Source organism: Paraburkholderia ultramafica (assembly GCF_902859915.1).
In the GTDB taxonomy this organism is placed as follows: Bacteria; Pseudomonadota; Gammaproteobacteria; order Burkholderiales; family Burkholderiaceae; genus Paraburkholderia; species Paraburkholderia ultramafica.
The window spans coordinates 56,514-114,184 of record NZ_CADIKK010000013.1 but is presented as its reverse complement, the minus strand read 5'-3'; the positions used below and the strand labels follow the sequence as shown (position 1 = coordinate 114,184).

Here is a 57,671-nt window from a genome sequence, read left to right as displayed (position 1 = left end):
GGCGACCTCGCCGTCGCATTGCGGCGTCGAAGCGCCGTACCGCTCGACCTCGATCGGCGACGGCCACTCGGTGCCGCCGGTCAGCGCCGCACTCGAGGCGATCGACTACGTGCATACCGAGCCGCATGGGTTCGCCATGCAGCAGCGTTCAGACGTCGCCTGAGCGCCGCTTCTCGCGCCGTCGCGCAATCGTTTGCTCAAAAAGAAAAGAGGCGTGACGCGCAGTCCGCCCAACAAACGGGCGCCGCCACGTAACGCCTCCGAAAACGCCCGCGTCGGGGAACAACGGGCGGAGAGGAAAACAATCTTGAGTCTGCATCGGCTGCTCGACGCAGCCGTTCTTCAAACCCGGCATCGAACGCTAGTCCTTCATTGCGCTGTTTCGTCCAGCGCAGGTGAACCTCGCAGTCAAGCAGTGCGAGCTTTGTGGCGAGCATCACGCATTACACGCCTGTTAAATCTGTCGCTTTTCGTTGAGTGCCACATTCCCTATGCGCGCCGTGTTCAGACGCCCGACGGCTCCGGCGCCGCGCATCCGTGCTCAAACCTCGCGCCTGCCCGCATTGCATCGAAGCGTGTACACCACGCCAGCAAGGCGTGCGCCGCATGGTCACGCTCAACGCAGTATAGGCGCTGTTTTCCGCCGACGTGAGTCCGTCATCTTCATGCTTCGGATGCAGCGATTTTCGCGCACCGATCATGTAACACGTTGGTGATCTTCCCTTACAAATGGCAACGTTCGGGCGAGCCCATGTCGTGTTCAATCGGGTCATTCGGGGTTTGGCTCGAATGAATCTGACTCGATGGAGAACAATATGAAACGCTTAATCCTGACCCTCGTCACCGGCACGCTCCTCGCAACCGCACTCGGCGGCTGTATCGTCGCTCCGGCGCCAGGCTACTACGGCGGTGGCGGCTACTACCATCACGGCGGTTACTACTACCGTTAAGCCGCTCAAGCCAGCAGCATTTCGAACGCGACTACCGCGGCAATGGCAGCCGCGTTCGCGGCCACCGCTTCGAGGACAATGCCCTTCCACGTCGCCGGACGAAAGCGCAATGCGAGCAGCAGTGCGCCCAGCAGCGCCAGCGCAATGATCATCACGATGTCCGAGTTGTGAAGATGTATATTCATCCAAGCCTCCCTGCTGCCTTCAGGGTTATTAAAGGGGAGTATAGGCAAGTCAAAAAGACGCGCAAGGCGAGGAGCTTTACTCAGGAATGCTCGGTAAGCGACGCGTAAAGCGGGAGGTAAAGCGAAGACGTAAAGCGGCGTCCAGCCGATGCCGCCGCGGCGTGCAAAACATGCGCCGGGCGGCAACGAGTCTGGAGCATCAACCGACGATCAATGCGTTAATACTGCGTGCAGCATTACATCAGGCGCGCGTCTCGTGTTTCGCGCATGCAGAGCACGCCGACCAGGCTGACGGCCGCGGCGACCGACACATACGCGCCGACCCACGGCAGTCCGCCATGCGCGGCGAGCACCTGGGCGATATACGGCGCGACCGATGCGCCGAGAATCCCGCCGAGGTTGTACGACACACCCGCGCCGGTATAGCGCACGTTGGTCGGAAACAGCTCAGGCAGCAGCGCGCCCATCGGCGCGAAGGTCACGCCCACGCGACCAGCGTCGATTTGCGGCCGATCCGGTCGCCGAAGTGGCCGAACAGGAACGAGCCGATTGGCCGCGCGATGAAAGCGATGCCGAACGTGACGAAGGCCGACAAGGCCTGCGCCGTGGCCGAGCTATGCGGGAAAAACACCGGTCCGATGACGAGCGCCGCGGCGGTTGCATAGACGTAGAAATCGTAGAACTCGATCGCGGTGCCGATGAAGCTCGCGAAGATGATCCGCGCGCTACTGGTCTGCCCGCTTGCATTGGGCTGAGCCGCGGAAATCGGCGAAGTGGACATGCAGGGTCTCCATGTGTCGTGGGACCGCCGGGCGTCGTGCGTCGAAGGTCGGCGGCGCGCGCCGGGACGGCATCTTTGTTCAGGTTGGTACGCTCGGCGCCGCTCGCGGATGGCGCGGCGACGCTGCAATCGGCTTCGCACCGCGCCGGCGGATGGGCGGGCGGCGTGAGCCATGCCGGAAGGCTCCGGCGCAGGGAATCGGAAAATTATAGCGAGCGCGGCCGTGCTGCAGCAATGGCGGCGCAAGCTTTGCCGCGTGCGGCGAGTCCAGCACGAGTTCGCGGCGCGACCGTCGTGAGGTCGCGGTGAGATCGCTATGCGGCGCGAGCCGCGTTCAATCGATGGTTTGCGCTTGCGGCGACGCGAGTTCGCGCAACTGGAATTTGCCGTCGTCGTTGAACAGCCAGTCTTCGAACAGTTCGAGCTGGCCACGGCCATTGAGCAACTTGCCGGGCGGCAGCGGCAATGGCGACGCACGCCGCAGGGAAGCGAGCGCGGTGCTTTCGGCTTCGTCGTCGCCATTGGTGCGATAGACCGACGACTGCACGACGTGCCCATTGCGATCGACCGTGAACGACACCACCACCAGCGAGCGCAGCATCGCCTGCGGCGTACCGCGCAGCACGTAAGAGGGATTGCGTTCGGTGATGTGCTTCGCGACCGCATCGCGATACTGGTCGAGCGTCGCGCTATTGATGGCGGCCACCGGCGTACTGACGACAGGCTCGTGTGATGATGGCAGCGTGATCGTGCAGCCGGCCACAGCGACGGCCAGCGCCGCGGTGAACAACGCGCCATGCGTGCGCAGCGACGAAGCGCGAAGGCCGGCAACGAAGCATCCGGTCAGCCGGCGAAGGTGACGCGTGTGAGTGAGCATGGTTGGGAAGAAGCACGGAGAGGACCTAACTTGATGGTAGCCAAAATCCGCCGGGATGCAATTGGGTCCGCGATATGTCGATGCACTCGCATGTAGTAGCCGGAAATATGAGGCGATTGGTGGGTGGCCAAAACACGCCTACACTTCGATCGCCTCTTTCGAGCGGCATCGGTGGAAGTCTTTTGTTAAGCCTGCTTCGTGCTGGCTTTCTTTTTTGCGTAGCGCGTTCGCACGCTGTACGGCCGGGCAATAAAAAAGACGAACCCGTTGATGAGTTCGCCTTTCTCGTATTTGCAATTCAAGTGATGAGCGAGGCTCACCGCTTGCCGCATCGTCCGTCTGTTACTTCAACGCCGCCCGTGCCGCCTGCACCGCTGCGAGCACCTGCTCCGGCGCCGTGCCGCCCGGATGATTGCGGCTCGCGACCGAGCCTTCGAGCGTCAGATACGAGAACACGTCGTCGCCGATCAGATGCGCGACGTTCGGCAGCTCGGCGCGCATTTCTTCCAGCGTCAGGTCCGCCAGATCGCAGCCGCGATCCGCGCAAATGCGCACGGCCAGGGCGACCGCTTCGTGCGCGTCGCGGAACGGCAGGCCGCGCTTGACCAGGTAGTCGGCCAGATCGGTGGCCGTCGAGAAGCCTTGCAACGCGGCGTCGCGCATCGCTTGCGGCTTCACCGAAATACCGGCGACCATTTCAGCGAAGATGCGCAGCGTATCGGCGACTGTGTCGACTGTGTCGAACAGCGGTTCCTTGTCTTCCTGATTGTCCTTGTTGTACGCGAGCGGCTGGCCCTTCATCAAGGTCAGCAGCGCGATCAGATGGCCGTTCACGCGGCCGGTCTTGCCGCGTGCGAGTTCGGGCACGTCCGGGTTCTTCTTCTGCGGCATGATCGACGAACCGGTGCAGAAGCGGTCGGCCAGATCGATGAAGCCGACGCGCGGGCTCATCCACAGCACGAGCTCTTCGGAGAAGCGCGACACGTGCGTCATCACGAGCGCCGACGCAGCCGTGAATTCAATTGCGAAGTCACGGTCGGACACCGCATCCAGCGAGTTCGCGCAGATGCCGTCGAAGCCCAGGGTCTTCGCCACAGCATGACGGTCGATCGGATAGCTGGTGCCGGCGAGCGCGGCCGCGCCCAGCGGCAGACGGTTCACGCGCTTGCGGCAATCGATCATGCGCTCGGCGTCGCGCGAAAACATTTCGACGTAGGCGAGCAGGTGATGGCCGAACGTGACCGGCTGCGCGACTTGCAGGTGCGTGAAGCCGGGCATGATGGTCGACGCGTTCTTCTCCGCCATGTCGAGCAGCGCGGTGCGCAGTTCCGTCAGCAAGTCGCCGATCCGGTCAATCTCGCCGCGCAGCCACAGACGGATGTCGGTCGCGACCTGGTCGTTGCGCGAGCGGCCGGTATGCAGGCGCTTGCCGGCGTCGCCGATCAGCGCGGTCAGGCGCGCTTCGATGTTCAGGTGCACGTCTTCCAGATCGAGTTGCCACTCGAACTCGCCGCGCTCGATTTCACCCTTGATCTGCGCCATGCCGCGTTGGATCGCGGCGAGGTCGTCGGCGGCGATGATCTTCTGCGCGGCCAGCATCGAAGCGTGCGCGAGCGACCCTTCGATATCGACGAGCGCCAGACGCTTGTCGAAGAAAACCGACGACGTGTAGCGTTTGACAAGCTCCGACATCGGCTCCGAGAAGCGAGCCGACCAGGCTTCGCCTTTTTTGTGCAGTTGGGACGTCATGGTGTTGGGCAGTTAAGCGGCAGTTGAGCGAGCGGTGAAGAGGCTGACGGCGCGCATGCACGTCACGTACCGTGCAAAGGTGCCGCCGAAGCGAAGCAAGACAGAGATTTTAACACTGGCCGGGGGGCTTCAAGACGCCGCGGGCCATCCGGGGCTGTCAACGCGAAACCCCGCCTGCCAGCCGGCTATTCACGCACCAGCACGACCAGCTTCAGATCCTCGCGATGCGCGGGCTTGAAGGTGATTTGATCGTAGACGATGCGGCCGTCGCGCGGATGGTTGAACTCGCGCCGGCCGCCTTCGCGGCCGCCGACGTCCTGCGACGCCCAGAAGCGCGCGAACGCATCGCTCGCGGCGGTGAGGGAGTCGATCAGCGCGCGAGTGGGCGCGTCGCTCAGGTGGCGGATCGAGTCGGCGCGGAATTCGGCGGCCAGCCGCCGCGCACGCGTTTCCCAGTCGACGATCAGCGCGCGCGCGGCCGCTTCGGTGAATGTGTAGCGCAGCAGATTGCGGTCGTGCGCGCCATCCAGCCAACCGACGAACAGGTCGGCCGCGCGTTCGTTCCACGCGAGTGCGTTCCACTGCCGGTCCAGCACGTAGGCCGGCGCGTTCACGAGTTGCACTGTTTCCAGCAGCGTAGCGGGTACGTCGGCGGCGGCCGGATCGGGCTCGGCCGGGTCGCGCTGCGCGGCCAGCTCGAACAGATAAGCCCGCTCGGCGCGCGACAGTTGCAGCGCGACCGCCATCCGCGCGAGCGCGTCGGCGGATGCGGAAACGGGCCGGCCCTGTTCGATCCATGTGTACCAGGTCGGGCTCACGCCGCAGAGCTGCGCGACTTCCTCGCGCCGCAAGCCGGGCGTGCGGCGGCGCGGCCCGGGCGGCAGGCCGACCGCTTGCGGCGACAGCCGTTCGCGGTGAGCGCGGATGAAGTCGCCGAGCGCGCGGGCCGGGGTGGCGTCGAGCGGCGGCGGGTTGTCGGCGGAAGACGGCGTGGTCATTCTGATCGGGCTGCGCGTGGGGGGTAATAGAGATACCAGAATAATTGCCCAACTTGTACTGGTACACGACGGGCCCTATTGTAGCGGCTGGAACAGCGAAACGCGTTCCAGCGCCTGGTCGGCGCTTGTTCGGCATTACCCACACTCAATAACCGGAGCCTCCCATGAAGCATCACGATCAGGTCGCCGACGCCTTCGGCTCGACCGCCGCCGCGTACTTGACGAGTCAGACCCATGCCACCGGCGTCGATCTGCGGATGCTGGCGGAGTCGATTGCCGCAACGCCGGACGCGACGGTGCTCGACATGGGCTGCGGCGCGGGCCACGCGAGTTTCGCGGTCGCGCCGCACGCGAAAGAAGTGATCGCCTACGACATCGCGCCGCAGATGCTGGCGACCGTCGACGGCGCAGCAAAGGAGCGCGGCCTCGCCAACATCCGCCCGCAGCAGGGCGCGGCCGAAACGCTGCCGTTCGCCGACCATTCGTTCGACTGGGTGATCAGCCGGATGAGCGCGCATCACTGGCACGATGCGCCGCGCGCGCTCGCCGAAGCGCGGCGCGTGCTGAAGCCGGGCGGCAAGGTGCTGTTCATCGATATCGCCGGGATCGATCATCCGTTGCTCGACACGCATATTCAGGCGATCGAGTTGCTGCGCGACGGCTCGCATATCCGCGATTACCGCGCCGACGAATGGGTCGCGTTGTTCGCGGCGGCGGGCTTCAACGCGTCGATTCGCGAACGCTGGCGCATCGACATCGAGTTCAGTTCCTGGGTGGCGCGCATGCGCACGCCGGAGCCGCGGGTGGTGGCGATCCGCTCGCTGTGGAGCCATGCGCCGGATGAAGTGCGTCAATATTTCGACGTGCAGGCAGATGGCTCGTTCAAGCTCGACGCGCTGATGATCGACGCGCAATAAGCAATAAGCAATAAGCAGCAAGCGCTAAGCGCCGGCGCAAACAAAACGGCGGGATGTCGAAACCGACATCCCGCCGCAGCCAACTGCCTCAACACCGCGCGGCGCACAACGCAGCGCCGCTTACGTCGCCGCTCGCGAACCTCAGCCGGTATTGCGCAGCCCCGCCGCAATCCCGTTGATGCTCAAATGAATCCCGCGCCGCACACGCGCGTTGGTGTCGCCCGTGCGGTGACGCTTGAGCAACTCCACCTGCAGGTGGTTCAGCGGGTCGAGATACGGGAAGCGGTTCTTGATCGAGCGCGCGAGCAGCGGATTCTCCGCGAGCCGTTCGCTCTTGCCGGTGATCTCGGACAACACCTTCGACGTGCGCTCCCATTCCGCGACGATCCGTTCGAACACGTGCTTGCGCAGCTTCTTGTCCGACACCAGCGCCGCGTAGCGCGACGCGACCGCGAGGTCGGTCTTCGCGAGCACCATGTCCATGTTCGACAGCAGGTTCGAAAAGAACGGCCACGTCTTGTGCATTTTCTTCAGCAGCGCAAGACGGCGCGCGCGTTCGGCGTCGCTCGGCGCGCTGTCCAGATGCGCGGCCACCGCGCTGCCGAAGCCGTACCAGCCGGTCAGCAGCAAACGGCATTGGCCCCACGAGAAGCCCCACGGAATCGCGCGCAGATCTTCGATCTTGCGTTGCTTCGGGTCCTGCAGCTTGCGCGACGCCGGCCGGCTGCCGATGTTCAGCTCGGCGATCTCCGCGATCGGCGTCGACTCGAAGAAGTACTCCTTGAAGCCCGGTGTTTCATAGACCAGCGCGCGATACGAGGCCATCGCCGCGTCGGACAGCTGCTGCATCGTCTCTTCGAACACGGGCAGTTGCTCGGGCGCATTGCCGTGCGGCAGCAGCGACGCTTCGAGCGTCGCGGCCACCACCGTTTCCAGATTGCGCCGGCCGATCTCCGGATTGCCGAACTTGCTCGCGATCACTTCGCCTTGCTCGGTCAAACGGATCTGGCCGGCGACGGTACCCGGCGGCTGCGACAGAATCGCCTGATAGGTCGGGCCGCCGCCCCGGCCAACGGTGCCTCCGCGTCCATGGAACAGACGCAGCGTGACGCCGCGCTCGTTGAACAGCGACACCAGCGCGAGTTCGGCGCGATACAGCTCCCAGTTCGACGTGAGGAAGCCGCCGTCCTTGTTGCTGTCCGAATAGCCGAGCATCACTTCCTGTTCGTTGCCCTGATGCTCGATCAGCGCGTCGACGCCCGGCAGCGCGATCAGATCGCGCATGATGTGCGGCGCGTTGCGCAAGTCGGGGATCGTCTCGAACAGCGGGATCACCATCAGGCCCGCGTGGGCCGGATCATTCGCATCGCCCAGACGGCCACGCAACAGGCCGGTCTCCTTTTGCAGCAGCATCACTTCGACCAGATCGCTGACGGTCTCCGTGTGCGAAATGATGTAGTTGCGCACCGCGCGCGCACCGAACTTCTCACGCGTGACGCGCGCCTCTTCGAGCACGCCGAGTTCGCTCTTCACGAGATCGGAGTACTCGGCGTACGGCACACGCAGCGGGCGCGGCTGCGCCAGTTCCGCGAGCAGCACGTCGAGCTTGTCCGCTTCGGAGAGCGTCGCGTAATCCTGCTCGACGCCCGCGCGCTTGAGCAGTTCCGCGATCACCGCTTCGTGGATGTCGGAGCTTTGCCGCAAGTCGATGCTCGCCAGATGGAAGCCGAACACTTCGGCGGCCCGCGCGAGCGGCGACAGGCGCGGGGCCGCGAGCGGCGCGCCGTGATGCTCGGCGAGCGAATCGATCAGCACGTGCAGGTCGCGCACGAATTCGGCGGCGTCGTCGTACGGCTTTGCGCGCACCGGCGCCGCGCCGCGGCCCGCGCTGCGCACCGGCACGCTGCCTTCGCCCAGACGCACGCGCGCGCTCGCCGCGAGCCGCGTGTACATGCCGATCAACGCGCGCCGGTACGGCTCGTCGGTGCGATGCGGCGACTGGTCGGGCGAGACGGCCGCGAGTTCTTTCAGCGCGTCGCTGGCGCCGGCCAGCAGGTTCGACACCGACAACTCGGCGCCGAGCTTGTGCACCTGCTCCATGTAGTGTTCGAAGATCACCGCGGCCTGACGCGTGATCGCGTTTTCCAGCGTCTCGGCCGTGACGTTCGGATTGCCGTCGCGGTCGCCGCCGATCCAGCTGCCCATCTGGAAGAACGGCGGCAGGCGCGCTTCGAGGCCGTGCTCCTTGAGCGCCTCTTCGATGTCGGCGTAGAGCGCCGGGATTTCTTCGAGGAAGGTGGCGCGGTAGAACGACAGCGCGTTTTCGATTTCGTCGGCGACGGTCAGACGCGAGTCGCGCAGCATCCGCGTTTGCCATAGCGACGTGACACGTGCGCGCAGCATCGCTTCGTTGTGCGCGCGTTCGCGGTTGGTCAATTGCTGGTCGCGCTCGGCAAGCAACCGCGCGACGTCGTGCTGCGCGTCGAGAATGCTCTTGCGCTGCACCTCGGTCGGGTGCGCGGTCAGCACCGGCATGATCAGCGCGTCGTTGAAGAACTGCTGCAACACGGGCGTCGCGGCCGCGCCGGCTTCGACGAGCCGTTCGAGCGCATGGGCGATGGTGCCCGGCTGCGAGGTCGAGCCAGCCAGCGCGTGAATCCGGTGACGCCGGTTGCGGTGGCGGTCTTCAGCGATATTCGCCAGATGCGAGAAGTAGCTGAACGCGCGCACCACGCTGACGGTCTGCTCCGGGCTCAGCGAGCGCAGTTGCTTGTCGAGCGTCTGCGCGGCAGCGCTATCGTCTTCGCGACGAAAACGCACGGCGGTCTGACGGATCGTTTCGACGACGTCGAACACCGCATCGCCTTCCTGTTCGCGCAGCACGTCGCCGAGCAGGCGGCCCAGATAGCGGATGTCCTGGAACAGCGGATGGTCCTTGTTCTCCCGCGTGCGGCCAGCGTTTTTCGGCGCGGGCGCGGGCGTGTCCGTCGACACGGTTTGCAGCGTCGATGCTTGCGCGGTCTGCGGCGCGGCGTCGGCGCCGACCTTGATCTTCGGGGAAGCGGCCTTGACCGGTTTCTGCGCGTGGGCGGAGCTTGCGGCTTGCGCCGCCTTAGCCTTGGCCTTGTCCGCCTTGACGGTCTTCACCGCTTTGTCCGCCTTGACGGGCGTGGAGGTCTTCGCGGCCTTGGTGGCTTTAGCGGCCTGGGCAGCCTGGGCATGTTTGCCGGCGCGTTTGGCCGGTGTCGACGCGGCGCCGGTTGCGGCGGAAGCGGTGGGCGCCGCGGCGGCGTCAGCCGCGCGAGCGTTGGGCGATGCAGTGTTGCGGCGGGCAGGGCGCGCCGATCCGGAAGACGTCACGATGGGTTTCCTCAGGGAAGCCAGGGCCTGTTAAGTGATGAACTGCTACTGCGGAACTGCAATAGAACTGCACGTGGAACTGCAACGTGAACTGCACAAAACGGTAGGTGCCGATGGCGCTACGCCGGAGAGGGGAGCCGCGTGCTCGCACGAAATGCACGAATTGCAGCACGTGCAAAGCATGCACGCATGCAGGCGACGCAGGTTGCGCCGCATTGCATCATCCCGCATGCCGAGGCCCGGTGCGCGAACGACCGTGCGTGGACAGGCTGGGATGGGGCAGGCGCGCGCAGCGCGAAGCCCGTCTCCTCCATCGATACCGCGCCGGCACGGCGCTCCGCTGTGCCTTGGGACACAAGGGCGCGTGCTAACATTGATTGTTATTACATCCCGTCATTCGATCAGCAAGCTAATGAACACCGAGACGTATTCCACGCCACCCCACACGCTTGTGATTGCGTCGAGAGAGAGCCGCCTGGCCATGTGGCAAGCGGAGCATGTGCGATGTGCGCTGCACAAATTATATCCATCTTGTGACGTAAAAATCCTCGGAATGACGACACGCGGCGATCAAATTCTCGATCGCACCTTGTCGAAGGTCGGCGGCAAGGGCCTCTTCGTCAAGGAGCTGGAAGCCGCGCTGGCCGACGGCCGCGCCGACCTCGCCGTGCACTCGCTCAAAGACGTGCCGATGGAGTTGCCCGCGGGCTTCGCGCTGTCCACCATCATGGAGCGCGAAGATCCGCGCGACGCGCTGGTCTCCAACCAGTACGACTCGCTGGCCGCGTTGCCGGAGGGCGCCGTGGTCGGCACCTCCAGCTTGCGCCGCGAGGCGATGCTGCGCATGCGTTATCCGCATCTCGAAGTGCGGCCTCTGCGCGGCAATCTGGACACGCGTCTGTCGAAACTCGATCGCGGCGATTACGCGGCGATCATCCTCGCTGCCGCCGGTCTGAAGCGCCTGGGTCTGGGCGAGCGCATCCGCGCGCTGCTCGATCCGGAAGACAGCTTGCCAGCGGCAGGCCAGGGCGCGCTCGGCATCGAGATTCGCGCCGATCGCGCGGAGCTCGCCGCATGGCTCGCACCGCTGCATCATGAATACACGGCCGCCGCCGTCGAAGCGGAGCGCATGGTGTCGCGCGCGCTCGGCGGCAGTTGCGAGGTGCCGCTCGCCGCTTACGCAAGCTGGCACGACGGCGCGCTGCATCTGCGCGGCATCGTCGCCACGCCCGACGGTCAGCGCGTGCTGAGCGCGCAGGCATCGGCGCCTGCGCCCACTATCGAACGGGCGCTCGCGCTCGGCCAGGAAGTGGCGAGCGCGCTCGAACAGCAAGGTGCGCTGGAGATCGTGCGCGCACTCAGCACCGCCAGCGGTCCCGCCGCAACGTCGCGCGATGGTGATGCGGCTGAAGGTGCGGCGGACAGCGCGGCGACTGGCGAGTGATGACGGCCGACACGCCAGGCAACGCAGCTTCGTCCGCTGGCAAGGCGGCGTTCACGGTCGTGATTACGCGACCGGCCGGTCAGTCGAGCGAGCTGATCAAACAGCTCGACGCCGCCGGCATCGCCACGCTCGAGTTTCCGCTGATCGACATCGCGCCCGTCGCCGACGACGCGCCGTTGCGCGCGGCGTTGGCCTCTCTCGAACGTTATGCGCTGGTCGTGTTCGTCTCGCCGAACGCCGTCGATCACGCGTTTGCCCGCCGCGACGGCATCTGGCCGCATGCGTTGCCGATCGGCGTGGTCGGGCCGGGCAGCGTGCAGGCGCTTGCGCGCCACGGCGTCGCCGCGCCGGCGCATCAGGTGATCAGCCCCGCGTCCGCCGCCGACGACGAAGCGGCGAGCTTCGATTCCGAGGGTCTGTTCGCGGCAATCGACGCGTCGCTCGGCGCGGCGAGTCTCGACGGCAAGCGCGTGCTGATCGTGCGCGGCGACGGCGGCCGTGAATGGCTCGCCGACCGTCTGCGCGAAGCCGGCGCCGAAGTCGAGGCGGTCGCCGCGTATCGGCGCATCGTGCCGGAGCCGTCGATCGGCGGCTGGGCGCGCGTGCACCAATTGCTCGCGGGCGCGCCGCATGCGTGGCTGCTGACCAGTTCCGAAGGCGTGCGCAATCTGCACGAACTCGCGCAGGACCACCTCACCGCCGACGAAATCGTCCAGCTCAAACGCGCCACGCTCGTCACGCCGCATCCCCGTATCGCGCAGACCGCGCGGGCATTGGGTTTTGATAGGATGACGGTGTCCGGCGCGGGCGACGAGCGCATTGTCCGCGCGCTGCTCGCCGCCGTGCCAACCGTAGTCCAACCGGTACCGTCCAACCCGGCTCATTCACCGGCTAACTCACGCATGACTGAAACGAACGCATCCACGAACGCTTCACCCCAGCCGGCCGCGACCACTGCGTTGCCGCCGAATCAACCCTTCACGCCATACGAAGCGCAAAAGCGCCGCAGCGCGAGCGGACCGCTGCTGTGGTTTGTCGTCGTGATCATTGCTTGTGCGGCGGGCGTGGGCGGCTTTGCGCTCAATCGCAAGGTGGAGCGCAGCGCGCAGCAGCTCGCGCAACGCCAGCAAGCCAACGACACCCAGACCAACGAACTGCGCATCAAGACCGAGCAGGCGCTGGCCACCGTGCATCAAGCGGATTCGCAGGTCGCGCAACTCGAAGGCAAGCTCGCCGATGCGCAAGCCGCGCAGCAGGCGCTGCAACAGCAATACGCGGATCTCGCGCGCAATCGCGATGACTGGACGCTCGCCGAAGTCGGGCAGATGCTGTCGGCCGCGAGCCAGCAGTTGCAGCTCACCGGCAACACGCAGCTGGCGCTGTTCGCGCTGCAAAGCGCGGACACGCGCCTGGCCGCCTCGGACAGCCCGCAGGCGGTCGCGGTGCGCAAGGCCATCGCGCAAGACATCGACAAGCTGAAGGCCGCGCCGTCCACCGACCTCACCGGTCTCGCGATCAAGCTCGACAATGCGATCGATCACGTGGACAGCCTGCCGCTGTCCGGCGAAGCGCCGATCCCGCATGCGACGCCGCACGCGGCGACGTGGGCCGACACCGCGAAGGTGGCCGCGGCCACCGGCAAGCCGCGCTGGGAAGTGTGGCTGCATGAAGTGACCGCCGGCATCGGCGAGCAGTTGACGAGCCTCGTGCAGGTGCGCCGCATCGACAACGCCGACGCGATGCTGGTGACGCCGGATCAAGGCTACTTCGTGCGTCAGAACCTGAAGCTGCGTCTGCTGTCCGCGCGCCTCGCGCTGCTCTCGCGCAACCAGAGCACGCTGAAGTCCGACCTGCAAGCGGCGCAGTCCGCGCTCACGCGCTACTTCGACGACTCGTCGAAGCAAACGCAGACCGTCATCGATCTGGTCAAGCAGGTGGATACGGGATCGGCCGCGGTCGAATTGCCGAATCTGAACACGAGTCTGCAGGCCGTCAATCAATACCGGAATCGAGGTTAATCATGGCGATCCGGGGACTTCTATGGCTCGCGTTTCTGTTCGCCATCGCGGTGGTGCTGGCGGTGGTCGGGCGCTTCGACACGGGGCAGGTGCTGCTGATCTATCCGCCGTACCGCGTCGACATCTCGTTGAATCTGTTCATCGTCGGACTGGTGGTGGTGTTCATCCTGCTGTACGCGCTGTTGCGCATCATCCGCAATATCTGGCGCATGCCGCAGCGCGTGGCTGCTTACCGTGCGCGCTCGCGGGTCGCGAAGGCGCACGCCGCGCTGCGTGACGCGATCGGCAATCTGTACGCGGGGCGTTTTTCGCGCGCGGAGAAAGCCGCGAAAGATGCGCTCGCGAACCGCGACAACAAGGGCGCGGCCGGTTTGATCGCAGCCACCGCCGCGCATCGGATGCATGAATATGCGCGGCGCGACGAATGGCTCGCGCAGATCGACGAAAACGACTGGCAGGACGCGCGCCTGATGGCCACCGCCGACATGCGCGCCGACGGCCGCGACGCGGACGGCGCGCTGACCGCGCTGACCGAAATGCAGTCGCAGGGCGCGCGGCGCATTCACGCGCAGCAGATCATGTTGCGCGCGCAGCAGCAATTGAAGAACTGGAGCGAAGTGCTCAAGCTCGTCAAGACGCTGGAAAAGCGCGAGGCGCTTCATCCGGCGGTGGCGGTGCGCTTGCGTCAACTGGCGGCGGAGAATCTGTTGCGCGACCGGCGTCATAACGCCGATGCGTTGCTGGAGTTGTGGAACTCGCTGTCGGCGACCGAGCGTCATTCGCCGCGTCTCGCCGATCTCGCCGCCGAACTGCTGGTGGCGCTGAATCGTCCGCAGGAAGCGCGCAAGATCGTCGAGGAAGCGCTCGCGCAGAACTGGGACGCGCGCTTGCTGCGTCGTTATCCGGACACCACCGCGGGCGATGCGTTGCCGCTGATTCAGAAGGCCGAGGCATGGCAGAAGGATCGCCCGGAAGATGCGGACTTGATGTTCGCGTTGGGCCGTTTGTGTTTGCATCAGCAGTTGTGGGGCAAGGCGCAATCGTTCCTTGAACGCGCGTTGAAGCTTGCCGATAACGAGACGCTGAAGATTCGCTCGCATCGTGCATTGGCGCGTTTGCACGAGCAGCTCGGCGATGCGGACAAGGCGAGCCAGCATTATCGCGAGAGTGCATTGGCGATGAATGTGGTGTGAGGTTGGCGGGGTGTAATCGCTAAGTGACTCGAACCTTTGGAGCCGCTATCTGATGGCCGCAGCCGATGCTGCGGCCATTTGCTTTTCTGCTGGCTGATCGGATCGTTTAGTGTGGTGCGGCAACCGGTAGCCCCTTCGCGTCGAGTGCAATCACCTGGAACAGTTCGCGGTCGCATCCGACTTCCTGTTGATACTGCTCTGCTGTGTCCACGAGCAATTCAAGAAGTGTCCGATGACGCCGTCTTTCGTCACGCGTCATCGCAGGATTTCTAACTATCGAGGACGCAAGTGTGATCAAGGTATCCAGTTGACCCATCTGCCGGTCGCATAAATCGAACGCGGAAAGGGCGAGCTTCTCGTACTGGAGCGCGTCGACGGGTGGACGTGAGGCCGGTTGATTTTTGGCGGACTTGGTCATGGTGCGATCTCCCAGTTGCTTCCTGGATCGCCCGAACACCGGCTTTGGGGGGAAGGGGTGAGCGGGCACGATAGCGGGATTGACAGACTGGCACTAAACCAAACCAGCGAGCCTTGCGGCTCTCCCGCCACGGCCCGCCCATAGAAGATGGACGTGCAGAGGCAGACGCACGGCCTGCCTGGGCAGGCGTGCGGGTTTCAACATTCAGGCTGTCAAACCTGTTCGCTGGATGTTTCCCGGCGACTTGGTAATTACAAGGTAGGGGATCTATCTCGCATTTAACCTCGTGGGCTAAATGTTGGGGTCCGGCCGATTGGATAAGATGAGGGTAGGGCGAAGGGACAATTGTTCGGTGATCGGGCCGATTGCAGGCGCGAATTGTCCAGCCTGCGCCGCTGCCCGCGCTGTACCAGCATAGGAGGGATATGTGCGAATTCCCGTTGAAATGGAATGAGCGCTTTGCCTCCTCGCCAACAAACGCCCGGGCACGCGTTGTGCAACGCCTCTGCGACGATACACGTGCATGGAGCCTGCCGACATGATGTTGTGGAAGAACTCTCTCGCCGCTGCTCTGTCCGCCGCTGCCGCCGCGTTCGTGTCTGCGAGCGCGCAGACGGTGTTTGAGGGTGTAGTGAAGCCCGCGGTTCCGGCCTCGCAACCGGTGGAGCACGCCGTTCCTCTGCGCACTCCCGCGTCCGCTCCACAGCCCACTCAAAAGCCGGCTGAAAAGCCCGCTGAAAAGCCGGCTCATAAGCCCGCACATAGGCGTGTCCATGCGCCCACTCATAAGGCCGCTCCGCAGCCGGCACTCCCTGTGCTTCCAGCGCCAACGTTGCAGCCCGCGGAGCAGCCAGCGCCAACCCCTCAACCCTATGCACAAGCAGCGCCGGCGCCACAGCCCTACGCGCAACCCGCCGTGCAGCCCGTCGTCAACTGGACGCTGCAGGTAATCCGCGACGGCCAGCAGGTCGACTCATTCGATGGAACGTCCACGGTCGGCCAGGCTCGGACCAACAGGCATCACAAGGTCGTCACGCACAAAGTCGGCTGCCAGGACCAGCCCGCGGGCAGTATCGACCTGCAGCGCACCATCACGGTCTCGCCGCTGCGGGCGGACCCGACCGGGTCGGTTCTCGCAATCGACGCGCAGGAAACGCTCGAAAGCAATACCACGCCCAAAACCCGAGGAGGCTGCAAGCTGCCGCCGCAGCCGAGCCTGGTGCACGCGACCCATCCGGGCCTGGTCGTGCCGGCGGATCAATGGGTCAACTGGCAAATCGTCGGCCAGGATCCTTCACTGCTGTACCGGGTGCGCGCGAGCTTTGCGCCGCCGTCCACGCAGCCTTGACTGGCGGCCCGGCGAGACCGTACCAGACTGCACTGAAGCGCGGCCCGCCATCCACTGCTGCCGCAATAGCACCAACAATGGCCTTGGGCCTCGTACAGTTCCAACAACGCTGCGATCACATCGACGCGAACGGTCCGTTACCTGGCGCGGATGCAACCGGTCATTTCACACAGGGTCATTACGCCACCCAAGACAGGCTCGAGACTATGCTTCTGATATTCCGGGGAGAAGCGTATGCGCAGCACTGAGCACCCACCAGCCAAAGGCGCGCCGGCGCAAAGCTCGATCCGACGATTGCTTGGCTGGCTTTGTTTCACTGTGCTGATGATTCCCGGTGCGGCGCCCGGGATGGACTTCAAGATCTACTACCAACCACAACTCGAGCTGAAAATGGTTATCGGTGAGGGGAGGATTCAGGAAGGTGATGCAGAGAAGTTCCTGGCGTTCGCCAAAATGGCTGACCGCGATGACGAAGGTCTTGTCATCCTTGTTTTAAATAGCCCAGGAGGGAATGTAGAGGCCGCTTTCCGGGTGGTCGATGCAATGGACCATGTACGCGTCTATACGACAGTTCCAGACAGTGCCAGGTGCGCGTCCGCTTGCGCTTCCATTCTGTTCGCTTCAGGGGAACGCCGAAGTGTTGTTGGTACTGGGCTGCTCGGTTTTCACAGCTGCTACCGGCGCGATGGGCGAAGCTATGCCGAGGACTCGCTTTGCAACGAAATAATCGCGGCAAACGCAATGCAAAGGGGCGTAAGCCATGCGGGCATCAATCGTTTCGTTAAGCAATATGGTGCGGGGGACATGGCATGGGTCGGGCGCGACGCCGCTTGCAAGTCGCTGCAAGGGCTATGCAAACCAGGGCTGTTGGAGATCCAGCGCAGGACGAAGACTGCGTTGATGCAAAGTTTCGATTGCAGCAAGCTGATATCTGTCCAGGCGCAGCTGATTTGCGGGGATGCGGAACTCGCAGGTGTCGATAAAGCATTGGCAGAAGTCTATGGCCAAACGATGAAAGTATCGGCTAACAAGACGCGATTACGAGCGGATCAACGAGCGTGGTTTCGTAATTCTCGCAACGCGTGTGGCGATAAAGCTTGTCTACTACGGAGCTATCATCTGCGCATCGATGAACTGAAGCGGATGCGGTCGCAATGATGTACCCATTGCCGTTGGCCACGCTCAACCGCCGGAGCACGACTGTCAATCCGATCGCGGCTGCGCGAATGGCCGCTCTCGGAAAACGCGGAGGAGGCGCTGCTCGACGAGTCGAGACAGCGCGCCTCAGCGTGCGGGCGATGGTGGGTACGACGGCTGCCACCCCACCCTCGACGGGCGCCTGATTGCCGCTACGGGAGCTCTGACCGGTTACGTGTCCTTTGGCCTGTTCGTCTCATTGCCCTCGTCGTTCATTTCCGCGTGATGGCGGTCAAACCAGACGGCGTGAGCGATCGACGCCAGCGGACGAAGACCAGTGCGCCCGCGCGCGACATCCGTTGCGCAATTGGCTGACAAATACGGCCGCGCGACCTATCCTAGATCCAGACAGCTCCGGGATCATCGTCGTGAAGATCAAGCCTTGCCTGACTGGCCTCATCATGCTGCTCGCCTCGCTCGTAGCGGGATGCGGCGGTGGCAGCGGTGGTATCACCCAGGCGCCGCCATCGGGGTTGACGGAACGCGAGACATCGGTGGTGTTCGTGCAGGGGAACGAAATTATCCCCAGCCTGCCGAGCAGCAGCGGTGGTGCAATCACGAACTACAGCGTGTTTCCTCCGTTGCCCGCCGGCCTCACGCTGGATCGCGTGAGCGGTGCGATAACGGGCACGCCCTCCGGCACCAGCAACGCCGCGGTATACACGATCACCGGCAGCAACGCGGGAGGCTCCACCACGGCGCGCGTGCAGATCGAGGTCGAGGATGTGGCCATGGCGCCTGACACCCTGGATTATCTCGACAGCTCGACGGACTATGTGACCAACGCGCCGATCACGCCCGACACGCCGATCACCACGGGTGGCGAGATCACCGAATACACCGTGTCACCCCCGCTGCCGCCCGGGCTCACGCTGGACCCGCAAACCGGAGTCATCGCGGGCACGCCCACGACGCCGGCCCCGCCGACGGTCTATACGGTTACGGGCAGCAATGGCGTCGACACGGTCGAAACTCAGATCACGATCGGAGTGGATGCACAGGCGCAGCCACCCATGGGCCTCGCCTACAAGGATCCCGCGCCGGACTATGCCATCGGCCTCGCGATCGTCCCGAACGTTCCGGTGTATTCCGGCGGCGAGATTACGCAGTTTTCGGTGTCGCCTGCGCTGCCCGCCGGGTTGAGCCTGAACACGCAGAACGGCGCAATCAGCGGCACGCCGACAGCGGCTTTGGCGCAGACGACCTTCATCGTGACCGGCAGCAACGTCGCGGGCAACGTCGCGACGCAAGTGGCGATCACCGTGACCGCGGAATCGGCCGGCGAGTGGCTGCCTGCCAATGCCATGAAGACGCGGCGGTATCGTCATACGGCCACGCTGCTCTCCGATGGACGGGTGCTCGTCGCGGCGGGATCCAACGGCAAGCCGCTGTCTCTCGCCGAACTTTACGATCCCGCTTCGAATAAATGGTCGCCGACCGGCAACCTGACCGATGCGCGGCAATCGCACACCGCCACGCTGCTGCCGGGCGGCAAGGTGCTCGTGGCGGGCGGCAGCATCAGTAACGGCAAGGGAACCTCGCTGCCCTCAGCGGAACTGTATGATCCCGCAGCCGGCAAATGGACGGAAACTGGTGAGATGAGTCAGGCGCGTGACCTGCACACCGCCACGCTTCTGCCCGACGGCCGGGTGCTCGTGGCCGGAGGCGAGGCCCCAGGCGGCGCACAGTCGTCAGTCGAACTGTACGATCCGGTCAATGGCGCGTGGTTGCAGACCGGCTTCCTGAACGAGGCGCGTGACGCGCACTCCGCCACATTGCTGCGCAATGGCCGGGTGCTCGTTGCAGGTGGCGACGGCAAGGCCGGCGCCCTGGCATCAGCCGAACTATACGACCCGGCCACGGGCAAGTGGTCAGAGACCGGCAGTATGACCCAGGCACGCGAGCAACACACCGCTACCTTGCTGCCAGACGGCCGCGTGCTCGTTGCGGGTGGCGAAGGCAGCGCCGGCGCGATGTCCTCAGCCGAGCTGTACGATCCTGCCACCGCTACGTGGTCCCAGACCGGTGGCATGAGTCAGGCGCGGGAAGACCATGCCGCCGTCCTGCTGCCCAACGGCAAGGTACTCGTAACAGCGGGAATCGCGCAACTCGACCTGTTTTCCGACGAGCTCTACGATCCTGCCATCGGCAGTTGGTCACAGACCGGCAGCCTGGGTCTGTCGCGTGACTCGCACACCGCCACGCTTCTGTCCGACGGCCGGGTGCTCGTTGCCGGGGGCCGGCTTAGGAACAAAGCCCTGTCCCTGGCAGAACTCTTCCATTGATCGTTCATGGTGGCAACCTGCGGGGAATCTCGTTGCCTGACCGGATGCTGCCGCCCCCATAGCATCTAGCGCGTACGCAGCGCATCGACAATGTTCATGCGCGCCGCGCGCATGGCAGGAAGGAACCCGCCGATAAGGCCCATGGCCATCGAGAACGCAAGCGTCTTCACCACGATTGCCGGTGTAAGAATAAAGCGGAATGAAAGGTCAGCAAAGGTCTGGAAGTTGGTGGTGGAAAACGAAGCGAACTGCATCAAAGCCGCGCAGCCAATCCCGACGATCCCGCCCACCAGTCCAAGCAGCAGCGCTTCGAGCAGAAACGCACCCAGCACGTTGATACGTTTGAACCCAAGCGCCCGCAACGTGCCGATTTCCGCCACCCGGTTTGCCACCGACGCATACATCGTGATCATCGCGCCAATCATCGCTGCGATCGAAAATATCGTCGAAAGCGTCAAGCCCAGGATGTTGATGAACGTCGACAACGCCTTTGACTGATCGCTATAAAACGTCTGTTCGCGCTTGGCTTCCTCGGTGAGCCGCGGGTCGACATCGATGTCCGCCGCGAATCGCGAAAAAAGGTCGGTCTGCGCAAGACGCACCACCATCGACGAGTAACTGTTGCGGCGAAACGACTGCATGAGCTGGTCCACGTCGCCCCAGATTTCCGAGTCGAAGCCACTGCTCCCCGCGTCGAAGCGACCTACGACGGTCCAGTCGCGCTGGGCAAAGCGCAAATGCTCGCCGATCTGCGTCCCGCTGAAGCCCTTCGCGATGCTGCTGCCGACGATGATCTCGGACGAGCCAGGATTGAACATGCGCCCCTCCACCAGCCTGACCTGTGGACGCAGAACGAGGCCGCTCGGCGAGACGCCGCGAATGACCACATTCGATGGCTTGTTCGAGCCGATCTTCTCGAGCGAGATGAGCACCACGGTTTCCCGCGACGCGAGCGGCCGGCCGTCGCCGCCCATCGCCACTGCCGGATGCATTTCCATGATGCCTGCCTGGTTCCGGTCGATCGAGCTCTGCACCTCGGTTTCGGCGCCCTTGCGGATCACCACCACGTTGTCGTATTCGCCGGTGGACACCAGCGTTTTCTTGAGGCCCGCGTCGAGCATCAGCACGGTCCCGAACACGAACACCACCAGCGCCAGCCCGCCCGCTGTGAGCGCCGTGGTCAGCCGGCGTGCCCACAGGTTGCGCGCGACATAGGTGAGCGGAATCGCCACAGGCCGCCCTAGCCGATTGCCCGCAGGCCTTCGGCGATACGAACCCGCGCCGCCTGCAACGCCGGCATGACGGCAGCGGCAAGCCCGACGACAAGCGCGCATGCGGCCTGCAGCACCATCGTTTCGCCGGATACCTTGAACACCGGAAACACGCCGCCCGTGGCCTGCCTGAACAGGCTCGCCACCGGCGGCGTCGCGAGAATGCCAAGCCCGCCGCCGATCGCGCAGATCAGGATCGACTCGCCGAAAACGAGCAACGCAAGAAACGGAGGGCCGAAGCCGAGCGCCCTGAGCGTCGCATATTCGACCGTGCGTTCGCGCGCACTCATCGCCATCGCATTGGCCATCACCGCCATGATGATCACGATCACCACATACGACACGACGCGGATCGCCGCAATGATCTGGTTCGACATGGCGACAAAGCCAAGCTGAAACGCCTGCTCGGTTTCCGTGAGGGTCTCGGCAAGCGAATTCCTGAAGACGCTGTCGACGTTTCGCGCGATCTCGGCAGCATCATCGGGATTCGCCACGCCCAGGACATAGACACCGACCTGATCCGCCTGGCGCGGCGATGTCTTGCGCACGGTTTCATTCAGGTATTCCCAGTGGAACACCAGCTGACGCGTGATCGTCGTTTCGTCCCGTCCGTCCAGAATGCCGCGCACGACGAATTCCCAGGTGCCCGGGTAGATCGTGCCTTTGATCGGAATCACATCGCCCACCTTGAAGCCATACTGGTCTGCGAGCTGTCGCCCGACCAGGCATCCCTTGCGGTCGCGCAGGTAGTCGGAACGCTGCTGCGCCGGCACGACAAACTCCGGGTAAAGATCGAGGTAGTTGTCCGACACCGCGAATTGCGCGAAGAAGTTCCTGGGCTCCCGATAGACGCCGCCAAACCAGTTGGACCGGGCCACCAGCGTCACGCCGTCGACGCCACGAATACGGTTCTCATAGCTCAGCGGCAGGGGAAAGACGAGCGAGATGGCGTTGCGCGTCACAAGCCGCGCATTGGAAGCCGCGGCGGCCCCTGCATACCATGCGTCCACCACCGTGTGCAGCAGGCCATAGGCGAGCACCGCGATGGTCAGGCCGAGCACGGTCAGCATCGTGCGCAGTTTGTGGCGCAGCGCGTTTCGGGTAATCAGCTTCAGCAGGAACATGGCAGCGGAGCGCGACAGGTTTCAACGGGGCTGTTCATCGATCAGCTCCCCCTTCTCCAGATGCACAACCGCCCTCGCCAGGCTGGCGGCGTGAGCGTCGTGGGTCACCATGATGATGGTCTTGCCGAGCTCCCGGTTCAGCCGCTGCATCAGCGAAAGCACGTCCGCCGCGGAGGCGCGGTCCAGATCGCCGGTCGGCTCGTCCGCGACGATCAGCGTCGGGTCGGTGATGAGCGCGCGGGCGATGGCGACGCGCTGCTGCTGCCCGCCGGAAAGCTCGAAAGGGTAGTGACTCATACGGTCGACCATGTTCACCATGTCGAGCACCAGCCCGACGCGCTCGCGCCGCTCGGCGCGGGTCAAGCGGGTCAATATCAGTGGCAGCTCGACGTTCTCAAAAGCGGTGAGCACGGGCATCAGGTTGTAGAACTGGAAAATGAAGCCGACATGGGCCGCGCGCCAGTCGGCAAGGGCCGCTTCGGGAAGTCGCGTGATGTCGAGTCCCCCTATGCGCAGCTCGCCGCTGTCCGGCCTGTCGATGCCGGCGATCAGATTGAGCAGCGTGCTCTTGCCCGATCCCGACGGGCCCATCAATGCGACGAAGTCGCCCTCGGCGATGCCGAGCGTGATGTCGCTCAGGACCGGCACGATCTGCACGCCGCGCCGGTACGACTTGGCAACGTGGCTGATTTCGACGAGCGGTGCGGTACTCACGCTACTTCTTCGCCAGAGTCACTTTGGCGCCGTCCCTGATTTTGTCGTTCGGAGCCAGCACGAGCATATCGCCCGGTTTCACGCCGTTGACCGCGACAAGCTCACCGATCCGCTCGCCCGTCGTGACGGCTACCTCCCGCACCGTATCGTCCTTGACCACGTAGACCACCTTCTTGCCGTCGCGCGCGACGATCGCAGCAGGCCGCACCGCTACCACAGGCTGCTTTTCCTGCGGAGGAATCGGCTTCGCGAGAAAGGCGATCTTTGCGCTCATGTCTGGAAGCACGCGCGCGTCGCGGTCCACGAAGCGCACCTTGACCAGCACCGTCGCTTTCGACCGGTCCACCGTCGGCACGATGCGCGAAACCCTGCCTGCCAGTCGCAGGTCGGGAAATGCGTCAAGCTGGATCTCGCAGGGCTGATCGACCTTGATCCTCGATAGGTTGGATTCCGCCACGTCAGCTTCGACTTCGAGCGTTTCCATGTCGGCGATAGTCACGACGGCCCCCTTGCTGTCGGATGCCTGCGAGAAGGGCGTAATGTTGTCGCCCACGTTCGCATGCTTTTCGATCACCACGCCATCGAATGGCGCGCGAATCACGGTCTGATCGACAGCGACCTGAGCGGCACGAGCGTTGGCCTGTGCCGATGCAATGGCGGCCTGGCTGTTGTTGATCGACGCCTTGGCCTTGTCGTAGCGGGCGAGATCGGCATCGTATTGGGTTGCGGGGATGGCCCCTTGGGGCGCGAGTATCACGGAGCGGCGCAGATTGACTTCGGCGTTCTTCAGCTCGGCAACCTGCAGTTCAAGATTGGCCTGCGCCACTTTCACCTGCGCCAACGCCTGGGCTAGCGTCGCCGCGACGTCGTCGCTTTCGAGCCGCGCAATCACCTCGTCCTTTTTCACGTGAGTGCCTTCCAGTACCCCGAGCCACACGAGACGCCCCTGCGCCTTCGAGGCGACTGCGGCCTTGCGCTGCGGCACGACGTAACCGGTGGCATTGAGCAGCGTGTAGTTCTGCGACGGGTAAGCGGATGTCACCGTTGCCGTTTCCACCGCCTGCGGACCGGCCAGTCTGGCGGCAATGCCGAGCACCGCGATGATGATTAGCGCGACTACGCCATAACGAATCCAGCTGCGCCGCCGCGGGACAGTGCCGACCGGCGGTCGGTCGATTCTCAGCTTTTCCAGATTGTGATCGGCCAATTTTTGGACCTTGCACCGGTAAGCGGTCGCGTTCGTCGAGCGCCGTACGAGAACGCCGTTACGACGTCTCGCGATCGGGCCTTGGGTTCGGTGGACGGGCCCTCAGTATAGCGCCGTGCCCTGTCCGCTTTGGGTTGCAAGGACGGGTATCAGAGTCGAGCGGTCGCTCGGTACCTTCACTCACGGACAAGTGATCGGCCATTGCGGTCACCCGCCACATACTGCTCAGCACCTTCGACGAATGACTAGTTCTGCGCGAATCATATGTCCGGAGTCAACTGCGCACTTAGCGTCTTCCTTATTTAGTGCAGTTAAAAAGTCATCGGACGAGTCGGCGCCGCGAACGAAGCAAAATGACAGTCAAGCTCGCCACTTGCAGTCTCACGAGCCTTCATGACTGTGGCTTTACCCGACAGGGCAAGAAGTTCTTTGCTCGAAGGCGGCGGTGCGCGCAGTGACTTTCCGGGAAGCGGCGCCGCGAGAGCGAACTCTTTCTTTTTCGCAAACGTTTGCCGCCCGGGTATCAAGTCTCAGCTTCCCAAGCCGAAAACGCGTACATCGCCACGAAACTTTGGAGACCCCGACGTGACGCGCGTTGTGCTCTTACTTGCCGTAATGTTTATGACAGGCTGCGCACAACTGCAGCAGCCCAATACGGCTCAAGCCGAGAAACCTGCGGTGTCGAACGTGATCATGAAGTTCGACATTCCCGCCGATGCACTCGGCGCGCGCGATCCGCAACTGACTGCGGTGCTCGCCAAGGCGGGCGCGCTCGCCGCCGCGCAGAAGCAGCCCACCGTGATCCGCGCGACGGCGCTGGGCCAGGACTTCAAGTACATCAACCAGGCGATCTGGCGGGGCGTGCCGCAGCAGGGGCTCAAACCCACGCTCGAAAACCTTACGGCCGGCGCTAACCAGACGTACAGCGTCTCGATCGAGCCGCTACATGCGGGGAGCTGACACGATGCGCCTGATTGCTTTCGCCGCGGCATCGCTATGCTTAAGTTCGGCCGCATGGGCGGGCCAGCCCGCCGCCAGCGCGCCTGCAACTGCGGCCGCCACTGCCACCGCTGCCACCACAGCCTCTGCGGACAAGGTCTACCCGCCGCTGCCCACGCTCGCCATGCTGCCGCCGTCCACCGGCGACGACGACGACCTTCCCGCGTCGCGCTCGACGTCGCACAACAAGAAGAAGACGCACCAGCACGATTGCCGCTGCGCGATGCCGACGCCGCGCCTCGTCGTCTCCGATGCGTCGCGCACCTATCTCAAGGACATCGAGCGGCAGCTCGATTCCGCGCTGGCGCAGTAAAGCCGGATCTGGAGCCTCGACCCATGCACCAGCACAAGACCAACGCCTTCCGCCCTTTGCGGTCGTGGGTCATCTGCGCCTGGGCGGCGCTGCTGGCGCTCGCCAGTTCGGCCGCGCAAGCCGCCCCGCCCGCCGACGACTGCTTCGACAAGGCCGGCGCTTACCAGGGCGTCAATCCGCTCGTGCTGCGCGCCGTGGCATGGCGCGAATCGAAAGGCGACGCGACCGCCATCAACCGCAACGCCAACGGTTCGATCGACGTGGGGCAATTGCAGATCAATTCGATCCACTTTCCGGAACTCAAGAGCCGGGGCATTCCGCGCCGCGCGCTCACGGACCCGTGCGTGAATATCTTTGTGGCCGCGTGGCTGCTCAAGCAGAAGATGGTGCGGTTCGGCAACACATGGCGCGCGATCGGCGCGTATCACTCGGAATCGCCGCACGAGCGCGACGCCTACGCGCGCAGCATCCAGGCGATTCTCGTGAGCTGGGGGCAGTTACAGCCGGAGCGGTGAGGTTCAGGCGCAGGCCCGGCAAGGTCGTTGCCAGCGCAACAGCCTCGCTAGCCGAGCAGCTTGTTCAGGAGCTTGAGCCGGCGCCGCGCGACGGCCGGGTAAAGCTCGGCGCCCTGTAGCACAACACGGACCGAGGCCGGGCTCTTGCCACTCCCAAAACGCCTGTAATAACGAACGACGGAAATTATCCATGTCTGGCTAACGCTTCATAGGAGCAACGACAGAAGCGGTCATTTGCCGTTGCTTACGTACAGATGCGAACGACTGCTCGCCGACTTACACGTGCTCCAAAGCGGCCGCGCGCTGCGCGGTCGGCGTATCTGGAGGCCGCCGATTCGTGTTGGCTCCGGTTCATGCTCACGAAGGATCAGCCGTACATATTGGACGACCCGGTTGTGGATCCATGCGCGACTCCCCGGTGGCTGTTGTGTCCGTGAGACATCAGCGTTTATGTAGACTTCCGTCCCCTACGCAGGTGTACTCGGGCATACCGTGGCCTCGCCATCGCGAATGCAAAGCAGGGAGCCAAAACGTCAGTGTTGGGTTCGTCTTGGCATGATAAGCACGTGGGCGCCGCAAAAAAAAGCCCGCCACAATGGGCGGGCTAACTGTTCTCGGAGAACGCCTTCCGGTGACAGGACTACCGGCGCCGTCGTCAGGCCTCTCGCGCCCGAATAACGCGCTTGATGTAGCGTGTCACCCCTTCAAATACGCGGCTCTCCCCAAGGAGAAGCGAATCTTCCGCTCCCACGAGTCGAGCCCCACCGTTACAAATATCAGCCACCGAGGGGTGAGGAACACTCCTTCTTGCCGCACGCGGATCGCGGCAAGATCGGCGTTCCTCAACCGTTCGATCAGGCCTTAGAAGCGGGTACGGATACCGGCACCCACCACCACCTGGTTCTTCGTTGCCGCAATGCCGCCGATATAGGAGCTTGCGCCTGCAAACGCAGTCAAGCTCGAATTACCCGGTGCCGCCAGGTTCAGACCGCCATTCAGGTGTGACCAGTTCGCGACTGCGTACAGGTCGGTCCGCTTCGACACGGTGTAGTCCGACAACAGGCTGACCTGGCTCCACTTCGGCGATGCCGAGTTCTGAGGGTTGTCGAACTTGCCGTCGGTGAAGGTGTAAGCCGCGCCCAGGGTCAATGCCGGGGTAAGGCTGTAATGCGCGTTCACTTCGTAGTTCGTGAAATGAACGTATGCGGAGTTTGCAGCCGTCAACGTGCCGCCGCCCGGGAAAGCGGTTGCATTGTTCAGCTTGGTGTCCGTGATCACAAAACCAACCTTTGCCGGGCCGAACGTGTAGTTCAAGCCGCCGCCGAAGGTCCGCTGACGCCCTGCGGTGAAGTTCTGGTCACCGGTGCCACTGCCGTTGGCGCTGTTATCAACTGCACCACTGGAGTTGAGGCTGTTGATGTTGTTGTTAAGTTGCGTGTAACCCAACGTCGCCAGAATCGGGCCGTTGTTGTACAGGGCGCCGAAACTGTATGCACGATTGTTCCCGAAGCCCCCAGCCTGGTTCGAGAAGCCAAACAAGCCGCCGACGGTCAGACCGTAGTAATTCGGGCTCTGGTATTTCACCGCGTTGTTGACGCGGAACGTACCGAGCATGTTGTCGTTGTCCATCACGTGCGCGAAGGTATTGCCGCCCGCGCCGTTGAAGTTTTCCATCGACACACGGCTGACCCAGTCGTACATGAATTCGTTCTGACGACCGACGGTCAGGGTGCCGAGGTCGTTGCTCGACACGCCGACATAAGCGGCACGGCCGAATTCGCGGCCACCCTGGCCAAGCTTGCCGTTGCTCAGCGTGAAGCCGTTTTCCAGGACGAACAGTGCCTTAAGGCCGCCACCCAGATCTTCGGAGCCTCTCAGGCCCCAACGGTTGCTTTGCATCATGGCATTGCTCAAGGCGACATTGCTGTGGCCTGTGGTGCCGACGCGGGTGTTGTTGGTGTAGCTGATGCCGGCATCCAGCAGGCCGTACAGGGTCACGCTGCTTTGTGCATGTGCCGCGGTCGCGCCGAGTGCCGCAAGCGTCGCGGCAAAGATTACCTTCTGCTTCATTATCAAGACTCTCCGTAACTGATTGCTCCTCGCAAACAGGGCAGCGTCTGCGGGAAACCGAAGTCTAGCCTTGTATCTAGCCTTGTATACATCAGAAATTTTCTGAAATATGCATAACGTATCTTTCATGCAAATCTGACAAACAAGTAATCTTCAGGTCATGCAGCTACCATCGAGCGTGATAGATGGACGGCTGACGAGCTGGGACTTCGCGCGGCGAGTTCTGCTGAACCGGTTAATCGTTCACCGGCTCGCCGTTTTCGAAGGCAATGCCTTCCACCAATAGCTTGATCTTTCCGGGGCCATTGATACGGCGCGAGGTTTTCTTTGCCTACTCGGTTAGCTTGAATGCCAGACCAGGGAAGGTCGGTCGCGACATGCAGGGAGCACACCAGGCCCAAGATCCACGCGGCGAAGTCGGGGCGCAGCATATCGGACATGCATGCGCGAGTTTTTTGCTCAATAGAGCGATTGAGCATTTTGGTGGTTTGCTCTGGCAGCGCTCAACTAACTGGGGCCGTCACGACTGAGGACCGCACTCCGCCTGATAACGGAAATCAGATAGTCCTCTGTGTACGAAAACGACCGATTTCGGACAGGCGACTAAACTTGCCCGGTACAGAGCGGCAGGTGTTACCTGCAACTCGCATCGACCTGAGTCAATTTTTCGTGGCAATCCCGTCTTTATTGTTTTCACCTGAATCGCTCTTTCCGGCACGCAGGCCATTGAGGACGCCTGGGTCGCTATCAGCCGCTCCAACTCTTGCCCGAACTGGAAAGATACATTTCCGGCTGGACGATTTATTCAATGGTCAGCGACGAATATAGTCTGGTCATTACGACGCAGTTACCATTTGTTTAGGATAAGAAAATGAAATCGCTGAAGATCGCCCTCGTTGCCATGTCGCTGTGCGCTGCTGTTGCCCACGCCCAAGAAACCACCGCACCTGCAGCAAAAGGTGCGGCTAAAAAAGCCGCACAGCTTGAAGTGCCCCGCACCGAAGGCCGCGTCGCACGACGTTCTGCTGCGCCGGCTGACGAGAGCAAGAGCGAAGAGTGTGTCGGCCCGGTCACCTTCTGCGACATCTTCGCCGGCGGTTAAGCGCAAACCGAACATCCACAGTTTCCGGCCATCAACACTGCGTGCGGCGCATCGTCGACGACGAATCAGGTCGTCCGCGAAGGTTGCGCGGGCGTTTTTGATCGAGACCACGAACGCCTCGCACAGCCCGCCCGATCGGCCACTCGAACGTGCTTTCAGCCTCCCGCAGTGTGCGGCGAGCCGACCTCGGGAAGTGATCTCGCCGTTGCGGAAGCACTGGCATGGCGAGAAGCACTGGTACGGATTGCTCCCGCGCAAGGTGTCATCGGCCAGAATCGCCATCGAAATCTGAGCCGCCGCACACAGCGCTTGAAAATAAAGCTGGCTCGTCCGACGCATCGTCGGTCGCCTTCGCTTCGCCAGATGGCCACTCATCGCACATCAGCAGACGTTCACCATGCGACTGCGAAGGACAGTTCCTGGCCGGAGCCCTCTACCGCGCGAGCGGTTTCGTTCACCGACCCACTTCTGCCGGTCGTGTTCACCGATAGCGAACGTGCAACGCTCGACATGAGCAGTAAGCGCCGGCGCGAGTCGCTAACCTCAGTATGAGTCGGGTCCACTGCAAAGAGAAGTCCGCAACCCTATAATCATCAGCCGTCCCACTCGTTCACAGGTTGTCTCATGATCAAGTTTTACTACCACCCTGCGCCCAACCCCGCCAAGGTTGCATTGTTCCTGGAAGAGAGCGGACTGCCGTATGAACTGGTGCCTGTCGACATCCGCAAGGGCGAGCAGCACGCCCCGGCCTTCACGGCGATCAACCCGAACGCGAAGACTCCAGCACTGGTCGATGGCGATGCGACCGTCTTCGACAGTAACGCCATCCTGCTGTACCTGGCCGAGAAGACGGGTCGGTTTCTACCGGTGACCACTCCCGAGGCGCGGGCGCAAATGCACTCGTGGCTAATGTTCGTAGCCACCGGCATTGGTCCTTACTCGGGCCAGGCGGTGCATTTCAAACACTATGCGCCGGAGCCTTTGGACTACGCGGTCAACCGCTACGACTTCGAGGCGTGGCGCCACTGGAGCATCATCGATGCGCAGTTGGCCCAGCATCGCTATATGCTCGGAGACGAATACACTCTGGTGGACATGGCCGTGTGGGGTTGGGCGCGGGCCGTGCCTTTCGTCCTGGGGGCGGATGCGTGGGAAAAGCTGCCGCATGTCAAGCGTCTGCTCGACGAGATCAACGCCCGACCAGCGGCGCAGCGCGCTGAAGCGCTCAAGGCACGTCACGCGTTTAAGACCGAAATGGACGAAGACGTACGCAAGGCGCTGTTTCCCCAGAACGCACCGCTTGGCGCCTGAGCCAACTGGAGTTCCCGCGAGCGTCTCCAACGCGGCCAACCGCTGCGGGTTTGAGCGGCGGTAGCCCAGTGGCTGCCGCCAGGAAGCTTGAATCATTCAACGGCCCTCCTCGGGCCTTCTGGTGCGCACTATTCCGATCGAATGTCCGCTATGCGCGACTCAGTCGGAAGGATCTTTGGCCGACTGCTGCCCCATGCCGTCGGCCGTAGTCGACCCACAACCGTCCTTCGAGCCACGATCACGTGCGGCCGTTCTTTGGGGTAATAGCGGCCGCTGATAATGGGACGCGATAGTAGAAAGAAGCGTTGGGCAAGTCGCGTTTTCCATGTACCCGCAATGACGCAGTTGCCAGCCAGCGACAGCATCCGTACCGCGAGCAGCCTGGTTGTTCTGCGAGGTCGGCAGTCGCGCCCGTACAGGCCTCGAGCGAGGCACGCGGCAAAACGTCGCGCTCAATCGTTTCTCGGCGGGTGCAGATGCACAGTGAAGCCGCTTTCGTGCTACCAGTAAGGCGCGGGGTGAGCGGAAGCAGGAGGGCTTGGTACGACGTTCTTTTCCAAATTTTTACTTGTTTCAGTATTTGAGGTCGCATTAAAATGCGAACGCCTTAACAAATGGGGCTGATGCCTTGGACACTTGTAGTAGTCGACCTTCGAACAGTTTCGCTGCCTGACCCGCAGGACGTCCGCGCTCTCTTTTCTCTGCCGCCGTCCTGCCAACAGGCAGACGGTGCGCGCCGTAGTAACCCTCTCCGTGCACTTTGATTAGCGCCATGTGGACGCAGCGATTGCGTGCGTCTGCGTGGCACCGTGTCGCGAGCATCAACTCGCGGCTGCGTACGTCCGCGCCTTTTTGAATCACTGGCGTGGGCGGGCGCGTGGACTAACACGTGCGTACCAGACGCCGACAAGGAGCCGCCATGCCGGACAGTGACAGTTATCCCATATGCCGCTCACCTTTACCTAAGGGAAGCGAGTAGACGCTCCTTGTCGCGCGCATAGTGCGCCCGACCTCCGCGTCTGCTGGCTTTCCGCGAACCGCGTTAAGCCAAACGCTTGGAGCAATATCATGAACTTCGGCCTGCTTCTGTCGCAACTGCCGCACGTCCAGGAATCGCGCGCCCACTACGACACCGTGCTGTCGCTACAACCGCGCGAACCGCACAAATTCGCTGCCTTCTGGCAACGCCTCAAGACTCTCATTTCGTAAGCTCTTCCGCCATACGCAAGCGACGTCCTCGTTCTCGAGGACCGACACCCTTGCGTATGCCGGAGGCGCGCGGTTTCTGCAACGCCGCTCAGGAAAAAGAACAAATGGCTACACCCTCTCGCGCTACACCGCCTAGCAGCACCGTGCTCGATGACGCCCATGTAGGCGATATCACGGGTGCTTTGGGCACCATCGCTCGACACACGACACCAAGCCGCGCACCAACAAGTACGTGGGCCACACAGCCGAAGTCGTCTAGCCATCGCGCTGCTGGACGCCTGCCTCATCGGTGCGGCGTCGGAGTCGCTGGCGGCCGCGTATGCCATCGGCGACGTGTTCAACATGCGCCACTCGTTGCATCGCCTTGTGACGGACGCGAAATGCTTTTATCTCGTGTACTTTGCCATCATCTGGGTGCTTGTAATGCTGTCGATCATCTTGACCACCTCAATAGCGTACCCGGACATCAGTGGCGACACGATTCTCAAGGTGCTCGGCAGTGGCACGTTGCCAGCCGTTATCGCCTACGCCGCAGTGGTGGTGATGGGCAAGCTACGCCGCAAACCCGTGGAAGCTGCCATAAAGACTTATAGCAAGGAAGAGCGCGATGCGTGAGATATGCCCCCTTGAAGATCGAACCCAACGCTGTCCAAGCGTGTCTGGATGGGGGTGCTGTGCTGCTATCTTGTCCTGGCGGTAGCCCTGTTTATCGTCAAGGTCGTGCAGATGACTTTCTTCAAATAGCGCGGGCATTGGCGTGCTGTGCTTTGCTCCCCATCGCGCGAGTACGCCGCTAAAACCTGCACCTTTACATCTGTTGTGCATGCGGCGTCCGACCGGAGCACTGCCACGTCGGTCGGATCGACTGACGTGGCTTCGACAACGAACGCCGCATTGTCCGTTCCTGCTCCGGGCACAAGCCAATAGTTGCGCAAGAAAAAAATGAACCGGCCCCTTCGGCCGGATATCGTTGAATGAAACCGACTTAGAGAAACGATGAAGCGACACCAGTCTTTCGCCATCCCGAAGTGCGCCAATCGGCTCCCACGGCTAACGTTCAAATCAGTGTGCGCTGCCACGGCGTTCACTGTCGTTGCGGGCACCGCGCAAGCGGCCACTCCGACGGCAAACCCGATGGCCAATCCGGCAACGCCGAATCTGCCGGTGCCGCAGCCCACCGCTGACGCATCGCTACCGGTCGCCTCGACGGCCAGCGTTGCGCTCGCGCAGCTTGCGGCCGAAGACGCGAGGTCGGCAACGACCAACACTGAGCCCGCATCTGCCGCAAGCGCGGCAGATGCGGCAAGCACCGCGGCTGCTTCACCGGCGCCCGTCGACGCCGGGCCGCAGCGGTGGAATGCGCATATCCAGTCGACCTATATCTTTCAGACCAAGGACTCTATGCATGCGCCGTACACGGGTGCCAACAGTCTGCTGCCACGCCGTGAATACGGCTGGTCATGGTCGGTGACCGCTGCTTTCGGGGTGAGGCTCTGGTCGGGCGCGGAACTGTACTTCGACCCGGAGATGGTCGCCGCCCGAGCGATCTCCCATGCGGCTGGCCTCGGTGGCCTGGCCGACGGCGAGATCTCGAAGACCGCGGACCCCAACCCGACCACCTACTACGCACGGCTTTTCCTGCGCCAGACGTGGGACCTCGGCGGTGACCACACACCCGTCGATTCGGATATGAACCAGCTTGCCGGGCCGGTTGCGTCACGCCGGATCGTACTGACGATCGGCAACTATTCGCCCACCGACATCTTCGGGCAAAACACCTACGCAGGCGATCCGCGCACGCAGTTCTTCAACGCTGCGCTGATGACCTATGGCGCATGGGACTATCCCAGCGATGCTCGCGGCTACACGTGGGGAGCGGCACTCGAGTACTACCGGGACGCCTGGGCCTTCCGCGTCGGCCGTTTTCTTCAGCCGCGCGACCCGAACGGTCTGCAACTCAATTACCGCCCGTTTGAGGACTACGGCGATGCTGCCGAAGTCGAGCACAATCATTCCGTTGCGGGACGCCCCGGCAAACTCAGCGCGCTGGTCTACCGGAACCGCGCGGACATGGGCGACTACGGGGAGGCTGTGCAATACGCGGCGATCTACGGGGGCACTCCCGCGCTGTCTAATGTCCGCGCCACGCGCGTGAAGACCGGTTTCGGCGTGCATGCCGAGCAGAGCCTGACGGACGATATCGGCGCGTGGATCAGCTGGAGCCAGAACAACGGTTCCGACGAGGAATATGCCTACGCGGAAATCGATCGGCAACTGCAAGCCGGCGTCTCGATCAAGGGAACACGATGGCATCGCCAGGTCGATACAGTCGGCATTGCGTATACAAACAACGGACTGTCAGGTGCACACGCGGCGTATCTGGCAGCGGGCGGAATAGGAGGATTTCTTGGCGATGGCGCTCTGAGTTACCACACGGAAGATATTTACGAGCTTTACTACAGCGCCCAGATTGTCGAGGGCGTGACAGCGTCGCTCGACTATCAGCACATTGCCAACCCGGGGTACAACCACGATCGCGGACCGGTCGACTTTTTCGGGGCCCGGATGCACCTGGCGTTCTGAGCCCCCAAGCGCCGTCGTTGCGGATAGGGAGCCCGATACTGCTTGGCTCATGCGACCCGGAATGGCCGTTTGCTAACCCCGCAAACGGCCATTAACTCTCCCGCGCATTGGCAGGCCCCCCGCACCGGCAAACCCGCTTCACTTATTAACCATCTTCGCCGGCACACTAATCGCGAGCAAACCGCCCAACACCATAAACGCCGCCAGCATATACATTCCCGAATCATTAGCCGCAGTCGCCTGCTTGAGCCAGCCCACCGCATACGGACTGAGAAAGCCCGCCAGATTGCCGATCGAATTGATCATCGCGATACCGGCGGCCGCACCCGTCCCCGCAAGAATCGCCGTCGGCAGACTCCAGAACAGCGGCAGCGTGGTCAGGATGCCCATCGTCGCGAGCGTGAGCGACGCCATCGCCAGCACTGTGTTGTGCGTCCACACCACCGAGAGCACAAGGCCCACTGCGCCTGCGAACGCCGGCAAAGCGATGTGCCAGCGCCGCTCGCGCTGGCGGTCCGCGCTGCGCGCGACGAACACCATCGCCACCACTGCCGCCGCGAACGGAATCGCGGACAGCAGGCCGATCATGAACGCATCGGTGACGCCGGTCGTCTTGATGATGGTCGGCAGCCAGAAGCTCACGCCATACAGACCCATCACGAACGAAAAGTACGTGAGGCTGAACATCAACACACGCCCGTTCGTGAGCACCTGACGAATCGGCATGTCATGCTTGGTCGCTTCCTCCGCGGATACATGACGCTCAAGCAACTGCTGCTCTTCCTTGGTCAGCCACCTGGCCTTCGAGATGCGGTCGTCCAGCATCAGGAACACCATGATCCCGACGATCACCGACGGAATCCCTTCGAGCAGAAACAGCCATTGCCAGCCATGCCAGCCGTTCATGCCGTTGAAGCTCTTCAGGATATAGCCCGACAGCGGTCCGCCGATCACGCCCGACAGCGCGATCGCCGTCATGAACCAGGTGGTCATCCGGCCGCGCCGGTGCGCCGGATACCAGTAGGTGAGGTACAGGATGATGCCGGGGAAGAAGCCCGCTTCGGCCAGGCCGAGCAGAAAGCGCATCACGTAGAACGTGGTCGGCGTGGTGACGAACATGGTCAGCATCGAGATGATGCCCCACGACACCATGATCCGCGCGATCCACACGCGTGCGCCGACCTTGTGCAGGATCACGTTGCTCGGAATTTCAAAGATGAAATAGCCGACGAAGAAAATCCCCGCGCCGAAGCCGTACACCGCATCGCTCAGGCCGAGATCGGTGCTCATTTGCAGCTTGGCGAAGCCGACGTTCACACGGTCCAGATACGCGACCACGTAGCAGAGCATCAGGAACGGCGCGAGCCGCCAGTTGACCTTGCGGTAGGTGGCCTCTTCAAAATCGGAAGGGGGCGCGCCGGCGCCGGGATGGTGGAGCGGATCTGCGGGACTAGCCATGGTGTCTCCTCTTTTCTTGTGGAATTGACGTACCGCCGTCGAGCGATTCTAGCCGTGTCGAGTGGTTTACATGACGAATGAATACCGGGGGAAAACACTGACTCCGGCAAGGGCCGCGCGTGACCGGCTCGCTTGCGCGGGCGCGGTCACCGCAGTCACGTCCTGCCGGCGCGACGCTATACGCAGCGTCCGCCGTCGACTTCGAGACACACGCCGGTGATGAACTCCGCTTCGTCGGACGCCAGATAGAGCGCCGCGTTGGCGATGTCCTGCGGCGTCGAGAAGCGCCCGAGCGGAATGCCGGCGAGAAAGCGCTGGCGATTTTGCGGCGTATCTTCGACGCCCATGAACTCGGAGAGCAGCGCCGTTTCGCCGATCACCGGATTCACGCAGTTCACGCGAATCCGGTCCGGGCCGAGTTCGACCGCGAGCGACTTGCTCGCGATGATCACCGCGCCCTTGCTGCCGTTGTACCAGACGAGCCCCGGACGCGGCCGCACGCCGGCCGTCGACGCGATGTTGATGAAGCTGCCGCCGCCTTGCTCGCGGAAATATGGCACGAACTCCTGCACGCTCCAGTAGATGCTTTTGACGTTGACCGCGTAGACGCGGTCGAACTCGGCTTCCGTCACTTCCAACACCGGCTTGTTGCGATGGGTGGTGCCGGCGTTGTTGACGACGATCTGCACGCTGCCGAAGTCTTCGAGCGCGGCCTCGCGCAGTGTGCGCCAGTCCTCGCGCTGCGCGACATTGCCGGCCACCGCGATGGCCTTGCCGCCGGCCAGCGCGATTTCGCTGGCCACGCGCTCGGCGGCCGCGCCGTTCAGATCGTTGACCACCACGTTCGCGCCTTCGCGCGCGTAGGTCTTCGCGATGCCTTCGCCGAAACCCGAGCCGCCACCCGTGACGATGGCCGTTTTACCTGTCAACCGCATGATGTCTCCGTTGCTTGTTGTGAATGGTGATGCGTTGTTGCGTTGAAGCGGGATGCAGCACTAGCCGTGCCGGATCGCGATGGTTTTCAGCACGGTGAAGCCGTACAGCGCTTCGAAGCCTTTTTCGCGCCCGTGGCCCGAATGCTTGACGCCGCCGAACGGCAACTCGACGCCGCCGCCCGCGCCGTAGTTGTTGATGAATACCTGGCCGGAGCGCAGCCGGCGCGCGAGACGCATCTGCCGCGCGCCGTCGCGCGTCCAGATGCCGGCCACGAGGCCGTACTGCGTGCCGTTGGCGAGCGCGAGCGCTTCGTCTTCGTCGCTGAAGGACATCGCGGCGAGCACCGGCCCGAATACTTCGTCGCGCGCGAGGCGGTGGCTCGCGGGCACGTCGCGCAGCAGCGTGGGCGCTTGATAGAAGCCGCTTTGCGGCGCTTCGGGAATCACTTCGCCGTGCGCCGCCATCGCGATGCCGTTGTGCTGCGCGTCAGACAGGAAGTCCCACACGCGCTGCTGCTGTTTCGCGTTGATCAGCGGCCCGCAGTCGAGGTCGGCCTGCGCAGGGCCGACGCGCAGCGCATGGAACGCGCTGCTCAGCCGGTCGAGCAAGGGTTCGTAGATGGCCCGCTCGATCAGCACGCGGCTGCCCGCCGAACAGGTTTGCCCGGCGTTTTGCACGATCGCCGAGACCAGCACGGGCAGCGCCGCGTCGAGGTCCGCGTCGGCGAACACGATTTGCGGCGACTTGCCGCCCAGTTCGAGCGTGACCGGCACGTGATTTTCGGCGGCCATTTGCGTGACCAGCTTGCCGGTTTCGGGCGACCCGGTGAACGAGATGTGATCGATGCCGGGATGGCTCGCGAGCGCGGCGCCCGCTTCATGTCCATAGCCGGTGACGATATTCAGCGCGCCGGCCGGCAAGCCCGCTTCGGCGGCCAGCTCGGCGACGCGCAGCACGGACAGGCAGGCGTCTTCGGCTGGCTTGACGACGCACGCGTTGCCGGTGGCGAGCGCCGCGCCCACGCTGCGGCCGAAAATCTGCATCGGATAATTCCACGGCACGATGTGGCCGGTCACGCCGTGCGGCTCGCGGATCGTCAGCACCGTGTAGCCGCTTTGATAAGGCAGCGTTTCGCCGTGCAGCTTGTCGGCCGCGCCGGCGTAGAACTCGAAATAGCGGGCGAGGGCGGCCGCATCGCCACGCGCCTGCTTGAGCGGCTTGCCGGTGTCGCGCGCCTCGAGCTGCGCCAGTTCTTCCTGGCGGGCGGCGACCAGCATCGACAGCCGATACAGCACGCGGCCGCGTTCGGCCGCGCTCGCCGCGCCCCATGCGCCTTCGAACGCGCGGCGCGCGGCATGCACGGCGGCGTCGATATCGGCCGCGGTGCCGCGCGCGAGACGGGTGAACGGCTGGCCGTCCGATGGATCGAGCACGGCGATCGTCTCGCCGCCGGATCCGGCGGACCACTCGCCGCCGATGAAGTGTCGGGCTTCTTCCACGCATGCTCCTTCACGTAACTGAGGTAACTGACGTAGCGCGCAGCCGGGTCTGGCGGCGCGTGTTCACCAACGAGAGGCACAACCGGGAGACGCCCGACGATTATCGCGCCGATCCGACCAGGGATGCCACCGGGCGATTGGCTATAATGGCGCATTCCGCACTGTCCGGCCGCAACGCCGCTCGACGCGATATCCACGCAAGATCCACGGATTCACGCCACCCGAGCTCGCGCGCCGCGCGCCGTGTTTCCGACTTCCATCCTGATCAGAGAGCGCTCATGAGCTTCAATCACGTCCCCGCAGGCAAAGACCTTCCGCAAGATTTCAACGTCATCATCGAAATCCCGGCGCAGAGCGATCCGGTGAAGTACGAAGCCGACAAGGACCTGGGCCTGCTCGTCGTCGACCGTTTCATCGGCACCGGCATGCGCTATCCGGCCAACTATGGCTTCATTCCGCAAACCCTGTCGGGCGACGGCGACCCGGTCGACGTGCTGGTGATCACGCCGTTCCCGCTGCTGGCAGGCTCGGTGGTGCGCGCACGCGCGCTCGGCATGCTGCAGATGACCGACGAATCGGGCGTGGACGCGAAGCTGATCGCCGTCGCGCACGACAAGATCTGCCCGATGACCGCCGACCTGAAGTCGATCGACGACGTCCCGGCCTACCTGAAAGACCAGATCAAGCACTTCTTCGAGCAGTACAAGGCGCTGGAGAAGGGCAAGTGGGTGAAGGTCGACGGCTGGGCGGGCATCGAAGCCGCGCACAAGGAAATCAGCGAAGGCGTCGCGAACTTCAAGAAGTAAGCGTGCGTCACGCTGCCGGTTGATAAGCCGGCTGGTTGAACAAAACCGCGCGAGCCCGACAGGGCCGCGCGGTTTTTTCATGGGGTTTTCAAAGCGTTCGCCTACTGTGCGACAGGTATGCGCGGCATCCCTGCCCAGGCTTGGGGCTGAGCGCATAGATACAGTGAATCGCGGGGATGAAGCGAAGGCATTTTTATATTTAGGTGTAAACCCTTATCATTCGGCGCTTGCTGGATCGAAGCGCAGACATGGCGCCAAACACAACGCCCATGCGCGTTTTCAGGAGCACACCGTCCGGATGATGAACCGCAAGTCCCACCCGTCATCGTCGCCACGCTGGTCGAGCCGGCTGTACGCGCTCGTCAGCGCGATCTATCGCAAGCGGCCGGTATGGATGGTGTCGTTTGCGGCGAGCGAGGCCAGTCTGTCGGAAGGCTTGAGAGCGGCGTGCGCGTCCACGGCGATGCTGGCGGTGGGCAGCGTGCTGCACGATCCGATCTTCGCATGGGCCGCGATCGGCGCTTTCTGGACCTGTCTCGCCGACGCCGCCGGCTCCAACCGCGCCCGCTTCGCGTCGATGATGGGCTTCGCGTTGCTGTCGACGCTATGCGGCGGCATCACCGCTTTCGCGTCCGCGGCGGGAGCCATGTTCGCGGCGCTGACGGTGCTCGCGTTCACCACCCTCGGCGGGTTCGGCAGGATCTGGGGTGCCGCCACCTCGCAGGTGACGATTCTCGCGGCGACTGCCTGCGTGGTGATGGTCGACCGGCCGATGCACGATGTCCGCGCCGGCATCGCGTTTCTCGGCGTCTACCTGGTCGGCTGCCTGTTCGCGGTCGTGCTGAGCCTGACCGTGTGGCGCATTCATCCGTTCGGCGCGAGCCGCTCGACGCTGCGCGCCGTGTATCTGCGGCTCGCCGACATCGCATTGGACAGCGCCCGCCTGCTGGAGCAGCGCGCGGCGCCGCGCGAGTGGGCCACGCATGCCGCCCAATTCCGCGCCGATGCGCGCGCCGCGCTGGAGCGCTCGCGCAAGGCGCTGGCCAGCGTGCCCGCGGCGCGAACGGGTGGCCGGCAAACTTACGACACGCTGCTCGGCTTGCTGACCGATGGCGAAGCGTTGTTCGCGTATCTGATCGCCGTGTCCCGCGCGAGCGAAAAAGTCCCCGACCACGCGTGGCGAGCGAAGCGTGCGGCACGGCTGCTGACCGCACTTGGCGAGGTGCTGCGCGGCATCGGCACGGCGGCCAACGAAACGCGCTGGGAGCGTCTCGCGAATTTGCAGCTGCGCGTACGCCGCCTGGCGACGCGGCTCGAAAGCGCGTTGCTGGAACCCGTGACGCTGCAGTCCGACTTCGAACTGGTCGATTTCGCGCCGCTCTATGCGCAGCCCGAACGCTGGACCGACAGCGCCGCCCGTCTGGCGACGCGCACATGGGCGACACTCAAGGCCAATCTGTCGAGCCAGTCGGTCGGCTTGCGCCACGCGGCGCGCGTCGGCGTGACGAGCACGACGGGCTTCCTGGTGATCCGCGCGCTGGGGCTGCCGTTCGGCTACTGGGCCACCATGGCGACGCTGCTGATCCTGCAGCCGTCGATTGCTGCGACCTGGCCGCGCAGCATCGAGCGCGCGGCGGGCAGCATTGTCGGCGGGGTGCTGGCGGCGGGGATCGGCTACGCGATTCATTCGCCGCTCGGCATTTCGCTCGCGGTGTTTCCGCTCGTGATGGCCACGATGGCGCTGCGGCCCGTCAGCTACAGCCTCTTCGTGCTGTTCCTGACGCCGACCTTCGTGCTCGTCGCCGATTTCGCGACGCCGGGCGCGAACGAATTTGCGTTCGCGCTCACGCGGCTCGGCAACAACATGCTCGGCTGCGCGCTCGCGTTGCTGGCCACGTTCTATCTGTGGCCGACGCGCGAGAAGGTCGATTACCGCGCTGATCTGAGCGAAGCGGTGCGCGCGAATGTTGCGTATCTGCGCGCCGCGTTGGAGTCGCCGCGTCGAAGCGAAAAGGAGATGGAGCGTTTGCGCAGAGCCGCGGGTCTCGGCAGCAATAATGCCGAAGAGGCCATCGGCCGGATTCGCCTCGAAAAACTCGAGGACTCGATGGTCGATACCGTGACGCTGACCGTGCTCAGCCTGTTGCGCAGGATGGCCGGCACCGCGACGCAGTTGCGCCTGAGCCCGAACCGGCGCGACGTGTGTGATGAACTCGGCGATTGGGTCGCGCAGGTGAGCGCCGATATCGACGCGGCATTGAATCGGACGTTACGGCCGGTTCGGCATGAGCTTCCCGCACGGGACAGGCTGACATCCCTGGAGGCGGATGCGGTGGGCGAGCTTGCGCGGATGCAGCGATTGCTGACCGAGCGGATGCGGGAGGCGCGGGGGTAGTTCGTGAAGGCGCAAGAACCAGCCGCACCGTTACGAACCGTCAGTCTCCTCTTGCGTCTCTCCAGTAGCAACAGGCTCGGGCACCGGCATCACCGATTCGAGCGTGCGCAGCCCCGCGCCAAGCGCCCGCTTATCGACCGGCGACAAACGCTTGACCCAATACTCCGCGCGCGATGCGCTCGACCGGTCCGCCAGCTCGAACGACACCAGCACACGCACCGGTTTGCGCGAGCGCGTATAACGCGCTCCCACGCCGCTCACGTGTTTGTCGAAGCGCGCCTGCACGTCGGTGGCAATGCCGGTATAGACGCTGCCGTCCGAGCATTCGAGCAGATAAAGAAACCACGCCATGGATGCGCTTTAACCTTTGAACGGATTGTGTTCGCGCAGCTCGTCCACGTACGCGTGGATGCTGTTCTTTTCATTGTCGAGGAAGTGGCCGACCGCATCGGCGAAGGCCGGATGCGCGAGCCAATGCGCGGAGCGCGTCACCGTGGGCAGGAAGCCGCGCGCCATCTTGTGCTCGCCTTGCGCACCGCCTTCGAATGCGCAGAGCTTCTCCTCGATGCAGAATTCGAGCGGCTGGTAGTACGCGGTTTCGAAATGCAGGCACGGCACGTGTTCCAACGCGCCCCAGTAGCGGCCGTACAAGCTGCCACCGGTCTGCGCGTCGCGCTGGTACACCACGAGCGAACTGGCGATCGGCTTGCCTGCGTATTCGGCGATCACGAGCAGCAGGTTCTCCGGCATCGACGCGCCGATCATGCGAAAGAAATCGAGGTTCAGATACGGACTCGAAAAGTGTTCGCGGTAAGTCTGCCGATAGCACTTGCTGAAGAAACGCCAGTCCGCGTCCTGAATGTCCTCGCCGCGAATCCGGCGCATCGTCACGCCGGCCTCGCGGACCTTGCGGCGCTCGGCGCGAATGTTCTTGCGCTTCTTCTGTTCGAGCGTGGAGAGGAAATCGTCGAAGTCGTGATAACCGTCGTTCAGCCAGTGGAACTGCACGCCTTCACGCTGCATCATGCCCATTTCGGTGAGCGCGTTCGCTTCGGTCTCGGTCGGAAACAGCACGTGCAGCGACGACACGTCGGCTTGCTCGGCGAACGCCATCAATGTGGCCGCCAGATGCCGCAACGCATGCGTGTCCGCCGACAGCAGGCGGTTGCCCTGCACCGGCGTGAACGGCACCGCGCACAGCAGCTTCGGGTAATACGGCAGACCGTTGCGCTTGTATGCATCGGCCCACGCCCAATCGAATACGTACTCGCCGTACGAGTGCCCTTTCAGATACACCGGCGCGGCCGCCACGAGCCTGTCCGTGCGCGGATCGGTCAGCGTGACGAATTGCGGCGCCCAGCCGGTATCGGCGACCGCGCATCGGGTCGCATGCAGCGCGCTCAGGAACTCGTGCCGCAGAAACGGCGTGGGTTGCGACTGCTGCGCGAGGAGGGCATTCCATTCGGCGGCGTCCACCTCGGAGGGCGACGCCAGAATGCCCGTGCGATAATCAAAGCGTTCCTGGTTCAATCTGTGTGACTGTTCCCAATGAGCGGCGCGGCGCCGTATGTGCCGCGTCGTTTGTTTATCCGATTTGTCCGTGCCGTCGAGCTAACCAGCCGCGGTACTCGCAAGCCACCTGGCTTGCCTGTCGATCCTGCCATGAAGACCCGAATCGCTCTTGCTCAAATCAATGTCACTGTCGGCGACTTCGCCGGCAACGTCGCGAAGATTGTCGCCGCCGCGCGCGCCGCGCACAACGATGGTGCGAAGTTGCTGATCGCGCCTGAACTCGCGTTGTCCGGCTATCCGCCCGAAGACCTGCTGCTGCGTCCCGCGTTCTATACCGCGAGCGCGGCGGCATTGGCCGACCTCGCCGCGCAACTCAAACCGTTCACCGGCCTGCATGTGATCGTCGGCCATCCGCTGCGTGACGTCGAGCACAGCGCGGCGCACGGCCATGGTAATGCAAACGCGCCGATCCAGCGCGGCGTGCCGCCGGTCGATACGTTCAACGCGGCGTCGCTGCTCGTCGACGCGGAAGTGAAGGGCACCTATCGCAAGCAGGATCTGCCCAATACCGAAGTGTTCGACGAGAAGCGCTACTTCGCGTCCGACCCGCAGCCGTTCGTGTTCGAACTGGACGGTGTGAAGTACGGTGTGGTGATCTGCGAAGACGCGTGGCATGCGTCGGCCGCGCAAATGGCGAAGGCGGCGGGCGCGCAAGTGCTGCTGATCCCGAACGGCTCGCCGTATCACCTGAACAAGGAAGCGGTGCGCTTCGACATTCTGCGTGCGCGGATTCGCGAAACCGGTCTGCCGATGGTCTACGTGAATATGGTCGGCGCGCAGGACGAGCTGGTGTTCGACGGCGGCTCGTTCGTGCTCGACGCGCAAGGCGAGCTGATCGCGAAGATGGCGCAGTTCGACGAAGCGACCGCGATCGTCGAATTCGAAAACGGCACGCCGCTGCCCGCGGCGATCGCCCTGGAGCAGCCGCTCGAAGCACAGGTGTACGCCGCGCTCGTGATGGGTGTGCGCGACTACATCAACAAGAACGGTTTCCCGGGCGCGCTGATCGGCCTGTCGGGCGGCGTGGATTCGGCGCTGGTGCTGGCGGTCGCGTGCGACGCGCTCGGCGCGGACCGGGTGCGCGCGGTGATGATGCCGTCGCGCTACACCGCCGACATTTCGACCACCGACGCCGCCGAGATGGCGCGCCGCGTCGGCGTGCGCTACGACGAAATCGCGATCGCGCCGATGTTCGACGCGTTCCGCGGCTCGCTCGCCGCGGAGTTCGCGGGCCGTGCCGAAGACGCCACCGAAGAGAACATCCAGGCGCGCATTCGCGGCACCTTGCTGATGGCGCTGTCGAACAAGTTCGGCTCGATCGTGCTGACCACCGGCAACAAGAGCGAGATGGCGGTCGGCTACTGCACGTTGTACGGCGACATGGCCGGCGGCTTCGCGGTCATCAAGGACATCGCCAAGACGCTGGTCTACCGGCTGTGCCGCTACCGCAATCAGGCCACCACGTTCAGCCAGCGCGACGTGATTCCCGAGCGGATCCTGACGCGCGCGCCGTCGGCGGAACTGCGCGAGAACCAGACCGATCAGGACAGCCTGCCGGAATACGAAGTACTCGACGCGATCATGCGCATGTACATGGAGGAGGACCGTTCGCTCGCCGAAATCATCGCCGAGGGCTATGCGGCCGACGACGTGAAACGCGTCACGCGCCTGATCAAGATCAACGAGTACAAGCGCCGCCAGGCGCCGATCGGCATTCGCGTCACGCATCGCGCATTCGGCCGCGACTGGCGCTATCCGATTACGTCGCGCTACACCGAGCCGGTGGAGTGAGCCGCGGCGAATCGCTGCCGTCTCGCCCGAAGCAAACCTGAAGCACGCGCCGGAATGCCGCAACGCATCCGGCGCGGCGTAGAATAAAAATCATCCTTTCCGTTTCACTCTTCCAGTCACGAGACGAGGTTCGCCATGAAGCGCATCACTGCAGTCATCAAACCGTTCAAACTCGACGAAGTGCGCGAGGCGCTCGCTGAAGTCGGCCTCACCGGGCTGACCGTTACCGAGGTCAAGGGCTTCGGCCGGCAGAAAGGCCATACCGAGCTCTATCGTGGTGCAGAGTATGTGGTCGACTTTCTACCGAAGGTGAAGATCGAAGTGGTGGTCGCGGACAACCAGTGCGATCAGGTGATCGACGCGATCATCGGCGCGGCGCGCACCGGCAAGATCGGCGACGGCAAGATTTTCGTCGCGGATGTGGAGCGTGTGATCCGTATTCGTACCGGCGAAGAAAACGAAGCAGCGGTTTGAACGTCTGAGTTCGCAACGTCAAGCGCAGATAGCCAGGTAACAAGCGGGTAAAAAGCAGGTAATAAGCGCAAGCAGCAGGCGCCGGTAGTGTCCCCATCCGATCAGAGCCACGTACGCACCGACCCGGTGCGCCGGGCAGTGGCAAAACCGCGGGCAAAACCGCGCGCTCAAATAAAAAACGGTGCAATACCCTTGCGGGCATTGCACCGATACGCGCCTCTCGCAGCAGCGTGAAAAAGATTCTCTTGACGAACTCGTTACGCCCCGAAGGAAGTTCCCTCGGGGCACACCACGGGTTTAGAACGAGTGTTGAATACCTGCATACACGCCGGATTGAGCCTTACCCGGAAGCGGGTTGTCGGTCGCAGTCGCCAATCCAGGATTGTTCGCATTCAGGCCGAAGTTAGCGTTACGGCTGTTTTGTGTGGTAGCAACCTGGATATCAAGCAGCGTGCGCTTGGACAGGTTGTACGAACCGCCGATCGTGTAGATCGTCGCATTGCCCGCGCCATTGTTGCCGTTCACGTGGTAGACCGCTGCAATCAGTGCTGCAGCCGGCGTTGCTTGCCACGTTACACCGCCCCATTCGTGATCGAGCGTGGTCGGCTGGCCCGGCAGAACGCCGGTAGCACCTGCCGAACGGATAGCCTGGTAAGCGCCCTGAACCTTGAACTGGCCGAGGAAGATGTTGAACATGGCCGAGTATTCACGCGATGCCGAGAATACGCCGCCAGCCGCGTTGGCCGTATTGATGGTGCCGACTTGCGGACCGTACAGGCCGCCGTTAGCCGGGTTGCGGATTTCGTCGTACATGCCGCGGATCTGGAACAGCGAGTTCGTGTACGTGATCTGTGCACCAGCTTCGCGGCCTTGCGGGGTCGTGCCGTTGCCGTTCCAGCTCGTTGCGTTCGACAGCGCGTATTGACCGTAGAAGTCAAAGCCTGCGATCTTCGGCGACTGGTACGCGAAGTTGTTGCTCGACTGCGGCCAGTTGCGGCCGCGCACCAGCGATGCCGACGACCAGTTCGATTGACCGAACGGGTCGAAGTCCCACACGCCGTTCGAGATGAAGAGCATGCGGCCCATCGTGAACGTACCGTATTGGTCGTTCGCCAGGCCGATGGTTGCCCAGCGATTGAAGAGACCGCCGCCGCCAGGACCTTGGCCCGTCATCGTGTTGAACGAGCCTTCCAACTGGAACAGAACCTTGTTGCCGGCACCGATGTCCTCAACGCCCTTCATGCCCCACAGGCTGGTACCCCAGTCGCCGCTTTCAGCTTTCCAGCGGTTGGCGCTGCCATTGGCCGCGCCGTTGACGTTGGCACCGGTCGGCACGCCCGACATGTATTCGATACCCGCATCAAGGCGGCCATACAGCGTCACGCTGCTTTGGGCGTGTGCAACAACGCCGGCCGACATCAGCGCAGCGGCGAGCAAAGCTTTCTTCATCTTCTCCTCCATACCCTGTCAAAAAGTGAAACCCAGTACTGCGAATGGTGTTCGGACACGGGTGGTGCCGAACAGAAATCGGTACCAGGGAGATTAGCGGGTGGATTGGGCGTCCTGCCGTGACGTGTAGCCTTCGGGCTATCTGCTCGTCATGCCGATCCCTCGCCGACGGGTTCTCCTCTGTGCTTTGAAGTGAAACTACTTTTAATCAACTTTGTTTTGCTACTTTGGTTACCAATTTATCAAAAATACCCTGTACTGGGAGAAGAAATTAGTTCCTGCATTACGGGGTGTCTCCAAATTGCAATAAGAATGTGTGCAATGACCCGTTACAGTACCCCGGAAAAGCGCGCAACCCCTTATGCGACAAGGGAATCACGGTTCGGCGGGAGCAATGTTAAGGATTGCCACTATTGACGCATCAGAAGTGGCGGGGTAGGGCGGATAAGCGGAGGAGGAGGCCGCCTGGAGCGGGTTTCGCGGCCTTCACAGCAGGAATTCACGGGTGAGAGAACAAAAAAGGCGCTCGTAAGCGCCTCCCTGTAATGCTATTTCGAATACATCCCAAATACCAGGTTTTGGGCTGCATTTATTTGAGACTTCCGGAAAGGAACTGCTTCAGGCGTTCGCTTTTCGTGTTCCTGAATACCTCGTCGGGATGGCCTTCTTCTTCGACGCGGCCCTGATGCAGAAACATCACGTGATTCGACACGTTGCGCGCGAACGCCATTTCATGCGTGACGACGATCATCGTGCGGCCTTCTTCAGCCAGCGTCTGCATGACCTTGAGCACTTCGCCGACCAGTTCCGGGTCGAGCGCGGAGGTGGGTTCGTCGAACAGCATCACGTCGGGATGCATCGCCAAAGCGCGCGCGATCGCCACACGCTGCTGCTGGCCGCCCGACAGATGCGACGGATACTGTTTCTCCAGACGCGGTGCGAGGCCGACCTTCTCCAGATATTCGCGCGCGCGCTCTTCGGCTTCCTTGCGCTTCAGACCCAGCACGTTGACCGGCGCCTCGACGATGTTCTCGAGCACGTTCATGTGCGACCACAGGTTGAAGTGCTGGAACACCATCGACAGCCTGGTGCGCACGCGCTGCAACTGCTTCGGGTCGGACACGCGCAACGCGCCGTTCTTGCCGGTCTGCGTGCGGACTTCCTCGCCGTCGACGAAGATGCGCCCGGCGTTCGGCTGTTCGAGAAAGTTGATGCAGCGAAGCATCGTGCTCTTGCCCGAACCGGACGAACCGATCACGCTGATCACGTCGCCGGCCTTGGCCTGCAGCGACACGCCCTTGAGGACTTCGTTGTCGCCGTACTGTTTGTGGAGCTCGTCGACGAAGAGCTTTTGCTTCTTGGTGTTCATCAGGATCCTTGACGAGCTTGCTTGCGAGAGGCAAGGTGGTGCCCGGAGTTACTTGCCTTGCGGCCGCAGGTAAGCGAGCCAGCGGCGCTCGGCGCGGCGGAACAGCCACACGAGCGCGAAAGAAATGCACAGATAGAGCAGCGCGGCGATACCGAACGCGTTGAACGATTGATACGTGGCGGAGTTCACGTCACGGGCGATCTTGAGGATGTCCGGCACGGTCGCGGTGAAGGCGACTGTCGTGGCGTGCAGCATCAGGATCACTTCGTTGCTGTAGTAGGGCAGTGCGCGGCGCAGCGCCGACGGCAGAATCACGCGCCGGTACAGCGTGAACGACGACATCCCATAGGCGCGCGCCGCTTCGATCTCGCCATACGGCGTCGCCTTGATCGCGCCGGCGAAGATTTCGGTGGTGTATGCGCAGGTGTTCAGCGTGAAGGCGAGCAGCGTGCAATGCATGCCGTCGCGGAAGAACGCATTGGTCAGCTCGTTATTGCGGATGATCTCCAGGCTGTACAAGCCGGTGTAGCAGAGCAGCAGTTGCACGTAGAGCGGCGTGCCGCGGAAGATGTACGTATACAGCCACACCAGACGGGAGAGCCACTTCCTCTTCGACACCCGCGCGACCGCGAGCGGAATCGACAGGCAGAAGCCGAGACCGATCGACACCACCAGCAGCCACATCGTGATCGCGAGACCGGTGAAGCGGTAGCCATCGGTAAACAGATAGTTGCGCCAGTATTCCTGAATGATTGCGATCATAGATCCGCCTTTCGCACGCCGGTCGAGTAACGCTTTTCGAGGTACATCAGCACGAAGTTGGACACTGTGGTGATGACGAGATAGATCGCCCCTGCAAGCAGGGTGAAGAAGAAGAACCGCAGCGTGCCCTTGCCGGCATCCTGCGAAGCCTTGACGACATCCGCGAGACCGATGATCGACACCAGCGCCGTGGCCTTGACCATCACCTGCCAGTTATTGCCGATGCCGGGCAGCGCGAAGCGCATCATCTGCGGGAACATCACGCGTGAGAACACCTGCCAGCCCGTCATGCCGTAGGCCGCGCCCGCTTCGAGCTGGCCGCGCGGCACCGCGAGAAACGCGCCGCGGAAGGTCTCGGTGAAGTACGCGCCGTAGATGAAGCCGAGCACCGCGACGCCGGCCACGAACGGATCGATGTCGATCTGTTCCCAGCCGAGCACGTCGGTCAGGTTGTTCAGCCAGATCTGGATGCTGTAGAACAGCAGCAGCATCAGCACCAGATCGGGCACGCCGCGCACGAGCGTCGTGTATACCGTGCCGACGCCGTACGAGAGGCGGTTCTTCGACAGTTTCGCCGCCGCGCCGAGCAGACCCAGCACGAAAGCGAACACCAGCGACAACACCGCCAGTTTGACGGTTTGCCAGGTGCCGTTGAGTAGCAGCGGGCCGTAGCCTTGAAGGAACATAGGGGGTCCTTGACGATGCGTTTGCGACGCACCGCGAAAGACGCGGCCAGCTCTGCGCCGCGTTTGCCGCGAGCTTGGGCTCGCTGTGACCTGCGGCGCACAGCGCACCGCTGTGCAAATCATGACTGCATGGACGTTGCCGGCCTTGCAGCGCGCTTTTTGGGACTTCGTCTCGAAACTGTTTTGAATCTACTGCCGACTGTATTACGAAGCCCCGGGAAAGCCCATGCGGGCGAGCCCGAGTTTCGTGGTGCTGCGTGTTACGTGCTGCGGGGCGCCTGCGCGGCAACCGGCTCAGGGCGCTGCCGGGACAGTGTCCGGCTCGGCGCCCGGCTCAGCGTCCTGGATAGATGTCGAAGTCGAAGTACTGCTTCTCGAGCTTCTTGAACGTACCGTCCTGATGGACTTGCGCCAACGCCTGATTGAACCTCGCCTTCAGATCGGCGTCGCTCTTGCGCAGGCCGATCGCCGCGCCTTCGCCGATCGTCTGCGGGTCTTTCACTTCCGGGCCGGCCCAGCCGAAGCCTTTGCCGCGCGGCGTCTTCAGGAAGCCGGCGTCGGCTTGCACTTCGTCTTGCAGCGCGGCGTCGAGGCGGCCCGACGCGAGGTCGGCGTACACCTGGTCCTGATTCTGGTAGGACACCACGGTCACGCCTTTGGGCTCCCACCAGACCTTCGCATAGGCTTCCTGAGTCGAGCCCTGCTCGACGCCGACACGTTTGCCCTTCAGCAATGGGGCCGTAGGCAACAGCGGCGAGCCTGCCTTGGCGATCATGCGGGAGGGGGCGTCGAACAGCTTGTCGGAGAAGTCGATCTGCTCACGGCGCTTGTCGGTGATGGTCAGCGACGACACGATCGCGTCGAACTTCTTGCCCTTCAACGCCGGAATGATGCCGTCGAGATCCTGTTCGACCCAGATGCACTTCACGTTCATCTTCGCGCACAGCGCGCGGGTCAGATCGGCGTCGAAGCCGACGATCTCGCCGCTGGGCGCCTTCGATTCGAACGGCGGGTAGCTGGCGTCCACCCCGATGCGGACGGTTTGCCACTCTTTCGCCAGCGCGCCGGTGGCCATGAGCGCAAGCGCCACGCACAGTGCGAACTTCTTCATGTTTCTCCTGGATCAAACTGATCGTCGTGGTGGTTCGACCCGACGAACGCCGGCTCGTGGCCGAAGGTCGCTATTCTAGGCGGTCAAAATTGTTGCGCCGCGCGGGATTGTTTTCAGTCCGGCGGGCGGCTTTTTCGACGTGTCGAGGAAGCCTGGCGCGGACCTGATGCCGGCCGCGATCGCCTTGCGGCCGACTGTGCCGGGCCCGCCGGCGCGCGCTGGGCGCCCACGCGTCTTGAAAAGGGCGGTATTTTACCCGAACAGCGGCGAGGCGCCAGCCCGGCCCGCCGGCGACGGCAAACTGGCGGCCGCGGGCGTTGCGCGTGCGCGACGCTGCGGCATTTTTTTGGGGCCGCCCGATTGCGCGTATTTATGGAACGATCCGGTGCGCCCGTGCCGATTGTTCAGCGCGCGCGCTGCCCATACATTCTCGGCATTGCTATTTATTCACGGGAGTACCTCCATGATCGAGATTCGCCGCTCCGAAGAACGCGGCCACGCCAACCACGGCTGGCTCGACTCGTATCACAGCTTCTCGTTTGCCGACTACCGCGACCCGCAACACGTGCATTTCGGCCCGCTGCGCGTCATCAACGAAGACCGCATCGCCGGCGGCGAGGGCTTCGGCACGCATGGCCATCGCGATATGGAGATCGTCACGTACGTGCTCGAGGGCGCGCTCGCCCATCGCGACAGCATGGGCAACGGCTCGACCATCCGTCCCGGCGACGTGCAGCGCATGAGCGCGGGCACCGGCGTGCAGCACAGCGAGTTCAACGCATCGCAGGACGAACCCGCGCATCTGTTGCAGATCTGGGTGATTCCGCAACGCGCGGGCGACCCGCCCGGCTACGAGGAAAAGCGTTTCGAGGCGGCCGACAAGCGTGGCCGTCTGCGGGTGGTTGCTTCGCCCGACGGCCGCGACGGCTCGGTGACGATTCACGCGGACGCATCGATCTACGCGGGGCTGATCGACGGCGCGGAAGCGGTCAGGTTCGCGTTGCCGAAAGGGCGGCTCGCGTACGTGCATGTGGCGCGCGGCGCGCTGACGGTGAACGGCACCGCGCTCGAGGCGGGCGATGCCGCCAAGCTCAGCGGCATCGATACGGTGACGCTGGACAAGGGTGACAACGCCGAAGTGCTGCTGTTTGAGCTTGGTCAGCTCAACGGCTGATTGAAGGATCGTTCGGCGGGTCTTCGTTGCCGTGATGGATGAAGATGCAACGAGTCCGCCGCGTTGATGCAGCGTGTCCCGCATGCCGCGCAGCCAGGCGCGCGGTCAAAACAGAAACGCCACGGAAAACCTCCGTGGCGTTTTTTTGCATCTACAAGGCGGCCGCGCAGGGCCGCCTTGCTGCTGCATCGCGCCGCTTACTGATTGGCGGCCGGCGCCGACGCTGCGCCCTTGCCATGTTCCCAGTGCTCGCGCATCTTCTCGTGACGCGATTCCATCTTCGCGAAGCGCTGCTTCAGCGCCGTGCTGACGGTGGTCTTCTGCTGGTCGTTCAGGCCGTTATAGAACCTGAGCCATGCGTCGGTGGTTTGCTGACGCAGTTGCGCGTCTTTCTGCTCGACTTGCTGGTGCGCTGCGGCCATTGCGTTCAGATCCAGGATCGGCTGTTGCTGCGCAGCCTTGAACTGGTTCTTGATCTGCTCATGATTGGCGCGCATTGCTTCGTGGCCTTGCTTCATCGTGTCGAGCGCGGCCTGCCACTGCTTTTCCTGATCCGCGTTCAGCTTCAACTGGTCGTGCAGTTGCGTCAGTTGCTTCATGAAGTGGCCATGCCAGCCGCCGGGGCCGCCTTGCATGGCGGGTTGTGCGGCATAGGCAGCGCCCGTGCCGATGGCGAGAGCAGTGGCGGCAACGGCGAGAACGCGCGAGATTTTTTTGGTGGACATATAAGGCTCCTTGTAATGGAATAGCCGACGATGCAGCCGGTCATCTGGACTGCCTGCATTCGGTAAGACACAGCGTAGAGAAGCTCGCCGATTGCTGTGTTACGCGGCTTGGTGCGGCTATTACCGAGCATTACGTGCGCCTTTCACCGTAACACCCGGTAACCCTTGAGGGGCATCGGTTAACGAAAACCCTTCCTGCTGCGCGTTAAAATTCATTCCATGGCTACTCAAATACTTGTTGTCGACGACGACGTCGAATTGCGCGATCTGCTGCGCGACTATCTGGCCCGTCAGGGCATCGAGGTTTCGGTGCTGCACGACGCGGGCTCGCTCGAGCGCAGGCTCGAACGCGAGCGTCCGGATCTCATCGTGCTGGATCTGATGATGCCGGGTGTCGACGGGCTCACGGCGCTGCGCAGGCTGCGCGCGTCGGGTGACGACATCCCGGTGATCATGCTCACCGCGCGTGCGGACGACGTCGACCGGATCGTCGGGCTGGAGCTCGGCGCGGACGACTACCTCGGCAAGCCGTTCAATCCGCGCGAGTTGCTGGCGCGCGTGCAGGCGGTGCTGCGGCGGCGCCGCACGCTGCCGTCGGCGGCGGCGCCGGAGCAGCGCGAGCCGTTCAACTTCGGCCGCTTCACGCTCGACTTCCAGTCGCGCACGCTGCATCTGGAAGACAAGCCCCTCACGCTGTCGGGCAGCGAATTCGCGTTGCTGAAGATCTTCGTCAATCACCCAATGCGCACGCTCACGCGTGAGCGTCTGCTCGAACTGCTGCACGGTCCCGAATACGACGGCACCGACCGCGGCATCGACGTGCAGGTGTGGCGCCTGCGCCGCATTCTCGAAACCGATCCGTCCACGCCGCGCTTCATTCAGACCGTGCGCGGCCGCGGCTACGTGTTCGTGCCAGACGGCGAGCAACATGCGTCGGCCCATTGATTCGCTGTTCGGGCGGCTGGCGCTGCTAGTCGTCGCGGTGCTGATGCTGTCGCATTTCGCGTGGTACGCGCTGATGCGGCTCGAACGCTCCCAGTTGCAAACACGCTACGCGGTCGAGGAAGCCACCTTCCTCGTCGACGCGGTGCGCCAGCACGTCGCCCGTACACCGGATCAACCGTTGCCGTCGCGCGTCAAGCTGGTCGACCCGGCAAGCCAGAACGTGCCGTCCGAGAACACGGAGATGCCACCGCCGCTCGAACGCTTCGTCGAGGACGTGCGCGATCGCATGCCGTCCGGCACGCAGGTGCGGATCGGCATGCCGGGCCGTCCGCCCACGCTATGGGTGCGCGCCCCCACCGATCGCAGCTGGATCGTCGTGCCGGTGCAGCCGTTGCGGACGCCGCGCTCGCTCGACCGCACGGTGCTGTGGCTTGCGATCATCTTCTCGTTCGCGGTGATGGCGGCGTTGTTCGCCGCATGGGCGTTGCAGCAGCCGTTGCGCTCGCTGGCCCAGGCGGTGGCGCGCTTCGGCCGCGGCCTGCCGGTGCCGCCGGTGCCGGAGCGCGGCCCGCGCGAATTGCGGCAGCTGACGCACGGTTTCAACCAGATGGTTCAGGAAGTGGCGCGCACCGAAAACGACCGCGCGGTGATGCTGGCCGGCGTCGCGCATGATCTGAAAACGCCGCTCGCGCGATTGCGGCTGCGCGCCGAAATGATGGACGAAGCGAAGATGCGCGACGGCGTGGTGCGCGACGTCGATTCGATGACGCATATCGTCGAGCAGTTTCTGGTGTTCGCGCACGACGGCGCCGACCGCAGCGAAGCCGTCGAAGTGGACGCGCAGTGCGAGCGGGTCGTGCGCAGTTACCGCGCGGTGGCCGCCGGTGCGCCCACCGTGCTGACCGAACTGAACGCGGGGCCGGCGTTCCTGCTGCCGGCCGCCACACTCGACCGGATTCTGTCGAACCTCCTCGACAACGCGCACGCCTACGGCGCGCCGCCGATCAACGTCGCCACCGCGCGCACGCCGCAAGGCTTTACGCTGTCGGTGAGCGACAACGGCAGCGGGATTGCCGCGCAGGATCTGATCAATGCGAGCCGGCCGTTCGTGCGGCTCGATCCGGCGCGCGGCGGCAACGGCCACAGCGGGCTCGGGCTCGCGATCGTGGAACGGCTGGTGCGGCGGGCCGGCGGGGAGTGGGAGATCGGCAACCACGACGGCCGTGGCTTGCGAGTCTTGATGAGCTTTCCGTTCGACGTGGTGCCGCGGGTGGCGGCGGCTTCGGAGAGCGCCTGGTAGGTGCTGGGCGGTGCGGGCGCGACGCGTCTGCACCGTGCTTGATAACCGACTTGAAATCCGGACGCAACGTTCGGATGCGTGGCGGCGCTGCGGCGCGCTAGTCCGAGAACAACGTATTCAGCGCATTCGCCGCTTCGCTGTCCACCGTATTCCACGTCGCCGTTTCGGCCTCGAAGATGTAGTGCGTCGTGTATTTGCCGAGACGCGCCAGGATCTCCTCCTGAATCAGTTCGGGCGCGACCGCCAGTTTCAGATACCACGCAGTAGACGACAGGCGCGTCTGGAACGCGCCATATTCAGCCAGCAGATGGTCGAATGCGTCAGCATCCTGATCGCGACAGACGATGACCAGATTTCCCTTCATGCGAATCTCCCGTTAGAGCGGTAGCGGCAACCTCGATATCACGGTTGATCATACCTGCTTAGTAAGGGAAGCCCGAAGCCGGCGCCCGCTTTGTGTCCGCTTGCGCACGCATCGGCGCGCGGGCGGTGCAGGCGGGTGGGGCGTGGATGGGACGGCGAGCGCCGCTTTACCAGACGTTCGCCACCGTGCGCGCGGGCGGCGCGGTGTCATCGGGCGGTAGCGCTTCGGTGCGGTCGCGGCCGCCGGTTTTCGCCGCGTAGAGCGCCATGTCGGCGCGGCTCATGATGCGCTCGGGCAGATCGTCGGCCGAGAGTTCGGTGATCCCGATGCTCACGCTCAAGCCCACCGACGGCGGCAACTTCGGCGAAGGCACCGCCTTCAGGCGCAGGCGCAGGCGTTCGACGACTTCGCGGCCGCCGGCCAGATCAGTGGCCGGCAGCAGCAAGCCGAACTCTTCGCCGCCGAGCCGGCCGATCGCGTCGGCGCCACGCAGCTCGGCGCGGCAGGTGTCGACGAAATGTTCGAGCGCGCGGTCGCCGGCGGCATGGCCGAAGCGGTCGTTGATCTGCTTGAAGTGGTCGAGGTCGGCGATCGCCATGCACAGCGGTTCGTTGCTCGCGCGCGCGCGTTCGATCTCGTGACGCAGCAGGTCGAGAAAGTAGCGTCGCGACAGCGCGCCGGTGAGCGCGTCGTGGCGCGCCTCCGCCGAGAGCAGCGTATTGGCCGATTGCAATTGCTCGGCAAGGTCGCGCGTGGCGCGATGGTGGCGCCGCTCGCGTACGTACGACACCGTAATCACCCACGCCAGCGCGACCGTGCCGGCCAGCGTCAGAAACACCAGCAGATGGTCGCGCTTGTGATTGCGCAACAGTTCAGGCCAGGCTGCGAGCGGATCGACCAGATGCGCCGACAGTCCCGAGTTCAGGCCGATGCGGGCCTGATACAGCGCCGGCCCCCGCTGTTCGCTCATGCCGAACAACTGTCCGGCGACGGCCGCGGGCACCCACGGCGCCTGCTGGCGCACTTGCGCGTCGACGCGAATCCGCATGTCGGGGAACATTTCGCGGTGATAGATGAGCCTGCGCTCGGCGGGGCTCATCTGCGTGACGCGCGAGCTCGGCAGCGCGTGGCCTTCGAGCTCGCTGTTGTGCGCCATGATGATGACGCCGTTGTCGTCGGCGACGAAGGTGCCGACGTGCGCAACCCAGTGGCGCAGCCGCGCGATCCCCACCTTGGCGACCACCGCCCCGACCAGCAGGCCCTCCGCATAGACCGGCGCGGCGATGAAGATGCCCGGCTCGCCGCTCGCGCGGCCGACGCCGTAGGCCTCCGAGAACGCGCCGAGCAGTGCGTTCGTCAGATAGCCGCGCGTGCGCATGTCGGCGCCGACGAACGAACTCTCCGCCGCAAGTGGATTGTTGATCGAGTTGCTCGACGCCACGCAGATGCCGTTGGCGTTGACGAGCCAGATCTGGTCGAGCCCGGAGAAGCCTTGCGCGTCGTGCAGGAAGTTGCTGACCTTGGTCATCTGCGCGTCTTTTAACAACGCGGCGCGCAGGGCGGGTTCCGCCGCTTCGCCGTTCGCGGCATAATTCTGGGATTGCACCAGGGCGTGCTGGACCACGTCCATTTCGGCCATGGTTGCGGGGATGGCGCGGGACATGGCGAGGTCGCTGGCGATCACCTCGGCCATGTTATCGACGATTGACGTGGACATTTGCCGCTGCGTGTGCAGCGCTGCGTCCAGTTCTTGCTGTACCATCCGGTCCGCGACCATGCCGGCCACGAACCAGCAAACCAGTACGATCAGCACGAAGCTGATCGGTCCGGTTACCTGGCGCAAGGTTGTCCTGTTCATCGACCCTCTGATCCGTCTGGCTGTGACATGCAACTAGCTCATTCGTGGCAGCGCGCTGGCGCTGTGTCGACCCTTTGGAAGCGACTGGCGATTCGCCGCCGCCGCGGCCCGGGATAAACCGCTAACAAACATGCGCGTCGTTTCCCGATTTTAACCGCCACGGGGCCAGACGCCACCGTTATTGCGGGAATGCGAAGTGCATGCGCTGCGCCCATCAGGTTCATAACGGCAACTGAGCCGGTTTCTTGATAGCTGCCCACGTCTGCCGGGCGGCTCGTCACGCTCCCGGCCGCTGCCGCGACGACCGGCGATGTGGCTCACGCGCCGCGCTCAACGGCGTGCGGCACGGAGCAATGGCACGGGTCCTGGCCGGTTTGTCGGACACCGCGTGCTATTTAACGCGATTTGCCGCGAAAGGTTGTGCCTGAAATATAGGATGGTGTAGTGTCTTGCCGTCCGAAACGAGGAAAGCTCGCCAGCCTTCGGGCGGCGCCTGCGGCGACAGGAGTCCGGCGTGATGGTGGTGGTCCTGGACGGCTCGTCCATGGACACGTCCGTTACCGGTCCAAGTGTCTCCAACGCTAACGATTTACCGCGCACACGCGTTTTTGCCATGCCTGATTTCCGCTTTCCGGACCGATCTTCAGACCGCCGCGCCGAAGCCGTGGCCCCCTTCGAACGAACCAACACCTGCATCGAAGGGGAGGGCATCTGATGGATTTCAGTTTTGACCTGAAGCGCACCGCCAATGCGTCGGCATGGCGGGTGCTGCCCAATCGCTGGGACTTCGTCGCCTTTCCGCTGATCATCTGCATCATCGCGATGGCGGCGATCGGTTTTCACGAGACGCTCGCGCCGA

Annotated in this window: 48 protein-coding genes and 4 pseudogenes (2 of these 52 cut by a window edge); 26 read left to right on the top strand and 26 right to left on the bottom strand. The window is 63.6% G+C overall.

Annotated elements, in window-relative coordinates:
* Together waaC and HV744_RS38000 are read left to right on the top strand one after the other, a co-directional pair.
* Positions 1-163 carry the 3' portion of a lipopolysaccharide heptosyltransferase I gene (gene waaC / locus HV744_RS15650; RefSeq protein WP_175150391.1) on the top strand. The gene continues 842 nt to the left of window position 1, outside the view, so only the last 163 of its 1,005 coding nucleotides appear in the window; its start codon lies off the left edge, out of view; the stop codon is at positions 161-163.
* Positions 164-815: 652 nt separating this feature from the next.
* A complete protein-coding gene (locus HV744_RS38000) occupies positions 816-950 on the top strand; it encodes a hypothetical protein (protein ID WP_281363648.1) in 135 nt (44 codons plus the stop codon).
* A 5-nt stretch (positions 951-955) separates the two neighbouring features.
* Here the strand turns inward: HV744_RS38000 and HV744_RS15645 are convergent, their stop codons facing one another.
* From HV744_RS15645 to HV744_RS15625, 5 genes and pseudogenes are all read right to left on the bottom strand, one after another.
* Positions 956-1,135 carry a hypothetical protein gene (locus HV744_RS15645; RefSeq protein ID WP_175150390.1) on the bottom strand — a complete coding sequence of 60 codons (180 nt, stop codon included), beginning with the start codon at positions 1,133-1,135 and terminating at the stop codon, positions 956-958.
* Positions 1,136-1,371: 236 nt separating this feature from the next.
* Positions 1,372-1,916: pseudogene (locus HV744_RS15640) on the bottom strand (MFS transporter).
* Positions 1,917-2,250: 334 nt separating this feature from the next.
* Complete coding sequence (locus HV744_RS15635) at positions 2,251-2,793, bottom strand: energy transducer TonB family protein (protein ID WP_175150389.1); 543 nt, start codon at positions 2,791-2,793, stop codon at positions 2,251-2,253.
* 342 nt (positions 2,794-3,135) lie between these two features.
* The gene (gene argH / locus HV744_RS15630; RefSeq protein ID WP_175150388.1) at positions 3,136-4,542 is read right to left on the bottom strand and encodes an argininosuccinate lyase; all 1,407 of its coding nucleotides are present in this window, start codon (positions 4,540-4,542) and stop codon (positions 3,136-3,138) included.
* A gap of 185 nt (positions 4,543-4,727) precedes the next feature.
* A complete protein-coding gene (locus tag HV744_RS15625) occupies positions 4,728-5,540 on the bottom strand; it encodes a helix-turn-helix transcriptional regulator (RefSeq protein WP_175150387.1) in 813 nt (270 codons plus the stop codon).
* Positions 5,541-5,704: 164 nt separating this feature from the next.
* On the opposite strand from HV744_RS15625, the gene HV744_RS15620 reads away from it, so the two are divergent.
* On the top strand, positions 5,705-6,457 hold the full coding sequence (locus tag HV744_RS15620) for a class I SAM-dependent methyltransferase (protein WP_175150386.1): 753 nt from the start codon (positions 5,705-5,707) through the stop codon (positions 6,455-6,457).
* Positions 6,458-6,598: 141 nt separating this feature from the next.
* On the opposite strand, the gene ppc is transcribed toward HV744_RS15620, so the two are convergent.
* Positions 6,599-9,817: a phosphoenolpyruvate carboxylase gene (ppc, locus tag HV744_RS15615; RefSeq protein WP_175150385.1), complete on the bottom strand. Its 3,219-nt coding sequence runs from the start codon at positions 9,815-9,817 to the stop codon at positions 6,599-6,601.
* Between the two features lie 412 nt (positions 9,818-10,229).
* Between ppc and hemC the strand changes: the two genes are divergently transcribed.
* Genes hemC through HV744_RS15600 form a run of 3 tightly spaced genes read left to right on the top strand, consistent with a single transcriptional unit; the run spans position 10,230 to position 14,472 of the window.
* On the top strand, positions 10,230-11,261 hold the full coding sequence (gene hemC, locus HV744_RS15610) for a hydroxymethylbilane synthase (protein WP_175150384.1): 1,032 nt from the start codon (positions 10,230-10,232) through the stop codon (positions 11,259-11,261).
* Positions 11,261-13,279: a fused uroporphyrinogen-III synthase HemD/membrane protein HemX gene (gene hemDX / locus HV744_RS15605; protein ID WP_175150383.1), complete on the top strand. Its 2,019-nt coding sequence runs from the start codon at positions 11,261-11,263 to the stop codon at positions 13,277-13,279. The genes hemC and hemDX overlap by 1 nt, the downstream gene beginning before the upstream one ends.
* A 2-nt stretch (positions 13,280-13,281) precedes the next feature.
* Positions 13,282-14,472, top strand: a complete 1,191-nt coding sequence (locus HV744_RS15600; RefSeq protein ID WP_175150382.1) for a heme biosynthesis protein HemY — start codon at positions 13,282-13,284, stop codon at positions 14,470-14,472.
* 124 nt (positions 14,473-14,596) lie between these two features.
* On the opposite strand, the pseudogene HV744_RS15595 reads toward HV744_RS15600, so the two are convergent.
* Positions 14,597-14,890: pseudogene (locus HV744_RS15595) on the bottom strand (hypothetical protein); the annotation flags it as partial.
* Positions 14,891-15,722: 832 nt separating this feature from the next.
* Between HV744_RS15595 and HV744_RS15590 the strand changes: the two are divergent.
* The 3 genes from HV744_RS15590 (at position 15,723) to HV744_RS15580 (ending at position 19,720) form a co-directional block, all read left to right on the top strand.
* Positions 15,723-16,238, top strand: a complete 516-nt coding sequence (locus HV744_RS15590) for a hypothetical protein (protein ID WP_425497735.1) — start codon at positions 15,723-15,725, stop codon at positions 16,236-16,238.
* 234 nt (positions 16,239-16,472) lie between these two features.
* Entirely contained in the window at positions 16,473-17,396 is a 924-nt protein-coding gene (locus HV744_RS15585) for a lysozyme inhibitor LprI family protein (RefSeq protein ID WP_175150380.1), read from the top strand.
* 407 nt (positions 17,397-17,803) lie between these two features.
* Positions 17,804-19,720 (top strand): Kelch repeat-containing protein, encoded by a 1,917-nt coding sequence (locus tag HV744_RS15580; RefSeq protein ID WP_246279056.1) that lies wholly within the window; start codon positions 17,804-17,806, stop codon positions 19,718-19,720.
* A 65-nt stretch (positions 19,721-19,785) separates the two neighbouring features.
* Here the strand turns inward: HV744_RS15580 and HV744_RS15575 are convergent, their stop codons facing one another.
* From HV744_RS15575 to HV744_RS15560, 4 genes are read right to left on the bottom strand one after another with little or no spacing between them, the layout of a single operon-like run.
* Positions 19,786-20,952, bottom strand: coding sequence for an ABC transporter permease (locus HV744_RS15575; protein ID WP_175150379.1), 1,167 nt, complete (start codon positions 20,950-20,952; stop codon positions 19,786-19,788).
* Positions 20,953-20,960: 8 nt separating this feature from the next.
* The gene (locus HV744_RS15570) at positions 20,961-22,115 is read right to left on the bottom strand and encodes an ABC transporter permease (protein ID WP_175150378.1); all 1,155 of its coding nucleotides are present in this window, start codon (positions 22,113-22,115) and stop codon (positions 20,961-20,963) included.
* A gap of 21 nt (positions 22,116-22,136) precedes the next feature.
* Complete coding sequence (locus HV744_RS15565; RefSeq protein WP_175150377.1) at positions 22,137-22,829, bottom strand: ABC transporter ATP-binding protein; 693 nt, start codon at positions 22,827-22,829, stop codon at positions 22,137-22,139.
* Position 22,830: 1 nt separating this feature from the next.
* Positions 22,831-24,036, bottom strand: coding sequence for an efflux RND transporter periplasmic adaptor subunit (locus HV744_RS15560; protein WP_175150376.1), 1,206 nt, complete (start codon positions 24,034-24,036; stop codon positions 22,831-22,833).
* A gap of 585 nt (positions 24,037-24,621) precedes the next feature.
* Here HV744_RS15560 and HV744_RS15555 point away from each other — a divergent pair.
* The 3 genes from HV744_RS15555 to HV744_RS15545 are packed head-to-tail and all read left to right on the top strand — an operon-like array spanning position 24,622 to position 25,863.
* Positions 24,622-24,996: a hypothetical protein gene (locus HV744_RS15555; RefSeq protein WP_175150375.1), complete on the top strand. Its 375-nt coding sequence runs from the start codon at positions 24,622-24,624 to the stop codon at positions 24,994-24,996.
* A gap of 4 nt (positions 24,997-25,000) precedes the next feature.
* Positions 25,001-25,348, top strand: a complete 348-nt coding sequence (locus tag HV744_RS15550; protein ID WP_175150374.1) for a hypothetical protein — start codon at positions 25,001-25,003, stop codon at positions 25,346-25,348.
* Between the two features lie 23 nt (positions 25,349-25,371).
* Complete coding sequence (locus HV744_RS15545; protein ID WP_175150373.1) at positions 25,372-25,863, top strand: lytic transglycosylase domain-containing protein; 492 nt, start codon at positions 25,372-25,374, stop codon at positions 25,861-25,863.
* Positions 25,864-26,724: 861 nt separating this feature from the next.
* On the opposite strand, the gene HV744_RS15540 is transcribed toward HV744_RS15545, so the two are convergent.
* Both HV744_RS15540 and HV744_RS15535 read right to left on the bottom strand, forming a co-directional pair.
* Positions 26,725-27,933 (bottom strand): porin, encoded by a 1,209-nt coding sequence (locus HV744_RS15540; RefSeq protein WP_175150469.1) that lies wholly within the window; start codon positions 27,931-27,933, stop codon positions 26,725-26,727.
* Positions 27,934-28,168: 235 nt separating this feature from the next.
* Positions 28,169-28,315: pseudogene (locus HV744_RS15535) on the bottom strand (IS256 family transposase); the annotation flags it as partial.
* Between the two features lie 489 nt (positions 28,316-28,804).
* Between HV744_RS15535 and HV744_RS15530 the strand changes: the two are divergent.
* The 5 genes and pseudogenes from HV744_RS15530 to HV744_RS15510 all read left to right on the top strand — a co-directional run bounded on the left by HV744_RS15530 (position 28,805) and on the right by HV744_RS15510 (position 34,138).
* The gene (locus tag HV744_RS15530; protein WP_175150372.1) at positions 28,805-29,035 is read left to right on the top strand and encodes a hypothetical protein; all 231 of its coding nucleotides are present in this window, start codon (positions 28,805-28,807) and stop codon (positions 29,033-29,035) included.
* A 624-nt stretch (positions 29,036-29,659) separates the two neighbouring features.
* Entirely contained in the window at positions 29,660-30,346 is a 687-nt protein-coding gene (locus tag HV744_RS15525; protein ID WP_175150371.1) for a glutathione S-transferase family protein, read from the top strand.
* Positions 30,347-31,414: 1,068 nt separating this feature from the next.
* Positions 31,415-31,555 (top strand): hypothetical protein, encoded by a 141-nt coding sequence (locus HV744_RS15520; protein ID WP_175150370.1) that lies wholly within the window; start codon positions 31,415-31,417, stop codon positions 31,553-31,555.
* Positions 31,556-31,789: 234 nt separating this feature from the next.
* Positions 31,790-32,299: pseudogene (locus HV744_RS15515) on the top strand (hypothetical protein); the annotation flags it as partial.
* Positions 32,300-32,689: 390 nt separating this feature from the next.
* Entirely contained in the window at positions 32,690-34,138 is a 1,449-nt protein-coding gene (locus tag HV744_RS15510) for a carbohydrate porin (protein ID WP_175150369.1), read from the top strand.
* Positions 34,139-34,276: 138 nt separating this feature from the next.
* On the opposite strand, the gene HV744_RS15505 is transcribed toward HV744_RS15510, so the two are convergent.
* The 3 genes from HV744_RS15505 to HV744_RS15495 form a co-directional block, all read right to left on the bottom strand.
* Complete coding sequence (locus HV744_RS15505) at positions 34,277-35,596, bottom strand: MFS transporter (RefSeq protein WP_175150368.1); 1,320 nt, start codon at positions 35,594-35,596, stop codon at positions 34,277-34,279.
* A 176-nt stretch (positions 35,597-35,772) separates the two neighbouring features.
* On the bottom strand, positions 35,773-36,531 hold the full coding sequence (locus HV744_RS15500; protein WP_175150367.1) for an SDR family oxidoreductase: 759 nt from the start codon (positions 36,529-36,531) through the stop codon (positions 35,773-35,775).
* Between the two features lie 60 nt (positions 36,532-36,591).
* Entirely contained in the window at positions 36,592-38,031 is a 1,440-nt protein-coding gene (locus HV744_RS15495) for an aldehyde dehydrogenase family protein (RefSeq protein WP_175150366.1), read from the bottom strand.
* A gap of 278 nt (positions 38,032-38,309) precedes the next feature.
* Between HV744_RS15495 and ppa the strand changes: the two genes are divergently transcribed.
* Together ppa and HV744_RS15485 are read left to right on the top strand one after the other, a co-directional pair.
* Entirely contained in the window at positions 38,310-38,837 is a 528-nt protein-coding gene (gene ppa, locus HV744_RS15490; RefSeq protein WP_175150365.1) for an inorganic diphosphatase, read from the top strand.
* Between the two features lie 298 nt (positions 38,838-39,135).
* A complete protein-coding gene (locus tag HV744_RS15485) occupies positions 39,136-41,232 on the top strand; it encodes an FUSC family protein (protein ID WP_175150364.1) in 2,097 nt (698 codons plus the stop codon).
* A gap of 30 nt (positions 41,233-41,262) precedes the next feature.
* On the opposite strand, the gene HV744_RS15480 is transcribed toward HV744_RS15485, so the two are convergent.
* Positions 41,263-41,583 (bottom strand): GIY-YIG nuclease family protein, encoded by a 321-nt coding sequence (locus HV744_RS15480; RefSeq protein ID WP_175150363.1) that lies wholly within the window; start codon positions 41,581-41,583, stop codon positions 41,263-41,265.
* Between the two features lie 9 nt (positions 41,584-41,592).
* Positions 41,593-42,762: a GNAT family N-acetyltransferase gene (locus HV744_RS15475; RefSeq protein ID WP_175150362.1), complete on the bottom strand. Its 1,170-nt coding sequence runs from the start codon at positions 42,760-42,762 to the stop codon at positions 41,593-41,595.
* Between the two features lie 132 nt (positions 42,763-42,894).
* On the opposite strand from HV744_RS15475, the gene HV744_RS15470 reads away from it, so the two are divergent.
* Together HV744_RS15470 and glnK are read left to right on the top strand one after the other, a co-directional pair.
* The gene (locus HV744_RS15470) at positions 42,895-44,595 is read left to right on the top strand and encodes an NAD+ synthase (protein WP_175150361.1); all 1,701 of its coding nucleotides are present in this window, start codon (positions 42,895-42,897) and stop codon (positions 44,593-44,595) included.
* 135 nt (positions 44,596-44,730) lie between these two features.
* Positions 44,731-45,069, top strand: a complete 339-nt coding sequence (gene glnK, locus HV744_RS15465; RefSeq protein ID WP_006048444.1) for a P-II family nitrogen regulator — start codon at positions 44,731-44,733, stop codon at positions 45,067-45,069.
* Positions 45,070-45,366: 297 nt separating this feature from the next.
* On the opposite strand, the gene HV744_RS15460 is transcribed toward glnK, so the two are convergent.
* From HV744_RS15460 to HV744_RS15440, 5 genes are all read right to left on the bottom strand, one after another.
* Positions 45,367-46,518 (bottom strand): porin, encoded by a 1,152-nt coding sequence (locus HV744_RS15460; RefSeq protein WP_175150360.1) that lies wholly within the window; start codon positions 46,516-46,518, stop codon positions 45,367-45,369.
* 589 nt (positions 46,519-47,107) lie between these two features.
* Positions 47,108-47,887: an ABC transporter ATP-binding protein gene (locus tag HV744_RS15455; RefSeq protein WP_175150359.1), complete on the bottom strand. Its 780-nt coding sequence runs from the start codon at positions 47,885-47,887 to the stop codon at positions 47,108-47,110.
* Positions 47,888-47,935: 48 nt separating this feature from the next.
* A complete protein-coding gene (locus tag HV744_RS15450) occupies positions 47,936-48,649 on the bottom strand; it encodes an ABC transporter permease (protein WP_175150358.1) in 714 nt (237 codons plus the stop codon).
* Positions 48,646-49,335, bottom strand: coding sequence for an ABC transporter permease (locus HV744_RS15445; RefSeq protein WP_175150357.1), 690 nt, complete (start codon positions 49,333-49,335; stop codon positions 48,646-48,648). Before HV744_RS15445 ends, HV744_RS15450 begins: the two co-directional genes overlap by 4 nt.
* A gap of 334 nt (positions 49,336-49,669) precedes the next feature.
* Positions 49,670-50,446, bottom strand: a complete 777-nt coding sequence (locus HV744_RS15440; protein WP_175150356.1) for an ABC transporter substrate-binding protein — start codon at positions 50,444-50,446, stop codon at positions 49,670-49,672.
* Positions 50,447-50,909: 463 nt separating this feature from the next.
* Here HV744_RS15440 and HV744_RS15435 point away from each other — a divergent pair, with 463 nt between their 5' ends.
* A complete protein-coding gene (locus tag HV744_RS15435) occupies positions 50,910-51,620 on the top strand; it encodes a pirin family protein (protein WP_175150355.1) in 711 nt (236 codons plus the stop codon).
* 197 nt (positions 51,621-51,817) lie between these two features.
* On the opposite strand, the gene HV744_RS15430 is transcribed toward HV744_RS15435, so the two are convergent.
* Positions 51,818-52,345: a Spy/CpxP family protein refolding chaperone gene (locus tag HV744_RS15430; RefSeq protein ID WP_175150354.1), complete on the bottom strand. Its 528-nt coding sequence runs from the start codon at positions 52,343-52,345 to the stop codon at positions 51,818-51,820.
* Between the two features lie 219 nt (positions 52,346-52,564).
* On the opposite strand from HV744_RS15430, the gene HV744_RS15425 reads away from it, so the two are divergent.
* Both HV744_RS15425 and HV744_RS15420 read left to right on the top strand, forming a co-directional pair.
* Positions 52,565-53,290: a response regulator gene (locus HV744_RS15425; protein ID WP_175150353.1), complete on the top strand. Its 726-nt coding sequence runs from the start codon at positions 52,565-52,567 to the stop codon at positions 53,288-53,290.
* Positions 53,274-54,590 carry an ATP-binding protein gene (locus tag HV744_RS15420; RefSeq protein WP_175150352.1) on the top strand — a complete coding sequence of 439 codons (1,317 nt, stop codon included), beginning with the start codon at positions 53,274-53,276 and terminating at the stop codon, positions 54,588-54,590. Before HV744_RS15425 ends, HV744_RS15420 begins: the two co-directional genes overlap by 17 nt.
* Before the next feature lie 97 nt (positions 54,591-54,687).
* Here the strand turns inward: HV744_RS15420 and HV744_RS15415 are convergent, their stop codons facing one another.
* On the bottom strand, positions 54,688-54,954 hold the full coding sequence (locus HV744_RS15415; protein WP_175150351.1) for a hypothetical protein: 267 nt from the start codon (positions 54,952-54,954) through the stop codon (positions 54,688-54,690).
* 166 nt (positions 54,955-55,120) lie between these two features.
* Positions 55,121-56,812, bottom strand: a complete 1,692-nt coding sequence (locus tag HV744_RS15410) for a sensor domain-containing diguanylate cyclase (protein ID WP_175150350.1) — start codon at positions 56,810-56,812, stop codon at positions 55,121-55,123.
* Between the two features lie 514 nt (positions 56,813-57,326).
* Between HV744_RS15410 and HV744_RS15405 the strand changes: the two genes are divergently transcribed.
* Positions 57,327-57,527, top strand: coding sequence for a hypothetical protein (locus HV744_RS15405; RefSeq protein ID WP_175150349.1), 201 nt, complete (start codon positions 57,327-57,329; stop codon positions 57,525-57,527).
* On the top strand, positions 57,527-57,671 hold the 5' portion of the coding sequence (locus HV744_RS15400) for an ABC transporter permease (protein ID WP_175150348.1). The gene runs 1,607 nt beyond the window's last position; the window shows 145 of its 1,752 coding nt (coding positions 1-145); the start codon lies at positions 57,527-57,529; its stop codon lies off the right edge, out of view. Before HV744_RS15405 ends, HV744_RS15400 begins: the two co-directional genes overlap by 1 nt.

Coding starts and splice junctions, on each gene's coding strand:
- HV744_RS38000 (WP_281363648.1), top strand. CDS start 816: ATGAAACGCTTAATCCTGACCCTCGTCACCGGCACGCTCCTCGCAACC.
- HV744_RS15645 (WP_175150390.1), bottom strand. CDS start 1,135: ATGAATATACATCTTCACAACTCGGACATCGTGATGATCATTGCGCTG.
- HV744_RS15635 (WP_175150389.1), bottom strand. CDS start 2,793: ATGCTCACTCACACGCGTCACCTTCGCCGGCTGACCGGATGCTTCGTT.
- argH (WP_175150388.1), bottom strand. CDS start 4,542: ATGACGTCCCAACTGCACAAAAAAGGCGAAGCCTGGTCGGCTCGCTTC.
- HV744_RS15625 (WP_175150387.1), bottom strand. CDS start 5,540: ATGACCACGCCGTCTTCCGCCGACAACCCGCCGCCGCTCGACGCCACC.
- HV744_RS15620 (WP_175150386.1), top strand. CDS start 5,705: ATGAAGCATCACGATCAGGTCGCCGACGCCTTCGGCTCGACCGCCGCC.
- hemC (WP_175150384.1), top strand. CDS start 10,230: ATGAACACCGAGACGTATTCCACGCCACCCCACACGCTTGTGATTGCG.
- hemDX (WP_175150383.1), top strand. CDS start 11,261: ATGACGGCCGACACGCCAGGCAACGCAGCTTCGTCCGCTGGCAAGGCG.
- HV744_RS15600 (WP_175150382.1), top strand. CDS start 13,282: ATGGCGATCCGGGGACTTCTATGGCTCGCGTTTCTGTTCGCCATCGCG.
- HV744_RS15585 (WP_175150380.1), top strand. CDS start 16,473: ATGCGCAGCACTGAGCACCCACCAGCCAAAGGCGCGCCGGCGCAAAGC.
- HV744_RS15570 (WP_175150378.1), bottom strand. CDS start 22,115: ATGTTCCTGCTGAAGCTGATTACCCGAAACGCGCTGCGCCACAAACTG.
- HV744_RS15550 (WP_175150374.1), top strand. CDS start 25,001: ATGCGCCTGATTGCTTTCGCCGCGGCATCGCTATGCTTAAGTTCGGCC.
- HV744_RS15545 (WP_175150373.1), top strand. CDS start 25,372: ATGCACCAGCACAAGACCAACGCCTTCCGCCCTTTGCGGTCGTGGGTC.
- HV744_RS15540 (WP_175150469.1), bottom strand. CDS start 27,933: ATGAAGCAGAAGGTAATCTTTGCCGCGACGCTTGCGGCACTCGGCGCG.
- HV744_RS15530 (WP_175150372.1), top strand. CDS start 28,805: ATGAAATCGCTGAAGATCGCCCTCGTTGCCATGTCGCTGTGCGCTGCT.
- HV744_RS15525 (WP_175150371.1), top strand. CDS start 29,660: ATGATCAAGTTTTACTACCACCCTGCGCCCAACCCCGCCAAGGTTGCA.
- HV744_RS15520 (WP_175150370.1), top strand. CDS start 31,415: ATGAACTTCGGCCTGCTTCTGTCGCAACTGCCGCACGTCCAGGAATCG.
- HV744_RS15510 (WP_175150369.1), top strand. CDS start 32,690: ATGGCCAATCCGGCAACGCCGAATCTGCCGGTGCCGCAGCCCACCGCT.
- HV744_RS15505 (WP_175150368.1), bottom strand. CDS start 35,596: ATGGCTAGTCCCGCAGATCCGCTCCACCATCCCGGCGCCGGCGCGCCC.
- HV744_RS15500 (WP_175150367.1), bottom strand. CDS start 36,531: ATGCGGTTGACAGGTAAAACGGCCATCGTCACGGGTGGCGGCTCGGGT.
- ppa (WP_175150365.1), top strand. CDS start 38,310: ATGAGCTTCAATCACGTCCCCGCAGGCAAAGACCTTCCGCAAGATTTC.
- HV744_RS15485 (WP_175150364.1), top strand. CDS start 39,136: ATGATGAACCGCAAGTCCCACCCGTCATCGTCGCCACGCTGGTCGAGC.
- HV744_RS15480 (WP_175150363.1), bottom strand. CDS start 41,583: ATGGCGTGGTTTCTTTATCTGCTCGAATGCTCGGACGGCAGCGTCTAT.
- HV744_RS15470 (WP_175150361.1), top strand. CDS start 42,895: ATGAAGACCCGAATCGCTCTTGCTCAAATCAATGTCACTGTCGGCGAC.
- glnK (WP_006048444.1), top strand. CDS start 44,731: ATGAAGCGCATCACTGCAGTCATCAAACCGTTCAAACTCGACGAAGTG.
- HV744_RS15460 (WP_175150360.1), bottom strand. CDS start 46,518: ATGAAGAAAGCTTTGCTCGCCGCTGCGCTGATGTCGGCCGGCGTTGTT.
- HV744_RS15455 (WP_175150359.1), bottom strand. CDS start 47,887: ATGAACACCAAGAAGCAAAAGCTCTTCGTCGACGAGCTCCACAAACAG.
- HV744_RS15450 (WP_175150358.1), bottom strand. CDS start 48,649: ATGATCGCAATCATTCAGGAATACTGGCGCAACTATCTGTTTACCGAT.
- HV744_RS15445 (WP_175150357.1), bottom strand. CDS start 49,335: ATGTTCCTTCAAGGCTACGGCCCGCTGCTACTCAACGGCACCTGGCAA.
- HV744_RS15440 (WP_175150356.1), bottom strand. CDS start 50,446: ATGAAGAAGTTCGCACTGTGCGTGGCGCTTGCGCTCATGGCCACCGGC.
- HV744_RS15435 (WP_175150355.1), top strand. CDS start 50,910: ATGATCGAGATTCGCCGCTCCGAAGAACGCGGCCACGCCAACCACGGC.
- HV744_RS15430 (WP_175150354.1), bottom strand. CDS start 52,345: ATGTCCACCAAAAAAATCTCGCGCGTTCTCGCCGTTGCCGCCACTGCT.
- HV744_RS15425 (WP_175150353.1), top strand. CDS start 52,565: ATGGCTACTCAAATACTTGTTGTCGACGACGACGTCGAATTGCGCGAT.
- HV744_RS15420 (WP_175150352.1), top strand. CDS start 53,274: ATGCGTCGGCCCATTGATTCGCTGTTCGGGCGGCTGGCGCTGCTAGTC.
- HV744_RS15415 (WP_175150351.1), bottom strand. CDS start 54,954: ATGAAGGGAAATCTGGTCATCGTCTGTCGCGATCAGGATGCTGACGCA.
- HV744_RS15410 (WP_175150350.1), bottom strand. CDS start 56,812: ATGAACAGGACAACCTTGCGCCAGGTAACCGGACCGATCAGCTTCGTG.